Genomic DNA, 56,336 nt, shown 5'->3' with positions numbered 1-56,336 from the left:
AAGGGCTGGGTACCGCCTGGACCCTGCAACCGTTCGCCGACGACCAGACCCACCTCAACGCCTTGGTCGCGGGCGCGACCATCCTGTGCTTCTCGTTCCTGGGGTTCGACGCGGTCTCCACCCTGTCGGAGGAAACCCGCAATCCCGAGAAGGTCATCCCACGCGCGATCTTCCTCGTGGCCCTGATCGGCGGCTTGATGTTCATCCTCATGTCGTTCTTCATCCAGGCGTTCTTCCCGACCATGGAGCGGTTCCACGACCAGGAAGCGGCCCTGCCGGAAATCGCCCTGTACGTCGGCGGCATGCTGTTCCAGTCGATCTTCATCGTCTGCACCGTGATCAACACCATCGCCTCGGGCCTGGCATCGCAAACCAGCGTCTCGCGCCTGCTGTATGTGATGGGCCGCGACAAAGTCATCCCCCAGGGCCTGTTCGCACGCCTGCACCCACGCTACAAGACTCCGGTACTGAACATCGCCGTGGTCGGTCTGATTTCCCTGTCGGCGATCTTCTTCGACTTGGTGACGGCCACCTCGATCATCAACTTCGGCGCGCTGGTAGCCTTCAGCTTCGTCAACCTCTCGGTGATCATCCACTGCTACCTGCGCGAGGGCCTCAACAAGGGGCTGGCGAACAAGCTGAAATACCTGGTGTTGCCAACCATCGGTTTCTGCATCATTGCCATGCTCTGGCTGAACCTGAACGTGGATTCACTGCTGTTCGGCGGCGTCTGGGCCGCGTGCGGCGTGCTATATCTAGCCTGGTTGACCAAGGCGTTCAGGGTCGCGCCGCCGACCTACCTCGCCGAATGAGACTGCCTGTCGACGACGCCCGCGCTTGATCGCGGGCGTTGTCCTTGATGAGAAGGAAAGCTCCCATGTTCCTGCGCCGCCTCTCCATCCAATGGAAGATCACGCTCCTTGCCGGCTTGTGCCTGTTGACCATCGTCGTGCTGCTGGTAGCCACCTCGCTGTTCCAGGCCAAGCGCAGCGCGGTTCAGGTCTTCCAGGCCAACACCGAACTGCTCGACCAAAGCGCGCGCCTGCGCCTGCAGGCCCACGCCGAAAGCCAAGCCTTGCGCGTGCAACGCTATTTCATGGATGCCTACCAGTACGGCAACGGCTTCGCCCGCCTGGTACAGGCGCTTCGGCAACGCGGCGGCGAGGACCTGCGTGCCGAGCTCGTCAAGCAAGCCCGTCAGGCGCTGGCCGGCAACCCGGATCTGATCGGCCTGTACCTGGTGTTCCAGCCCAACGCCCTGGATCGACAGGACGCCCGCTTCGTCGGCCAGGATGCCAGCGGTAGCAACGATATCGGCCGCTACTCGTTCTACTGGTCCCAGCCGAGCCCTGGCACCCTCGAATCCGAGGTCATGCCTGAGTCCATGCTGGCCGACACCAGCACCGCAGCCAACGGATCCCCCTACAACCGCTGGCTGACCTGCCCTCTGGAGACCGCTAAAGCCTGCGTGTTGGACCCTTACTTCGACGAGGTCAGCGGTCGCCAGGTCCTGATGACCAGCATTGCCTTGCCCTTGTTGGAAAACGGCAAGGTAATCGGCGTGGTCGGCCTGGACATCGGCCTGGACAACCTGCAGCAATTGAGCCTGGCCGGGCGCCAGGAGCTGTTCGACGGTCAAGGTCAAGTCAGCATCGTCAGCCCCGCCGGCCTGTTGGCCGGGCACAGTCAGGACAGCGCCCAGCTGAGCAAGACACTGGAACAGGCCTTTGGGGATCAAGCCGGCGAACTCGCCGGACCGATACGTGCCGGCCAGGCCGTGGAGCGCCTCGATCACGGCTTGATGCGCATCTCGCGCCCCTTCGCGCCGATCCCGCAGGCCGAAGCCTGGCAGGTGCTGCTGGAACTGCCGGAGGCAGTTCTGCAAGCACCCGCGGTCGCTCTCAACCAGCGCCTGGACGCACACAACCAGACCGCCAACCTTACCAGCCTGCTGGTTGGCCTGGCCGCCGCCGTGCTGGGCCTGCTACTGGTGTGGCTGACAGCCCGTGGCGTGACCCGGCCGATCCTTGCCGTGGCCGAGCGCCTACGTGACATCGCCAGCGGCGAAGGCGACCTGACCCGTCGCCTGGATTACACCCGCGAGGATGAACTGGGCCAACTGAGCGGTTGGTTCAACCGTTTCCTGGACAAGCTCCAGCCGGTGATCGCCCAGGTCAAAGGCTCGTTGCAGGACGCCCGCGGCACCGCCGATCAGTCCGCAGCCATCGCCAGCCAGACCAGCGGCGGTATGCAGCAGCAGCAACGGGAAATCGAACAGGTGGCCACCGCCGCCAATGAAATGAGCGCCACCGCACAGGACGTCGCGCGCAATGCCTCCCAGGCGGCCCAGGCCGCGCGCGGCGCCGACCAAGCCACCCATGAAGGCCTGGAACTGGTGGCGGTCACCCGCCAGGCCATCGACCAGTTGGTGAGCGACATGGACAACGCCATGAATCAGGCACGCGCACTGGCCGGGCGTAGCGAGCAGATCGGCTCGGTGCTTGAGGTGATTCGCTCGATTGCCGAACAGACCAACCTGCTGGCGCTCAATGCCGCCATCGAAGCCGCGCGCGCTGGCGAAGCCGGGCGCGGCTTCGCGGTAGTCGCCGACGAAGTGCGCAGCCTGGCCCAACGTACACAGGTGTCGGTGCAGGAGATCCGCCAGGTCATCGAGGGGCTGCAACAAGGCACCCACGATGTGGTCGGCGCGATGCACGAGGGCCAGCGTCAGGCCCAGGACAGCGCCACACGCATGGAGCAGGCGCTGCCCGCCCTGCAAAGGATCGGCGAGGCAGTGGCGGTGATCAGCGACATGAACCTACAGATCGCCTCGGCCGCCGAAGAGCAGAGCGCCGTGGCTGAGGAGGTCAATCGCAACGTAGCCGGCATCCGCGATGTCACCGAGTCGCTGTCCGGACAGGCCGACGAATCGGCCCGCATCAGCCAGGCATTGAATCGCCTGGCCAATCAACAACAGGCCTTGATGGAACAGTTCAAGGTCTGAAGCCCCACGACGGGGACGACACTTAAAAGGATGGCTGCCCTTGGGGCAGCCTTGATGGAGCCCCACGATGGGAAAACCGTTTTTCGACCTGACCAGCGAACAAGGCGTGCTACGCCTGTCCATCGCGGTCACCCTGTTCATCGCCTTGATCGGCATCGCCTTCGGCCTGGCGTCAGGCTCGTTCTCGATTGTCTTCGATGGTGTCTACTCACTGGTCGATGCCAGCATGAGCGGACTGTCGCTGGTGGTGGTCAAGCTGATCACCTCCCACGCCCGGGCCGAGCGCATGTCACGCAAGCTGCGCGAGCGCTTCACCATGGGCTTCTGGCACCTCGAACCCATGGTTCTGGCGCTCAACGGCATCCTGCTGACTGGCGTTGCGCTCTATGCCTTGATCAACGCCGCCAGCAGCCTGCTCGAGGGCGGGCGGGACCTGGAGTTCGGCGTGGCACTGGTGTACGCCGTGGTGACTGTTTGCGCGTGCCTGGCAATCGCCATCGCCGAGGCCCGTGCCAACCGCAAGATCGGCTCGGACTTCGTGCGCATGGACGTCAAAGGTTGGGTGATGTCAGCCAGCATCACGGCGGCGCTGCTGGTGGCCTTTTGTGTCGGCTACCTGGTACAGGGCACCCAATGGGCCTGGATCTCCCCCTACATCGACCCGGCGGTGCTGGCGCTGGTCTGCCTGGTCATCATCCCGCTGCCGATGTCGGTTGTCCGCCAGGCGCTCTCGGAAATGTTCCTGGTGACCCCTGGCGACCTGAAGCAACACGTGGACGATGTCGCCCAAGCCTTCGTCGCCCAACACGGCCTGCAGTCGTATCGGGCCTACGTGGCCAAGGTCGGCCGCTCGCGGGAAATCGAACTCTACTTCATCGTACCGGCCACCATGGCTGCCAGGACCATCGCCGAGTGGGATGCCCTGCGCGACGAGATCGGCAACGCCATCGGCGGCGAAGGTCCGGACCGCTGGCTCACGGTGGTGTTCACAGGCGATCCGGAATGGGCTGAATAGCATCAGCCCTTTGCCACCATGGCAAGCAAGCCCTTCAGAGAGATGGAAACGCCTTGACGAGGCCTTCCTGCAGGCTTTCCAGGCCTGGGCGGGCGTAGCCCTCGGTGCTGCGCTCGATGGACCAGGCCTTGTCCAGGTGAATCTGCTCCGGTGTGACCGGCACCGGGTCGGCGATCCCGAAACTGGAGTAGTAGTCCTGGAACTTGAACTCCCACTGCGGGTAGCGCTTCATGCACAACCACTGGTTCGGGACACCATAGGAGTCCGCGACGATCAGGCCGTGCAGGCTCGTCGACAAGACGAACTCGCACGACGCGATCTCCTCGAGCACCTGCTTGACCGGTGAGAACACATCGATCACTCGCGACCCCGGGATCAACGACAGCAGGCTGGCGATTTCAGGCGAATTGCGATGATTGATATGCGGGATGATGCCTACCCGAATGGTCTTCAACGCCGGCTTCTTGACCAATGAAGAAGCCAACAAGCCCGGGTCACCCAGGACCGGCTGGCCCTTCAGGCCCTTTATCTGCTCCAGGCACTTGCGACCACGGACCGCGTGATAGTGGTGGTGGCCGGAGAACACATCGCCCGGCGTGCTGGAGCCGGTACCCCAGACATGCAACTTACGACGAAACCCCCACGTCTTGGCCTTCTTTTCACGGGCCAGGATACTGCCGATGGCGATCATTTCCGCCTCTTTGACCGGGCTGTGCACCACCTTGCGCCCAGAGACGAACTCCACGGTCAAAGCGGACAAATAATCACCAAAGTTCTGTTTGCCAGCATCGTCGCGCCCACTGCCACGACTCCAGAAAAGTTTAATCGGTTTCATGCCCGGGTAAATCCTCTCGCTCGCGGTACTTCGCTCGCGCCAACAGGACAGCGAAAACAGCGTGTTTATTTGGCGGGCAATATATAGGAACTGACTTATTGATTGGAGCGCCTTCGAGCTGTTAATACCCTGCGCGCAATACAATTGCGCAATATCCCTTCTTATCTCATGGATATACGTTGACGTTATTTTCACGCCCACTCCGCTAGCGTCGCAGCCTTTCCGGCAGCCGGCCCCTTGGCTGCCATCGAGTTTCAACGAGGCACACGTGGCAAGCACTACATCCCCAACGATTCGCAAAGGCATGGACTGGGCCGGGCTGGGCTGGCTCCTGCTGTTCTTCTGGTATTTCTCCGGCATCACCCAGGCACTGCTCATGTTCAGCGGCACGACCGGCTTCTCCGGGTTTCGCGATGCGCTGTTTCTGAGCACCCTGTGGCTTGCCCCGGTCCTGCTGCTGCCCCGCCACACTCGCCTCATCAGCGCGCTGATCGGTCTGGTGCTATGGGCGGCTTCGCTGGTGGGCCTGAGCTACTTCGGTATTTACCGCCAGGAATTTTCCCAAAGCGTCATCTTCGTGATGTTCGAGTCCAATACCGCCGAGGCCGGTGAATACTTCAGCCAGTATTTCAGCCTCTGGCTGTGCCTGGGCCTGGTGCTGTACACCCTGGTCGCGGTAGCCCTGTTCAAACGTGTCCGGCCAGTCACTCTCCCGCTGCGCAGCCGGATCCCATTGGTCATCCTGCTGTTGGCGGCCAATTTGGTGTTCCCCTTCTACAAGCAATTGGTGACTCAGCAACGTACGTTCGCCGAAGCAGTGGAAAAGGTTCAGCAGCGCATGGAGCCGGCGGTGCCTTGGCAACTGGTGGTCGGCTACCAGCAGTACCGTCAGCAACTGGACAACATGCAGAAGCTGCTGGAGCAGAACGCAGCCCTGCCGCCGCTCAAAGACCTCAAGGACAGCAGCGGCGACGCGCCGCGCACCCTGGTGCTGGTACTGGGCGAGTCCACCACCCGTGAACACATGCATCTGTACGGCTATGGTCGGGATACCACGCCGGAACTCGACGCTCTGGCCGCCAACGACAAGAACCTCAGCGTATTCCGCAACGTGGTGTCGCCACGCCCTTATACCATCGAGGTGATGCAGCAAATCCTGACCTTCGGCGACCAGAAGAACCCGGACCGCTTCCTCACCGACCCGTCGCTGATCAACCTGATGAAACAGGCCGGTTACAAGACCTTCTGGATCACCAACCAGCAGACGATGACCAAGCGCAACACCATGCTGACTACGTTCTCCCAGCAAACGGATGTGCCGGTCTACCTGAACAATCAGCGCAACCAGAACGCCAGCCAGTACGACGAAGTGGTGCTCGCCCCCTTCGAGAAAGCGCTGCAGGACCCAGCCGAGAAGAAGTTCATCATCGTCCACCTGCTCGGCACGCATATGGACTACCGCTATCGCTATCCGGATGCCTACGACCACTTCAAGGATAACCAGGGCGTGCCGGGGGTCCTGACGCCTGACGAGGTGCAGACCTACAACTTCTATGACAACGCGGTGCGCTACAACGACTATGTGGTCTCGAACTTGATCAAACAGTATTCGGCCACCACCCCCAACGGTTTCTTGCTGTACCTTTCCGACCATGGCGAGGACGTCTACAGCTCCGGCAACCACGACCGCCTAGGGCGCAACGAAGGCGCACCGACCCGGCCGATGTACACCATTCCGTTCCTGCTCTGGACTTCGCCAAGCTGGCAGGCTGCACACCCGCGCGACCTGCAGGCCATGACCGACCGGGCTTACAGCAGCTCCCATCTGATCCACACGCTGTCCGACCTGGCAGGTCTGAGCTACGACCGTTACGAGCCCGCCAAGAGCCTGGTAAGCCCACAATTTGTCGTGGCACCCCGCTGGATCGGCGACCCCTACAGCAAGAACGGGCTGCGTGAGTTCGATGCCTTGCCTACGGACAAGACCGACAAGGCACAGCAGACCGTTACCAGCGCCAAGGTGCAACCGGACAAGACCTGAATCACGCCCTCCCCCAAACAAAAAGCCGGTGCCTGGACGATCCAGGCACCGGCTTTTTTTCTGAGGCCGTCTGTAGGTAAGCGCCATCTAGTTTATGAGTTTTTTTCCGCCAATTTGCAAAGCATGACTACCAAGTCATACAAAATGACGAGAAAAACTGTCTTTTTGACGACCATACAACCCTCTAAATAGAGAGGTACAACGAAATTTGTCGCGTTTGTCGCGCAAACGTTGGCCTACATTATGACAGGTCAAAAAACACACAATCATTCCAAAACAGAATGATGTCTTGCCTAAAGGTCGTTTGTTCCAATGTCATTTGCAGACCGATACTGATCTCGATCAATAAAACCCGCGATTGCACAGGAGACACCGCACGGTTGACGACCGGCTCAACGCGCATTGGGCCTTGCTGCTCGGCCAGCCTCGATCGCAGGCGCCACCAGAAAACAAAAACAAATCCAAAAAATGAACGCAGGTCAAAAGGTTGCCCATGACCCATTCCAATAAAAACGCGAGTTCGGCTACCACCAGCAACACCTCCGGTCACCTGAAGAGAACCCTGAACAGCCGCCACCTGAACATGATTGCCATTGGCGGCTCCATCGGCACCGGGCTCTTCGTTTCCTCTGGCGCCACCATTGCGCAATCCGGCCCCGGCGGCGCACTGCTCTCCTTCGCGATCATCGGCTTGATGGTCTACTTCCTGATGACCAGCCTGGGCGAGCTTGCCGCCTGCATGCCGGTCAGCGGCTCGTTCGCGACCTATGCCTCGCGCTACGTCGACGAAAGCTTCGGTTTTGCCTTGGGCTGGAACTACTGGTACTCCTGGGCCGTGACCATTGCGGTCGACTTGGTGGCCGTGCAGATCATCATGTCCTACTGGTTCCCCGACACGCCCGGGGTAATCTGGAGCGCTCTGTTCCTGGGCCTGCTCTTTGCCTTGAACGTCGCCTCCGTGCGCTTTTTCGGCGAGACGGAATTCTGGTTCGCCCTGATCAAAGTCATCACCATCATCGCGTTCATCTTCATCGGTGTGCTGATGCTGCTGGGCATCCTCGATGGTGGCCAGGACGGCGGCGCGCACCTGTGGCAGATCGGCGATGGCCCGATCGCCGGCGGCCTGCCTGCACTGATCGGCGTGGCCATGATCGTCGGCTTCTCGTTCCAGGGGACCGAGTTCGTCGGCATCGCAGCCGGGGAAACCGAAAACCCTGGGCGCAATATTCCCAAGGCCGTCCGCCAGATCTTCTGGCGCATCCTGCTGTTCTATGTCTGCACCATTATCGTGATCGGCCTGCTGATCCCCTACACGGACCCACGCCTACTCAAGGATGGGCTGTCCGACATCACCATCAGCCCGTTCACCTTGATCTTCGAGAAAGCCGACATGCTGGCTGCTGCCGCCCTCATGAACGCGGTCATCCTCACCTCCGTGCTGTCGGCCGGCAACTCAGGGATGTACGCCTCGTCGCGCATGCTCTACAGCCTGGCTGTCGAGCGCAAGGCTCCGGCACTGTTCGCCAAGCTCACCCGCTCGGGTACGCCGGTCTGGGCGTTGCTCGCCACCACAGTGGTGGCGGGACTGTGCCTGCTGAGCTTCCTGTTCAGCCCCGGCAAGCTCTACCTGTGGCTGTTGAATACCTCCGGGATGCTGGGGTTCATCGCCTGGCTGGGCATCGCCATCAGCCACTATCGCTTCCGCCGCGGCTACAAGCTGCAGGGCAACAGCCTCGACAAGCTCCCGTACGCTTCGAAGTTCTTCCCGTTCGGGCCGTTCTTTGCCTTCGCCCTGTGCATGGTCGTCATGCTGGGTCAGAACTACCAGGCCTTTATCGGAGATCGCATCGACTGGGTAGGTGCGGCTGCGACCTACATCGGCTTGGTGCTGTTCGCGGTGATGTGGTACGGCCACAAGTTGATCACCCGATCGCGCATCGTCCGCTACCGGGAAATGGATTTCAGCGTGATCGAAACCAGACGCAGACAAGACGAACGAAAAGCCCAGAGCAACTTGGATGGCGTTGCGCTAGGCCAACAGGTCTCGGCCTGAACCACCAAGGCGCCGAGCATCTGCCCGGCGCCTTGTTGCCTTGAGCGAATGCCCACTACCGCGTAGGACCACCGATGAGCACCGATTTCAGCAAATCCTTCTACGAAGCCTCCGTCGCACGCGCTTCGTACCCCGTCCACTCGGGCCGCACCGATACCCGGGTGTGCATCCTCGGCGGCGGCCTGGCCGGCCTTTCGACCGCCCTGGGGCTTGCCGAACGCGGCGTCACTGACGTGGTGGTGCTGGAGTCGCAGCAGGTGGGGCATGGCGCCTCAGGGCGCAACGGGGGGTTTGTATTCGGCGGCTACAGCCTGGGCAACGCGGACCTGCTGTCCACCCTGGGCGCCACCGAAGCACGCAGGCTGTACCAGCTGACAGTCAACGCCGTCGACCTGATCCGCACGCGCGCCCGCCAATACGCCATCGATTGCGACCTGGTCGATAAAGGCGTGATCCTCGCCAACTGGTTCAACGATCCGGCCCGCCTGGAAAAACCGCGCCAATTGATGAAGCAGGCCTACGGAGTTGAGTGGGAATGCATTTCTGCCGGCGAACTCAAGGAAATGCTCAACACCGACCGCTACTACGGTGGACTGCTGGAGCGCAACGCATTCCACTTTCACCCTCTGAAGTATGTGTGCGGGGTGGCACGCACCATCACCGACCTCGGCGCGCGCCTGTTCGAACACTCCCCCGTGCTCGGCATTGAAAAGCGCTCAGGCAAGTACGTGGTGCGCACCGCAGGCGGTGAAGTGCATGCAGAAGAAGTCGTGTTCTCAGGTGGCGGCTACGCACGAGGCGTCTATCGCCCCGTCGAGCGCGCGGTACTGCCGATTGCCACCTACGTGGTTGCCACCCAACCCCTGGGGGCGCGACTGAAGGACGCCATTGCCTGCGAATCGGCTGTCTATGACACCCGCTTTGCATTCGATTACTACCGCCCCCTGCAAGACACCCGCATCCTGTGGGGCGGGCGCATCTCCATCCTCGATCGCGGGCCCGAGGCCATCGCCAAGCTGCTCAAGGCGGACCTGGTCACGGTCTACCCTCAGCTCGAGGATGTGCAGATCGACTATTCCTGGGGCGGCCTGATGAGCTATGGGCGCCACCAGATGGCCCAGCTCGGCCAGGATGACAATGGCATCTGGCACGCGGTCGGCTTCGGTGGCCACGGCATGGCGCCAACCACGGTTGCCGGCGAAGTACTCGCCGATGCCATTGCGCGCAGGCTTCCTATGCCAGAGGGCTTCGGGCAGTTCGGCCTGACCCGCACCTTCGGCCTCGCTGGCCTCGTGGCCGCCCAGGCGACCTATACCACCTACCAGGCCATCGATGCCTTCGATGCCCGACGCCTGAACAAATGAAACCGAGCGCGTTTCGCCAGCTGACTAACGCGTTTTTCTGAGCAGGGTTGCCTTGAACCTGCGCAGATTGTTCATCACCGGACGCAAGAGCCGACTTCTATCCAGGAAGGACAGCTCATGCAGATCGGTGCGCGAAGGTCGTTGATAGCCAAGGTTCCGGGTGAAATAGAACGCCCGTAGATCCTTGTTCGTGTGGATCAACGTGTTGAGGGCTGCGTCGTAATGCATAGGCCCGCCGTCGGGGTGACCCGGCGGCCGTTGCAGGATCTGGAACAAAAAATCCCTCAACCGTTCGATGCATCGGCCGTTCACTGCATAAAAGTGGGACAGGTGGATGGGACGATCGACCACCTGCCAGCCCGGCACATTGGCTTCCTCCTCGAACGGATGCCCGAAGTAGACGATGTCCCACTCCATCCCCTGCAGGGACTCGATCGCTTGTTTGCCGTACTGGGCGATGCGTCTGGAAAACTGGATATCGTCCTCCAGAATGAGGATGTTGTTCACTTTTGATCGGATGGCGTCTTCCAATATCCCGAGATGGCTCAGAAAGCACCCCCTCGCCCCAGCACTTGGGAAGCCCTCCCCCTCGCTGGGTGTAACCGCGTCGAAAAAGCCTATTTTTTCAGGGTAAGCGGATTAAATGGTTGATCTTACCTTTGCATGAGAGTGAGACAGACCGGCATCTCATCGGATTATCTGGTTGATGCTTCACCTACTGCTGGTGCATGTTTCCTTCGCTAATTCCAGCAAGAACCCCACACGCCTCAACTTCCCGGTCATCGTTGCAACTCGCTCTCAGTGAAACGAGTTGTTTCTCAAGCGCTTGCAGAGCGGTTATCTGCGACCGCACATGAGAGATGTGATCATCGAGCAAGGCGTTGACGGCGGTACAAGGCTGATGAGGGTCGTCCTCATAGCTCTGTAGTTCGTGAATCTCAGCCAGTGACAGGCCCAGGATTCTGCAGCGACGGATGAAGGCCAGCCCCTCACCATGCTTCTCGGTATAGACACGGTAACCGTTGTCCTGCCGATCAGGCGGCGGCAACAAGCCCTGCTGTTCATAGAAGCGGATCGTCTGTGTTTCGACCCCTACCAACTGCGCCAACTGACCAATGCGCATCAGCCTCCTCCCCAACGGATTCTTTACTCTATTGACCTTATAGTAGCTTTATAGTTTTAAATGGTACCACAACATTGTTCAAGTGGAGTCGTATCATGAGCAAATCCTGTGGTGGCGCCTGTGGCGGTGATGCAACGTCCGCAGCGGATACCGATATACAGGCCTCCTCCGAGGCGCCAGGGAGATGGGTCAGTGTTTATGCCGTGCCGAAGATGGACTGTCCATCAGAAGAACGAATGATTCGCCTAGCCCTGAACGGCTTTGAGGAGATTCGGGCGCTGTCCTTCGACTTGTCGAACCGCCGGCTGAAGGTCGTGCATGACGGCGAGGTCGAGCCCGTCACCTCGAAACTGAAGACCTTGGGGCTAGGCGCCTCGCTTCAGGAAACCGTCGCTGCAAATCCGGAGACCATCAAGGCCGCCGAGTTTTCGGCAGCTTCTGCTAAGCAAGAATCCGGGACCCTGCGCTGGTTGCTCGGCATCAATGCACTTCTGTTCGTGGTGGAAATGACTGCCGGTCTGATCGCCCGGTCCACCGGCCTGATTGGAGAATCCCTGGACAATTTTGCCGATGCGGCGGTGTACGGGCTTGCCCTTTATGCGGTTGGACATAGCGTGAAAATGCAGGTACGTGCCGCGCATCTTGCTGGTGTACTGCAACTGATCTTGGCTGTGGGCGTGCTCGTAGAGGTGGTGAGACGCTTTGTATTCGGTAGTGAGCCTGAATCGCTGGTGATGATGGCTATCGCATTCGTCGCATTGATTGCCAATACCAGTTGTCTGCTGCTCATATCCAAACATCGGGAAGGCGGGGCGCACATGAAGGCAAGCTGGATATTCTCGGCCAACGACGTGGTGATCAACCTGGGGGTCATCACCGCCGGCGCCCTGGTCGCGTGGACCGGTTCCAATTATCCGGATCTGATTATCGGCACCATCGCGGGGGGCATTGTACTTAACGGTGCCAGACGCATTTTGGCGTTGAAGGGTTAAATAATGCTCATTATTGGCAAAAAGCTCTCGCCGTATGCCCTATTGTCCATATCGGGCCTGCTGGCAGCGTCTGATCAGGCTGTAAAGTGGCTGGTGCAGCAATCAATGGCCTATGGCGAGTATGTTTCGGTGACCCCGTTCTTTAACTGGGTGCACCTATGGAACACCGGTGCCGCATTCAGTCTTTTTGCGAATGGTGGAGGCTGGCAGCGCTACTTTTTTATCGGAATCGCGGTAGTGGTCTCGATTTTTCTGATCAAGCTGATCCTTGAAAATCGTCATAAAGGAGAAGCCATCGCTTACAGTCTTATCCTCGGTGGCGCCATGGGCAACCTGATTGACCGGGTCTTTCGCGGCTATGTTGTGGATTCCTTTGATTTCTATTGGCGAGACTGGCATTGGCCGGCCTTCAACCTGGCTGATATTGCAATTGTCCTCGGTGCCTTACTTTTCGTTTCCAGCAGCTTGTTGGGTAAAAAAGCAAACACCAATGCCGAGTCGGATGGATCTGACTGACACCTACGCCTATACAACACCATGACCGAACTTCCCGACAACATCCTTCACCTGCCGCAATACCAAGTACTGGGCTGCAAATCAACCGACGACGAAATGCACTTCCAGGTGGACGTGCCCGATCCCATCGCCTGCGAGGAATGCGGCGTGCAGGGTGAGTTCGTACGGTTCGGCAAGCGTGACGTTCCCTATCGTGATCTGCCCATCCACGGCAAGCGGGTCACTCTCTGGGTGGTCCGCCGCCGATACACCTGCCGGGCCTGCAAGACAACATTCAGGCCCCAGCTACCGGAGATGGTGGACGGATTCCGTATGACACTGCGGCTGCATGAGTACGTGGAGAAGGAATCCTTCAACCACCCCTACACCTTTGTGGCGGCACAGACCGGCCTGGACGAGAAGACGGTGCGCGACATCTTCAACGCCCGCGCCGAGTTCCTGGGGCGCTGGCACCGCTTCGAGACGCCCCGCATCCTGGGCATTGACGAGCTATACCTGAACAAGCGCTACCGCTGCATTCTGACCAACATTGAGGAGCGAACCCTGCTCGACCTGCTGGCCACCCGCCGCCAGGACGTGGTGACCAACTACCTGATGAAGCTGAAAGACCGGCAGAAGGTCGAGATCGTCAGCATGGACATGTGGAACCCCTACCGGGCAGCGGTCAAGGCTGTGCTGCCCCAGGCCCGTATCGTGGTCGATAAGTTCCATGTGGTGCGCATGGCCAACGATGCCCTAGAGAGAGTGCGCAAGGGCCTCAGAAAGGAGCTGAAACCGTCCCAGAGCCGGACTCTCAAGGGAGACCGGAAAATCCTGCTGAAACGCGCTCACGAAGTCTCAGACCGGGAGCGCCTCATCATGGAGACCTGGACAGGCGCGTTCCCGCAACTGCTGGCCGCCTACGAGCACAAGGAGCGCTTCTACGGCATCTGGGACGCCACCACACGGCTCCAGGCAGAAGCCGCCCTGGACGAGTGGATAGCCACCATCCCGAAGGGCCAAAAGGAAGTCTGGAGCGATCTGGTCAGGGCAGTGGGAAACTGGCGCGAAGAGACCATGACCTACTTCGAGACGGACATGCCCGTCACCAACGCTTACACGGAGTCCATCAACCGACTGGCCAAGGACAAGAACCGTGAAGGGCGCGGTTACTCCTTCGAGGTGATGCGGGCACGAATGCTCTACACCACGAAGCACAAGAAGAAGGCACCGACTGCGAAGGTCTCTCCTTTCTACAAGAAAACCATCGGTTACGGACTGCCGGACTTCGCAGAGGAACTCAACTACGGAGTCGATCTATCAACCATCTGAGGGTGGTATCAGATTGATGGGGTGAAGGTGCCCCATCAACCATTAAATCCGTATACCCTTTTTTCAAAATCGATGCTGAAACCGTGACGGGCGAACTCTTGCATAGTTTCCATGCGGCGATCATTTCGAGAAGGGATGTTGATGATTCGGGCGCGATCAAAGTAGTCGATCACATTCATCCAGAGGCCCTCGGCGCAGGGGTCAGAGCGATTGGATCTGAGTATAGGAGACTTCGATCGAACCACCACAGGGCGGCGAGACAACCTGAGGCAGGCTGTCATTAGGTTTAATTTCTGCAAGGCTATATAACAAAATGCTTGGCGCAAAATAGCTAATCATCAACACTCATTTTGATAGTCCTCTGAAAAGCCAGCCAAGTGATCGGTAACTTCAACAACCTCTTCATGCTACGCGTGCGCGAAACCGCCACCGCCGAGCTGATCACCAATCAACGACCGAAGGTGCAGATCGACAACAGCACCCAGCAAGCAGTGCGAACGATTTCAAACTGAATGATTCGTACAGCTGACCAGTGTGCCGATGAATCGAGCCTGCACACGTCGTTGGTCTGTCCAAGGGCAATGCTTTCAGCCAACGTATACTTTGCAAATCTCCCTCTACGAGAGCATGAGTGTGAACTTCCACAGACGACCGTCTTGAGAAAACTCCGCGTGCAACGCCGAGCCAAACTTTTTAAAGCGCACCCAAGGTCGTATATAGCCCAACAAGCCATCCATCTTGTCGCCACCCTGGCTATCTGGCGGGCCAAGGGTCTCGACTAGGTCATCCCGCGTCCATTCGCAAGCAGGCTGATCAAGGATATCTCCCCTGAACGGGGTATACCCTTCATGCCGCTGGACGAAGAGATGAATCTGATTGAGCTTTTGCGATCTCTTTTTCTCAAACCGCCCTGGCAGTTCCGGGGCTATGTTTATTCAAGCGCGTCAGAAACCTAGGTTAGTTATTCATACTTAAAGTCGATTTTTATCTTCATACTGCGCAGGCAGAGCTCGACAATACAGCCTTTCCATGGCTTACCTTCCGTATAAAGCCGGCGGTTGCAGGAGCTGAGTGCAACACGGTCATTGAATTGAAACTGGAGCATCATGCCGCATAGCCATGGCCTTCTGCATCACCTCGCCCATAACTTCGATTGGGCATTTGAAGTCGAAGCGCTTACGCGGTCGCATATTCAGTTGCAGCGCAATGGCGTCCAGCTCCTCCTGGCTATGTACCGACAGGTCTGTGCCCTTGGGCAAGTACTGGCGAATCAGGCCGTTGATGTTTTCGTTGCTGCCGCGCTGCCAGGGGCTGTGCGGGTCGCAAAAGTAGATCGCCACGCCGGTTCTTTGGGTGATCTCGGCGTGTCGTGCCATCTCCCGGCCCTGGTCGTAAGTCATGCTCTTGCGCATCTCCAGCGGCATGCTATTGAGCGCGGCGCTGAAGCCTTCCAGCGCCGAAGTCGCCGTCGCGTCGTTCATCTTCACCAACATCAGGTACCCACTGGTGCGTTCCACCAGCGTACCGACGGACGAGGCGTTGGCCTTACCCTTGATGAGGTCGCCTTCCCAATGCCCCGGCATCAGCCTGTCTTCAATCTCCGGCGGGCGCACATGAATACTGACCATCTCGGGGATCTGGCCGCGCCGATCCACGCCACCAGAGCGCGGCCGGCGCGTCGTCTTGCCTTGGCGCAGACAGATGATCAGCTCCTTACGCAGCTCACCCACTGGCAGGGCATAGATCGCGTTGTAGATCGTCTCGCGACAGACGTAGGCATCTCTGAGGCTAGGTATGTTCATGTGGCGCAGCTTGCCGGCAATCTGTTCGGGAGACAAACGCTCACGCAGCATATGAACCACCAGTTCGAAGCGCTCGCTCCCCGGCAGCAGCTTTCGGCTCGGTCGACAGACTTGGCGGCGGGCCTTCATCTGCTCCTGGGCCGCGCGGGCCGAGTAGCTGCCACAGACATCTCGATTGCGGCGCAGCTCTCGACTGATGGTCGAAGGAGACCTATTGATCAGGCGAGCAATCCTGCGCAGGCTGAAGCCCTGGGCGTGGCCGATTTGGATGGTGGCGCGTTCTTCAACGCTGAGTTCGGTATATGACATAGGGGCAGCACCGTACCGGAAAGGTCAGGTGTTGCACTCAGTTTTTGCCGCCGCCGCCCATTTGACTCGAAGAAATTTCTAAGCCGAACAAAAAGATGAAGCAAGTCACTATCCACCTTCGCACTACTTGGCAAAAACCATTGCTTGGTTCCAGAAGGAACCAAATAATCAAATAACAACTTACAGTGATCACCTTCCGGAGAAAATTCGGCCTCTACCAGTACCACCTCGGCATCAGCAGGAGAGATCGCAACCAAAATCTCACCAATGCCCTGATAAATCTCATCATCCACACTCATATCCCACCCGGAGAATTGACAAAAGTTTCTCTTATTGGGCGTTACGAACCTATCTGATATGTCACAGTAAATTTCTCAGGCCTTACAGACCCGCCTGTGTACACCGGTTCAATTTTTACACCCACCGACTTTCCTTCTTTAAGCGCAGACGCCCATTGGTTCTCCAACGTCTTCCAAGCGCCCTTATTGAGATTCCCCTTCATAGGCAGCAAGTTTAGACGTTCGCCAGAGCCGTTAAATATGCTGGCGATCAAGTGACCGCCCTCATCACCATCAATGCCACATTTGTCAGCCACGCACTGCTGATAAGTATTTCGATCATTCTTAGTCAGCGAGAGATTGGACACAACTTTTACAACACGCCCAAGACTATCTGTTTGATAGGTCTTGTTTCCGTCCACCTTATAAATAGTGTTCGGCTCTGGCTTATGGAGCTCCTTAGTCCATGAGCCCTTGCCACCAGAGCTAACTTCTACTTCGCGCAGAGCGTGACCAGTCCCTTTTGGACCAACCTAAACTGGCTCTTCGCATTTAAGGGTGTAGCTGATTTCTAAACCCTCCTGACTTCAGCAAGCACCTGGCTATGTAATTGGTTAAATTTCTAAAGCCCAAGGCGGTACCTCGTAAGTGCTCAAGTCGCCCGTTGATAGCTTCTGTTGGACCGTTGCTGGTTCCTGGCCGGTCGAAGTAGGCAAGGATGCTCTCAGCGTATTTTTTCAGCGTTTCCCCCAAGCCTTTCACCTCGATGAGCGCTTTGGGCAAGTCGCTGGCTGTAATGATATTTATGACCTCTTCCATGAGTTTTTTACCACGTTTTCGATCCGGCTCGTTGTAGGCGCTGACCACCCGTTGGTACATGCTCCAGGTGCAATCCACTTCGAGGTGGTGCTCATCTGCAAACAGCTGGAACAGTTGCTTTTTGTTGGCGTCAGACAGGTAGCTGATCCGAGTCAGTAGCGTTCGACGGCTTTTGTAGAGCGGGTCATTTTTACGCCCTCTGCGGCCCAGGATGTCGTGTTGCACACGCCGGCGGCATTCATCCAGCATGTTGCTTGCCCAGCGCACGACATGGAAAGGATCCAGCACGGTTTGGGCTTGAGGCAGGGCTTCTTGCGCTGCAGATTTAAACCCCGTAAAACCGTCCATGGCAATGCTTTCGATCTGGTCACGCCACGATTTGGGGCGACTCTGTAGCCATTGCTTAAAGGCTTGTTTGGAGCGGCCTTCCAGCACATCGAGCAAGCGGGCCGGCCCGTTTTTGTTACGCACGGGCGTAAGGTCAACCACGATGGTGACGTACTTGTCACCACAGCGTGTATGTCGCCAAACATGCTCATCCACGCCCAGCACGGTCACACCGTCAAAACGTGTCGAGTCATTAAAAAGCAGGCGCCGTCCTTCGTTGATAATGGCATTATTAGCGGTGTGCCATGCAACATCAAGCTGGCTCGCAACACGAGATACCGACAGATGATCCAGCACGATGGCAGCTAATGCCCAGCGTATCGCCCCATATGAAAGCTTTGAACGTGGAGGTGCTGCACTGTTTGTATCTTCATGCCAGAAACAGCCGCAAGCACAACGCCAGCGACGGATACGCAGCAGCAATCTGGTTGGTCGTTGTCCGTAAGGTGTGTGAGCAAGATGCCTATCGACAGTACCGCGTGAAACACCAGCAGCCCCGCACTTGGGGCATGGCTCGGGTGCTTTGGTTAAACGACATTCGATGACGGCGCGCTCTGCACAAAGATGTTGTCCAGTGGCAGTCAGGCCGAGGTTATTCAGTTGGCAAAAGCTGGAAAGATCAGGGCTAGAAAAGGTAAGATTGTTCACGTCGGGGGCTTAGTTTTTGTTGGTGTGAGAGCTTACATTTTCTAAGATCCTCGACTCCTTTTCCAGCCGGTCAGATTTTTTCTACACCCTTAAATGCGAAGAGCCCCTAAACTTACAAACTACGTCCAAAACTCCTTCCCATCCGAGTCTATCCATACAACCCCAGCGGGGGCCTCTGTGATAAACCAAAGCCCGAAGCCATCAAGATCATTTTCACCAGGCTCTTCAGGCCACGCATCTTTCAGCACGTTTAGCTGATCTTGAATAGTACCAGCGAGAAAAAGGCCATCATACGCAAGTCTTACATTTCCCTCCAATATCAAACGCGCCATCAGAGAGAAGAACAGATCGACTCGGCGCGCGTAATCAACAGACGAACCAAGAAGCCCAACCGTCATATGCTGCCATGTGGCCCCCATTGAAAGCCCAAATGCGCTTCGCAATACCGATTTATAGAGGTCATCAGTCATTTGAACTTGATCTCCACCTTCCTTCCGCCATTAATTGACTTATCCATAACATCTATCGTCCAAGAAGCCCCCGTCTGCTACTGTCCAACGAATGGCTTGAGCAACGCGTCTCGCTCGGTGATCGACAGACTGTCTGCACCTTTGAGGTCGATAGAACGAATCGTGAAGCAGCGTTCGTCTTCAGGCTTGGAGGGTACCGGAGGGACGGAGGGTTGCCCTGGGAGGTTGCGTAGATCTTCAAGGCGACGCTGCTGCTCCTCGAGCAGTCGGTTCTGGCGTTCGCGAATCAGGTCTTGATCGCCTGGTGAGGCGCAGGCCATACCGATAGAGCTGCTGAACACCACACACAGAAAGGCTCTCTGTGCCAAACGCTGACCCACCGACATCACCACATCCCTGTGCGATCAAAGAAAACGAGCTGAGGTACTATTTTGCCATCATATTGGCGTCAATTTGTCGTGGACAGGATCCGGAAACCGACAAGCGGTAGGGCTTTAACCGCGCCCCAGGGCGACGTTAAATTTTGAACGGAGCGTGGCTCTCCCCGCTCAGGCGATCGGGAACCTGGTCTGGCTGATGACTGCTATCGACCCAGGTGTTTGAATAACGCTACAGGCAATGATTGTGGCTACCCATAACTTCTCTGGGTCGCATAGGTGGAGCTAACACCTACCCACTAGCAGCTTACGCTTGAAAAAAGCCGAAGTCGGTAGAATTCACTGTGGTCGAAAATCGGTCATCTGCGGCAGCCACCAAGCTGTTTCGCTTGGAATTTCTCAGATAGATCGTCATGCATCACAGTCAGGAATCTAACTGACCGACAAGAACGAAAAAGCCCGCAAACCTAGATGGTCGCGGGCTATTCCATACTGAAATCACATCGAAGCGAGCCTAAGGGTCGCTCCAGGGGCAGCAAGACTAGATTGGCTGTGAGTTGCCTTCCCTTCCTAGTACCTGCATTACCGCTGTGAATATGGTGGGTCGTGTAGGATTCGAACCTACGACCAATTGGTTAAAAGCCAACTGCTCTACCAACTGAGCTAACGACCCGTTGGATGGCGCGTATAATACTGATTTCTAACGGGAAATCAACACCTCATCGGCAATTTTTTCAAAAATAGCGGGTAGGATCCGCCACACCGGCTGCCGCGAAGCCATCGGCCCGCAAACGGCAACTGTCGCACTTGCCGCAGGCACGCCCCTCGTCGTCCGCTTGGTAGCACGAGACGGTCAAGCTGTAATCCACGCCACGGGCAATACCAGCCTGGACGATCTGGGCCTTGCTCAGATTCTGCAAAGGCGCCTGGATACGGAAGCCCTGCCCTTCCACACCGGCCTTGGTGGCAAGGTTGGCCATGCGTTCGAAGGCCTCCACGAACTCTGGACGGCAGTCCGGATACCCCGAGTAATCCACGGCGTTGACACCAATGAAGATGTCACGGGCGCCCAGCACCTCGGCCCATCCCAGTGCCAGGGACAGGAATACGGTATTACGCGCAGGCACATACGTGACCGGGATACCTTCGCCAGGTGTCTCTGGCACATCGATACTGGTGTCGGTCAAGGCTGAGCCACCAATGCCGTTGAGGTTCAGACCGATTACCTTGTGCTGGACCACGCCCAGGTCTCGGGCAACACGCGCTGCAGCGTTGAGCTCGGCACGGTGACGCTGACCGTAGTCGAAACTCATGGTGTAGCAGCTATAGCCTTCAGCCTTGGCCATGGCGACCACGGTGGCCGAGTCCAGACCACCGGAAAGCAGAATTACCGCGCATTTATCAGTCATATTGATACTCCTCGTTTCAGCGTCCCGGTTCGTCGTTCCACAGCAGTTTGTGCAACTGCAACTGGAAGCGTACGGGCAGGTTGTCGGCGACGATCCAGTCCGCCAGGTCGGTGGCACTCACCTGGTGGTGGCTGGGTGAAAACAGTACTTCACCCGCACGCTGCGCCAGGTTGTACTGAATCAGCTTGGAGACCGCCCAGTCATAGTCCTCGCGCGAGCAAATGACGAACTTGACCTGATCGTTACGGGTCAGGTGCTCGATATTCTCGTAGAGGTTGCGGTGCGACTCCTCCGAGCCCGGGGTCTTCAAATCGACCACGCGGCTGACCCGTCGATCGACCTGGGCGATGTCCAGGGCACCACTGGTTTCCAAAGAGACTTCGTAGCCGGCGTCGCAGAGGCGCTGGAGCAAGGGCAACGCATTGGGCTGGGCCAAGGGCTCGCCACCGGTCACGCAGACATAGCGCGGCCGGAATCCCGCCACTTGCTCGAGAATGTCGTCGAGGGTACGTACGGTGCCGCCGCTGAACGCGTAGGCACTGTCGCAATACTGACAGCGCAGGGGGCAGCCTGTAAGGCGCACGAATACGGTGGGCAGCCCAGCCGTCCGTGTTTCACCCTGCAAGGAGTAAAAGACTTCGGTGATGCGTAATGTGTCTTGCATGATCGCCACGGGCGTGACAGCTAAACAGGCTGTCCGCCTCCGTCAGGCACTGTCGCGGACTCGACATAGCGTTATCCGCACCAGCGTGTTTACGAAAAAAGGGCCAAGATTCTAACGAAAAAACCCGCGACAAGCGCGGGTTTCTTTCGAATGGCGATATTCAGAGCTTTTGCAGGTCACGCTGAGCCAGTTGTGCGGCAGATGTGCCGGGATACTGGGTGATGACCTGCTGAAGGATGCCCTTGACCTTGTCGGTGTGCCCCATACGGCGCTCGACATCTGCCAGCTTGTACAGCGAGTCAGGCACTTTGCTGTGTTTGGAGTAGAGCTGGCCGACTTTGGCGAAAGCCTGGCTGGCACCTTGCAGGTCGCCCTTGGCCAGGTTCACCTCACCCAGCCAATATTGGGCATTGCCGGCGTACTGGCTATTTGGGTACTTGCGCAAGAAGGCGCCGAAGGCCTGGCTGGCCTTGTCGAAATCCTTCTGCTTGATCAGGTCGAAAGCTGCATCGTAATAGAGCTTCTCTTTCGCCGGATCACCTGGTTCGCTGCTGGCGGCCGGTTGTTGGGCCGCGGCGCCAGCAGCGGCACCGGTGGCGACATTGGAGACGCCACCGGTGGGAGAATTCTCGGGGGTCGCGGCAGGTGCGACACCGCTGTTGATGCGACGGTCCAGATCCTGGTAACGCTCCAGGTTCTCCTGCTTCATGCGGGCGACATCGTTCTGCAGCTCTTCGATGATGCCTTGCTGGCGGGAAATCTGATCCTGCATCTGTTGCAGCTGCATGAACAGCTGGCCCTGTGCAGAAGCAGGGGCCGAAGCCCCTGCCCCGGCATAGGCGCCGCTCGTGCCATAACCCGCAGGCGGATAGCCACTTGCGTTGTCATCTACTACAGGAACCTCAGCCCAAGCCGCGAGCGGCAGGCTAAGCGCGAGGACGGTTACAGCACGACGGCACATACGCATAAGAACTTACTTACGCAGTTCTACGCGACGGTTCTGAGCCCAGGACTGCTCGTCGTTGCCGGTGGCAACTGGACGCTCTTCGCCGTAGGAAACCAGTTCCAGCTGAGCAGGGGAAACGCCCTGCAGAACCAGGTAGCGTTGAACGGCCTTGGCACGACGCTCGCCCAGAGCCATGTTGTACTCGCGAGTACCGCGCTCGTCGGTGTGGCCTTCCAGAACAACACGGTTGCCGTTGGCTTTCAGGTCCTTGGCGTGAACGTCCAGAGCGCGCATGGCTTCTGGCTTCAGGTCCGAGCTGTCGTATTCGAAGTAGAAAGTGGTGATTGCGCGCAGGGCGGCTTCTTCGCTCAGGCTGCCGTCAACAGCGCCAGTGTTGGCACCATAGCCAGCGTTAGGATCAACAGCGGCGCCTTCGCCAGCGTTGTCACCGCCCTTGGAGGAGCAACCTACAGCCACGGCCATGGCCAGAGCCAGCGCAGCGAATTTACCAAACTTCAGCATTTCCATCGTGAAACTCCTAATGAAACCCCAGTGTGTTAAGCAAAAGTATTACGCCGCATCAGTTCAGGTAAGGGGACCAGGACGGTTCTCTGACTTCGCCTTGAGCGGTAGGAAGCGGGAGCCTCACGCGTCCATTGAGAGAGACGAGCATCAAGACTCCCCGGCCCTGCTGGCGGGTGGCGTAGATTAGCATGGTGCCGTTTGGCGCAACAGTGGGAGACTCATCAAGACTGGTGTCCGACAGAATCTTTACACTTCCGCGCTGCAAGTCCTGGGCAGCCACTTTGAAGTTGGTGAAGCCCTGTTGGCGATGGATCATCACCAGGGTCTTTTCGTCCGCCGACAGTTTCGGGTTGGCATTGTAGTTACCCACGAACGTGACACGCTCGGCGCCACCGCCACTGACCGATGTCTTGTAGACCTGCGGCTTGCCGCCACGGTCGGATGTGAAGTACAGGGTATTGCCATCCTTGCCCCAGAACGGCTCGGTGTTGATGCCTGGGCCTGCAGTTACACGGCTGATCTGGCGCGAGCCCATGTTCATCACGTAGATGTCCGGGTTGCCGTCCTTGGACAACACGAAGGCAAGGCGCGAACCATCTGGCGACCAGGCCGGAGCGCCGTTGAGGCCTTCGAAGTTGGTGATCTGCTCACGACGCCCGGTATCGATGTGCTGAACGAAGATGCGCGGACGCTTCTGTTCGAACGAGACATAGGCAATACGCTTGCCGTCCGGTGCGAAACGCGGCGACAGGATCGGCTCACGCGATTGCAGCAAAGTAACGGCGCGGGCACCGTCATAGTCCGAACGCTGCAAGGTGTAACGGGTGTTGTTGGCGGAGAAGCGCTCGGCAGTCACGTACAACATGCGGGTGGAGAATGCACCCTTGATGCCGGTGAGCTTCTCGAACGACTGGTCGGCGATGTAGTGCGACATGTCGCGCAGCTGGTCGACGCCACCAGCAACGCTGCCGGTCAGCACCTGCTGTTCGGTGGCGACGTTGAACAGGGCGTACTGCACCTGCAGGCGACCGCCGGACGGCACGATGCTGCCAACCATCACGTATTGGGCCCCCAGGGCTTTCCAGTCACGGAAGATGACTTCGCTGGCCTGGGTCGGCTGGCTGATCATGTTCTGCCGTGGAATGGGCGAGTAGTAGCCGGAGTTGCGCAGGTCATTGCCAATGATCTCGGCCATGTCCTCGGGCAACACGCTGCCACCCTGCAAACCGAACGGCACTACCGCGATCGGAGTCGCCCGATCGCTGCCGCTGGTGACCAGGATGTTCTTTTCCTCTGCCACGGCCATACCTGCCACGCAGCAGAGCATGACCAGCAGTCCTTTCAGACGTTTAATCACAACGCTAGATCCTCAGGTGTAAATGTCATCTTGAATGAACGGTACGGATTGAACTCGTTCGGCTTCAAGCCCTGCATCTCGGTCAGACGACCAATGTTCTTCACCGCTGCCACCGCCGAGCTGTCGAACGGACCGTCGCCACTGGAGCGCGCCACGCTGACGTTGGTGATGGTGCCATCGGGCAGCATGTTGATCTGCAGGACTACCGTCATGCCCCTGCGTGCGGACGGCGGACGCGCCCACCCTTCGGCTGCTCGCAAGCGAATCAGGTCGTCGAAATCGCCGGCCACTTCATCGCCACGCTCATCGGCCAGGGCCTGCTGCCGCTCGGTGGTATCGGACAGCAGCTCGGCCAGGGCCTGAGCTTTCTTGTCCTCTGCCGCCTTGCGGGCCGCTTCCTGCGCCTTTTTCTTCTGGGCATCCGCAGCCGCCTTCTTCTTGGCGTCTTCGGCTGCCTTCTTCTTCGCTTCCTCGGCCGCCGCTTTCTTCTTGGCGTCCTCGGCTGCTTTCTTCTTGGCCTCTTCGGCGGCTTTCTTTTTAGCCTCCTCGGCAGCCTGTTTCTTGGCTTCTTCCTCGGCTTTCTTCTTGGCCTCTTCCTCGGCCTTCTTCTTGGCGATATCAGCCTGCTGCTTCTCAGCGGCCTTCTTCGCCTCCTCGGCTTTCTTGGCCTCGGCAGCCTTCTTGGCTTCAGCGGCTTTGGCAGCCTCCTCGGCCTTCTTCGCCTCGGCGGCTTCACGGGCCTCTTCGGCCTTTTGAGCGGCGTCAGCTTTCTTTTGTTCCGCGGCCTTCACAGCTTCCTGCTCGACCTTCTTCTGCTCCAGTTGCTCGACCTCAGTCTGGCGCGAAGCGGTTTTCTTCGCTTCCCCGGCAATCTTCTGATTGGTCTGGGTGGTCGCCTGACTCTTGGATTTGAGCTGATAGAGCGTAGCCTGGACGATCGGCTTGGACGGCGGCAGCTCAGGCGTCATGGCGAAGCTGACGAACAGCATCGCGAACACCAGAACGTGCAGACCAATGGCCCAGACAGTGGGCCAGAAGTAGCTTTCCGAGGCGGATGGCTCTCGCTGTTGCATCAGGGCGCCTCGGTAATCAGGCCAACGTTACCGACACCGGCCTTCTGCAACCCGCCCATGGCACCCATGACCGCGCCGTAGTCGACGGCCTTGTCGCCACGAATGAAGACCTGGGTCTGCTTGCCCTGGTCGCGACCGGCGGCGATGATCTTGGTCACCGCGCTGGTCATTTCGGGCAAGGTCATGGCCTTGTCCATCTGCTTGTCGGTATCGACTTCGCTGCCGAGGTTCCAGTAGTAGGTTTTGTCGGCCTTGATCGAGATGGTCAGGATCTGAACGTTGTTGTCCTGGGGCAAGGCTTCGCTGGAAACCTTGGGCAGGTCGACCTTCACGCCCTGGTTGAGCATGGGGGCAGTCACCATGAAGATGACCAGCAGCACCAGCATCACGTCGATGTAGGGCACCACGTTCATCTCGGCGACCGGCTTGCGTTTGTGGCGAACTCGGGCCATGGGCTTCTACCTGATTACTCTTCGCTGGTGTGCACTTTGCGGTGCAGGATTGCCTGGAACTCGTCGGCGAACGTGTAGTAACGACCGATCAGCACTTCGCTGCGGGCGGAGAAACGGTTGTAGGCAATGACCGCCGGGATCGCGGCGAACAGACCGATCGCAGTGGCGATCAGTGCCTCGGCGATGCCCGGAGCCACTGTGGCCAGGGTCGCCTGCTGAGCCGAAGCCAAACCGCGGAAGGAGTTCATGATGCCCCAGACGGTTCCGAACAGGCCGATGTACGGGCTGGTGGAGCCGACAGTGGCAAGGAACGGCAAGCTCTGCTCGAGCTTTTCTTCCTCACGGGAGATGGCCACGCGCATGGCACGCCCGACGCCCTCCATGACCGCATCCGGGTCGACACCCGGCTGCTGGCGCAGGCGCGAGAACTCTTTGAAGCCGGCACGGAACACCTGCTCCACGCCCGAGTCCGGGTCCGGATTGCTGCCTGCCTGACGATACAGCTTGGACAGGTCGATACCCGACCAGAAGCGCTCCTCGAAGGCATCGAGCGCACGACGACCGGCGCGCAGCATAGTGCTGCGCTGGAAGATCATGATCCATGAAGTGACCGAAGCGGCCACCAGGGTCAGCATGACCAGCTGTACCACTACACTGGCATTGCTGACCAGACTCCACATGGAGGTATGGTCGACGACGTTAGCTTCCACGCTTATTCTCCTGCATTCGATTGAGTACCCGTGCCGTCCGCCAGGAAGGCGTCGCGCAGTTCTGGGGGAATGGCCCGGGGTTTGAAAGTGTCGGCGCGCACGGCGGCCACCAGGAACTGCCCTTCGCAGAGCAGTGTTTCATCCTTTTCCCGCCAGACCTGCTGCACGAAGCGCAGGCTGGCGCGGTTCAATTCAAGCACTTGCGCGGTCACCCGCAATTCGTCGTCCAACCGCGCCGGCGCGTGGTAACGCGCTTCGCTGGAGTGAACTACGAACAACAGGTTCTGGCCGGCAAGCTCGGACTGGGAAAACCCCAGGTGCCGCAGCCGCTCGGTACGCGCCCGCTCCATGAATTTCAAATAGTTGACGTAATACACCACGCCACCGGCGTCGGTGTCCTCGTAATAGACGCGACAGCGGTGAGCGAACGGTTCCAGGCCATTTTGCGCGCGCATACTCTAGTGCTTACTCCTCAGCTTGCCAATCCGCCCCGGCAACTGTTTTTGCATGGATAATGTCTTATTGCCAGTGCGCCAAGCGCGTGCCAGCGGTAGGACCACGAAAACCATGATTCGATCTGTCATTCATCGGGATCGGAGAACTCTCCGCCTTCGGCGAAGCGCCCTGGAATGTTCAGCCCAAAATGCAAGTAGGCATGCCGAGTGACCACCCGCCCGCGCGGCGTGCGCATGATGTAACCCTGCTGGATCAGGTACGGCTCGAGCACGTCCTCGATGGTGTGACGCTCCTCGCTGATCGCCGCGGCCAGGTTGTCGACCCCCACTGGACCACCGTCGAACTTCTCGATCATGGTCAACAGCAAACGGCGATCGGAATGGTCGAAGCCACGCTCGTCGACATCCAGCAGGTTCAGTGCCATGTCCGCCACGGCCTTGGTGATCTGTCCTTTGCCACGAACCTCGGCATAATCGCGCACGCGTCGCAGCAAGCGGTTGGCGATACGCGGCGTGCCGCGGGCACGACGGGCGATCTCGTAGGCCCCCTGGTCCTCGATGGACAACCCGAGGATGTTGGCCGAGCGGCTGACGATGGTCGCCAGATCCTTGTTGCTGTAGAACTCAAGGCGCTGGACGATGCCGAAGCGGTCGCGCAGCGGGTTGGTCAGCATGCCAGCACGGGTTGTAGCGCCGACCAGAGTGAACGGTGGCAGATCGAGCTTGATCGAACGCGCCGCCGGGCCCTCGCCGATCATGATGTCCAGCTGAAAGTCCTCCATCGCTGGATAGAGCACCTCCTCGACGACCGGCGACAGCCGATGGATCTCGTCGATGAACAGCACGTCATGGGGCTCCAGGTTGGTCAACATCGCGGCCAGGTCACCTGGACGCTCGAGGATGGGCCCCGATGTACTTTTGACCGACACGCCCATTTCCTGGGCGATGATGTTGGCAAGGGTGGTCTTGCCCAGGCCCGGCGGGCCGAAAATCAAAGTGTGGTCGAGGGATTCGTTGCGACCGCGCGCCGCCTGGATGAACAACGCCATCTGCTCGCGCACCACCGGCTGGCCGATGTACTCATCCAGGCTCAGAGGGCGGATAGCGCGATCCTGGATTTCTTCTCGATCGCGGCCATTGGCGGCGATCAGTCGGTCAGTTTCGATCACTTGGCGATCATTCCTTTAAGGCTACGGCGAATCAGCTCCTCGCTGCTCAGACCGCTCTTGCCCTCGATGGCCGCGACTGCCTTGCTGGCTTCCTGGGGCTTGTAGCCCAGGGAAATCAGGGCGCTGACCGCATCGGCCTCCGCATTGGAGGCAGTGCTGACGGGCATTGGGCCATCAGAGACAAGGGTGAACATTGCAGGAGAGGTTTCCCACGCTTTGAAGCGATCCTTGAGCTCCACCAGCAGGCGTTCGGCGGTCTTCTTGCCCACCCCGGGCACACGCACCAGCGCCGAGGCGTCCTGAGCCTGCACACAGCGCACCAACTCATCGACTTCAAGGCCCGACATCAGCGCCAGGGCGAGCTTCGGCCCAACGCCATTGAGGCGGATGAGCTCGCGAAACAGTTCACGCTCGCGCTTTTCGGCAAAGCCATAGAGCAGATGGGCATCCTCACGCACCACCAGATGGGTGTGCAACGTGACCGGCTCACCGATTTTCGGCAACCGGTACAAGGTAGTCATTGGCACCTCCAGCTCATAGCCAAGGCCATTGACATCGACTATCAGGTGCGGCGGCTGTTTTTCCGCCAGAGTGCCGCGCAAACGTCCAATCACGTTCCGATCCTTTCCTTCGGGTGCCGGCCAGAAACCGGTCCACCCTATCAGCAAATGCAGTGGGAGACTGTTCCCCCCACACAAAATATGTATCAGCGCATGAAGCGGCTACAGACGCAAGCGTCCACCGCGTCGCCGGGCTGTGGCCAATCCATGCGGGATGAGGCTGGACCGAGTGTGAGCATGGCACAGCGCGATGGCCAGGGCGTCGGAGGCATCCACCTGGGGCTTTTGCGTCAACTTCAACAGGTGCATGACCATCAACATCACCTGTTCCTTGTTGGCGCCACCGGTGCCGGCCACGGCCTGCTTGACCTGGCTGGCACTGTATTCGGCAATCTCAAGACCCGCCTCGGCGGCCGCGACGATCGCCGCGCCCCGAGCCTGCCCAAGCTTGAGAGCCGAATCGGCGTTGCGCGCCATGAATACCCGCTCGATGCCCATGGTCACCGGCCCGTGCTGGCGAATGATCTCACTCACCCCACGGAACACGACCTGCAGCCGCTCGTGCAATTCGCCACTGCCTGTGCGAATACAACCAGACGCCACGTACTCGCAGCCGCGAGCCGTCTGACGCACCACACCGAAACCTGTGATGCGCGAACCGGGGTCGATACCAAGAATCAGAGTCATAGGGCCTGTCATTGAAAGGAGGCATGTTTGCGAACTGCATCGGCCCTTTCGCGGGCAAACCCGCCCCACAGACATGGCACCGGTTTCGATTGCGGCGCCATGCCTGTGAGAGCGGGTTTACCTACAAAGCCCGTACAGGCGCTGACAAGCTTACAGAGCTGGTAGCGGTCGCCCGAACACCTTAGCCGAGCTTCTCCATGATCTCGTCGGAAATTTCGGCGTTGGAGTAGACGTTTTGCACATCGTCCAGATCTTCGAGCATGTCGATCAGCTTGAGCACTTTCTCCGCCCCCTCCTGATCCAGCTCGGCACTGGTGGTCGGCTGCATCACGATCTCAGCGTCGGCGGCCTTGAAGCCGGCCTCTTCCAAGGCGTTACGTACGGCATAGAAGCTGTTGAACGAAGTGAATACATCGAAGGAGCCGTCGTCATTGGCGACCACATCGTCGGCATCCGCTTCCATGGCGGCTTCCATGAGGGTGTCTTCGTCCAGGCCCGGAGCAAAGCTGATCTGCCCCTTGCGCTCGAACAGATAGGCGACGGAGCCGTCGGTACCGAGGTTGCCGCCACACTTGGTGAATGCATGACGCACAGCCGCTGCGGTGCGGTTGCGGTTATCGGTCATGGCCTCGACCATGATCGCCACGCCACCAGGACCGTAGCCTTCGTAGCTCAGCTCTTCGACGTTGTCGCTTTCGTTGGTGCCCGCACCACGCGCCACGGCGCGGTCGATAATGTCGCGGCTCATGTTGGCACCCAGGGCCTTGTCCAGGGCCAGGCGCAAACGCGGGTTGGAAGCCGGGTCAGGCCCACCCTGCTTGGCAGCGACAGTCAGTTCGCGGATCCACTTGGTGAAGATCTTGCCTCTCTTGGCATCCTGGCGCTCTTTGCGGTGCTTGATGTTTGCCCACTTGGAATGACCAGCCATAACGACTCCGAATCCTTGAAACAGAAACAGGTTCCGCCCCGAAGGGCGGAACGCGAGAAAACTGCGCCAAAGCGCGTGGGCGCTTCCGCCAGGGAAGCGCCCTGGGTCGATTACTCGACCTTGGTCTGCTCACGCAGACGGATGTGCAGCTCGCGCAGGGCCTTGGCATCCACCAGACCTGGAGCCTGGGTCATGACGCACGCGGCGCTCTGGGTTTTCGGGAACGCGATCACTTCACGGATCGACTGGGCGCCGGTCATCAGCATGACCAGGCGGTCCAGGCCGAAGGCCAGGCCACCATGAGGTGGCGCACCGAACTTCAGGGCATCGAGCAGGAAGCCGAACTTCTCCTGCTGCTCTTCGGCACCGATGCCCAGCAGACGGAAGACCGCCTGTTGCATTTCCTTACGGTGGATACGGATCGAGCCGCCACCGAGTTCAGTGCCGTTGAGCACCATGTCATAAGCACGCGACAGCGCAGCGCCCGGGTTGGCCTCGAGCTCTTCAGGCGAGCACTTGGGCGCGGTGAACGGGTGGTGCAACGCGCTGAAGCTACCATCGTCGTTTTCTTCGAACATCGGGAAGTCGACGACCCACATCGGTGCCCACTCGCAGGTCAGCAGCTCGAAGTCGTGGCCCAGGCGGATACGCAGCGCGCCCAAGGCTTCGCTGACGATCTTGGCCTTGTCGGCGCCGAAGAACACGATGTCACCGTCGACGGCGCCCACGCGATCAAGGATCACGTTCAGGTTGGCCTCTGGGATGTTCTTGACGATCGGCGACTGCAGGCCCTCGACGCCCTTGGCGCGCTCGTTGACCTTGATGTAGGCCAGGCCCTTGGCGCCGTAGATGCCGACGAACTTGGTGTATTCGTCGATGCGGCTGCGCGGCATGCTGGCCCCGCCCGGCAGACGCAGAGCGGTGACGCGGCACTTCGGATCGTTGGCCGGACCTGCAAAGACCTTGAAGTCCACGTCCTTGAGCTGGTCGGCAACATCGACCAGTTCCAGCGGAATACGCAGGTCAGGCTTGTCGGAACCGTAGCGACGCATGGCCTCTTCGTAGGTCATGTGCGGGAATTCGCCGAACTCCAGATCCAGGACTTCCTTGAACAGCTTGCGGATCATGCCTTCGGTCAGGCCCATGATCTCGGCTTCGTCGAGGAAGCTGGTCTCGATGTCGATCTGGGTGAATTCCGGCTGACGGTCGGCACGCAGGTCCTCGTCACGGAAGCACTTGGCGATCTGGTAGTAGCGATCGAAGCCGGCGACCATCAGCAACTGCTTGAACAGCTGCGGCGACTGCGGCAGGGCGAAGAAGCTGCCAGCGTGGGTACGGCTCGGGACCAAGTAGTCGCGCGCGCCTTCCGGTGTGGCGCGGGTCAGGATCGGCGTCTCGACGTCGAGGAAACCGTTCTCGTCCAGATAGCGACGGATGCTGCTGGTGATGCGCGAGCGCAGACGCAGCTTGTCGGCCATTTCCGGGCGACGCAGGTCGATGAAGCGGTAGCGCAGGCGGGTTTCCTCGCCTACATCGGAATATTCGTTCAGCGGGAAGGGTGGGGTTTCCGCCTCGTTGAGCACCTTGAGCTCATAGCCCAGCACTTCGATACCGCCGGACGCCATGTTCGGGTTGACCGCGCCAGCCGGGCGCAGACGCACCTTGCCGGTGATCTGTACGACATACTCGCTGCGCACGCGGTCGGCAGCGGCGAAAGTCTCGGCGCGATCCGGGTCGAAGACGACCTGGGCCATGCCTTCGCGGTCACGGATATCGAGGAAGATCACCCCGCCGTGGTCGCGGCGACGATGGACCCAGCCGCAAAGGGTGACTTCCTGGCCGTCCAGGCTCTCGTTCAGTTGGCCGCAATAATGGCTGCGCATCATGATGGTGGTTTCGCTTCTCGTGATTCGTGTATTCGGTGGAGGTCTTGGCCGCCCAAGGGGCTAATACTGCAAGACCCAGTCACTGCAATTCAACTCAGTCGGCCTTGTCGCCGCCTGCCAGGTTCTTCTTCGCCCCGGTCTTGAAATCGGTCTCGTACCAGCCGTTGCCGCTCAGGCGGAAGCCGGGTACCGACAGCAGCTTTTTCAGGGCTGGAGCCTGGCACGCCGGGCAGTCGGTCAGTGGTGCGGCGCTGATCTTCTGCAACACCTCCATCCGGTGATCGCAGGACGCACATTGATAGTCATAAAGGGGCATGGGGGTGTCTCTCGTCAACCACAACGCTGCCGGGGCAGTAAAAAGCGGGATTATATATGGTTAAGGAGAGCTGCGCAGCCCGCCCGGCGATCAGCGTACTCAGGGCGGATCGAGCAGCCAGGCCACGCAGATCACCCGAATCAGCCCACTGAAGTTGCGAACCCCACCGTGACGCAAGTGGACCTCCCGATCCACGTAGGACAGCACGGCGCTTACCGTGCATTGGTTGGCCTGGGCGATGCGTTCGAGAATACGCCAGTAGACCACCTCAAGCCGCAGGCAGGTGGCAAAGCCATTGAGCCGGACCGACCGGGAGACCGGCCGAACCTGCATCATGTCGAAATCTGCCCGAAAAGGGTCAATGCACTGCTTGCCCGGCCATTTTCCCTGGCAAGCGCCTCGCCTGCCTTGTTGCATCACTTCCACCACACCACTCCATTGTCTGGAAAAATCCCCTCGCACCCATGCACGACCGGGCAGATCAATAAAGCGCTGTCAGGGCCTTCAAAGCAGTGGCAAAACCTTCCGGGCGAAACGAAAGACCCGACCCTGGGCAGGGTCGGGTCGATGGAGCCTACAAACGAACGATCACTTTTCCTCGAGCAATACCCGCAGCATCCAGGCGGTTTTTTCATGGATCTGCATGCGCTGGGTCAGCAGATCGGCGGTCGGCTCATCGCTGACCTTGTCGACGACCGGGAAGATGCTACGCGCCGTGCGCACCACTGCCTCCTGCCCCTGAACAAGCTGGCGGATCATCTCTTCGGCAGGCGGTACGCCCTCTTCTTCCTTGATTGACGAGTGACGCGCATAGAAGGCATAGGAACCTGGCGCCGGGAAGCCCAACGCCCGAATGCGCTCGGCGATCGAGTCGACCGCCAGGGCCAGCTCGTTGTACTGCTCTTCGAACATCAGGTGCAGGGTGCGGAACGCAGGGCCGGTGACGTTCCAGTGAAAGTTATGGGTTTTCAGATACAGCACGTAAGTATCCGACAACAGGCGGGAAAGCCCATCGACGATGGACTTGCGATCTTCTTCATTGATACCGATATCGATTGCCATGAAGCTCCCCTTTCCATAAGGCTTGGTCATCAAGCGGGCACCCCAAACTGTATCAGACCCTCCCGCTCCTGCCCGTGACACAGGACAAGCCGTCGCCTCACGGTTTGAGAACCCCCTGCCTTTGCTGTTAAATAGACACCGTGCCACCCGTGCGGACAGTCATTGCCGGGTGCATAGGCTGGCCAGTTGCGTGATCGCGCCTTGTATCTGCGCACCGCACGTCCAGCTCTTCCTGTGATCGGCCTTATCAATGTGAGCCCACTCAAATGTTCAAGATCGTCCATCTGGTGACGGGCGTAGCAGCTTTGCTGCTGTCGCTCATACCCAGCCTGAAAACCGATGCAACCCCGTTCCTGGAGCAACCTGAAGCCGTCTACCTGGCATTGCTCGGCCTGCTCAACCTGCTGTTGGCACCTGCACTGCCGCTCTACTACAAAGGCGCCCGCCAGCAACTGCAATCGCTGGCGTGCGCCTTGTTGGTGCTGGCGGTGATCCTGCAGACCATCACCCTGCTGGCACGCCCGGAACTGGGCGACCTGCCAGCCCTGCTCTGCGCCACCCTGGCCGTAGCCTTGCACCTTGGCACAGGCTTCGCCCGCAGCTTCAAGAAGCCACGCGCCAACCAAGGCACCTCACAAGATGCGGGCACACGTGATACCGGCACGGTGAAGTGGTTCAACACCTCCAAGGGCTTCGGCTTTATCTCCCGCGATTCGGGCGACGACATTTTCGTGCATTTCCGCGCGATCCGTGGCGAGGGCCACCGCGTTCTGGTCGAAGGCCAGCGCGTTGAGTTTTCGGTGATGCACCGCGACAAAGGTCTGCAGGCTGAAGACGTGGTCGCGGTTTCCCGCCGCTGACCGACAGACCCTGGCGCAGCGGATCCCTCCGCGCCAGGGTCACCCTCCTTAATAATGAGGCGGCGGCGCCTGCTCCCCCTCGCCACCGTACTGCCCCACCACTTCCTCGTAACGCTTGATCAATTCGGCCATCTGCAGCTGCAGGCGCTCGATCACCCGCCCCTGCTCGACCAGCACATCATTCAGCGCCTGAATGGTGTCGTCCTGAAACGCCTGACGGCTTTCCAGCTCGATGACTCGGGATTCCAACGACATAGCCTTAGACCTCCCGGAAGTCATCGTTCAACACCATCCGCAAACGCTGACGGATCGAGTCGATCTGGTCGGCGGTGTACTCGGTAGCAGGCACCCGCCCCCACACTGGCGCGGGCCAGGCCGCGTCGTCGCGTCGGCGCACGATCACGTGCATGTGCAGTTGGCTCACCACATTGCCCAAAGTCGCGACGTTGAGCTTGTCGGCAGCGAAGCTGTCCTTGAGTGTTTCGGCCAGGTAAGTGGTTTCCTTCCAGAGCTGCTGCTGGTCGGCTTCGTTCAACTGAAACAGTTCGCTGATATCGGCGCGCCGCGGCACCAGGATAAACCAGGGGTAGTTGGCATCCTTGCTCAGCAACAAGCGACTCAATGGAAAATCTCCCAACACCAGGGAATCCTGCTGCAAACGCGAATCCAGAACGAACACGGCAATATCTCCTCAAGACGAAACGGCCCGGCCAGAGCGCGGGCGAGATGAGCGAAGGATACCTTGCTTCAACAGCGCCAGCATGAAATGCCACCGCAAGGGCTGTCTTTTTCGGCGAGCAGCACACTTGTACGCACAACCCGGTAACACTGCGCTACTTTTCGCACCAAAAAGGAGCCGACAGCGCAACACACCCCACTGCTTTGTGCGCGGCTTAACAGTTTTCGGTAACACGTTGACTTTTAAGGTAGCTTTTCGCCCACGAGCGTGGCCGCGATTTGGCACACCATCAGACGCTTTTCGCCCCGTATTTATGGACCTTTGCCATCCCTGCCAGAGGGACTGTGAAAAATTCATGAACAAATCGTGATTTTGAGCACGCTTGTTGCATTCCCATCCGACCAAGTCACGAGGCACCTCGGTGCACGAGACAATAAAAAAAGCGGCAGGGATACCCAGGTTGTTCCACCAGCCAGGTGTGTTTACAGAATTGTTACAGCGCTGGCGTTATACGCCCCGAAACTGGGCGTAATTTGCGACATGGAAATAGCCAAACGCGACATGTTGAAAAAGTTCCCTAAAGGTTGTTTTTTCAGTGTCGCCAAGAATAGTCAGCGTGATATACATTTTCGCCGACATAACAAGAAAGAGCTCGCCCTATAACTAAAAGAGCAGGGTGAAGCGGTACTTCCTAAAAACCAAAGGAGCAAATCACGATGCGCGTGATGAAGTGGAGCATGATCGCCCTGGCCGTTGCGGCAGGGACCTCGCAGTTGGCAGTGGCCTCTTCGCAGGACGAATCCAAGGGTTTCATTGAAGACAGCCAGCTGAACGTCAAGACCCGTATGCTGTATTTCAGCCGTGACTTCCGCAACAACCCGGCCGGCACCCAAAGCCGCCGTGAAGAGACCGGCCTGGGCTTCCTCGGCACTTACGAGTCCGGTTTCACCCAAGGCACCGTCGGTGTGGGCGTCGACGCAATCGGCATGCTGGGCCTGAAATTGGACAGCGGCAAAGGCCGCTCCGGCACCGGCCTGTTCCCAACCGACTCGGATGGCCGTTCGCAGGACGACTACTCCAAAGGCGGCGCCGCAGTTAAGTTCCGCGTTTCCGACACCGTGCTGAAGGTAGGTGACCAATTTACCGCACTGCCGGTCTTCGCGACCGATGACAGCCGCCTGCTGCCAGAAATGGCCCAAGGTACCTTGATCACCAGCAACGAGATCAAGGATCTGACCCTGCACGCCGGTCATTTCACCAGCCTGACCGCTCAGGAAGAGACCAACCGCGACAGCCTTCACCTGAAGGAAGCCAACGTTGTCGGTGGTACCTACGCGTTCACCGAAAACCTGAGCACCAGCCTCTACTACTCCAAGGTCGAAGACTACTGGCGCAAGTACTACGCCAACGTCAACTGGGCGCTGCCGATCTCCGACAAGCAAGGCCTGGTGTTCGACTTCAACATCTATGACACCAAGAGCGAAGGCCACCTGGCCCGCGCCTTCGATGGCGACAAGCTCGACAACCGTGCATTCAGCCTTTCGGGCGCCTACAACATCGGCGCTCACACCTTCACTCTGGCCTATCAGAAAGTGACCGGTGACGGCGACTACGCTTACGGCGTCGACGGTGGCGGCACCATCTTCCTGGCCAACTCCGTAGCCCGCTCCGACTTCAACGCCGAAGACGAGAAATCCTGGCAGGCTCGCTACGACCTGAACTTCGCCGAGTACGGCATTCCAGGCCTGACCTTCATGACCCGTTACGTGCGCGGCACCGACGCCAACGTCGCCGGCACCAGCAACGGCAAAGAATGGGAACGCGACATCGATATCAAGTACGTGCTGCAAGAAGGCCCTGCCAAGGACCTGAGCTTCCGCGTACGCCAGGCCACCTACCGTTCCGCCGACGGCGTCTACTACGGTTCCCCGTCGATCGACGAACTGCGCCTGATCGTCGAGTACCCGCTGAGCATCCTGTAAGCCCCTGGCTTGCAATTGCCCCGCACCGAAAAAGCCCGGCGATCACGCCGGGCTTTTTCTTGGCTGACAAGCGCCCCGCCCTGGGGCATCCTGTACGCCTTCGCTCCGCCCCCGTACAATGCGGGGTCATTTCAACGTCTTAGGCAATCGACACGGCCCACCATGCGTACCAGTCAATATTTGCTCGCCACCCAGAAAGAAACCCCTGCCGATGCAGTGGTCATCAGCCACCAGCTCATGCTGCGCGCCGGCATGATCCGCAAGCTGGCCTCCGGCCTGTACACCTGGCTGCCGATGGGCCTGCGGGTGATGCGCAAGGTCGAAGCCGTGGTCCGCGAGGAAATGAACGCCGCTGGCGCCCTGGAAGTGCTGATGCCAAGCATCCAGCCCGCGGAGCTGTGGCAGGAATCCGGCCGCTGGGAGCAATACGGCCCTGAGCTGCTGCGCCTGAAGGACCGCCATGACCGCGACTTCTGCGTTGGCCCGACTCACGAAGAAGTCATCACCGACCTGGCACGCAACGAGCTGTCCAGCTATAAACAGCTGCCGCTGAACATGTACCAGATCCAGACCAAGTTCCGTGACGAGATCCGTCCGCGCTTCGGCCTGATGCGCGGTCGCGAGTTCATCATGAAGGACGCCTACTCCTTCCATGCCGACCAGGCTTCCCTGCAGGAAACCTACGACCGCATGCACCAGGCGTACACCAACATCTTTACCCGCCTGGGCCTGGACTTCCGTCCGGTGCAGGCAGACACCGGTTCCATCGGTGGCAGCTACTCCCATGAATTCCACGTTTTGGCCGAATCCGGCGAAGACGACGTGATTTTCAGCGACAGCTCCGACTACGCCGCCAACATCGAGAAGGCCGAGGCCATTCCACGCGAAACCGTGCGTCCAGCCCCCACTGAGGAGCTGCGCCTGGTAGACACCCCGAATGCCAAGACCATCGCTCAACTGGTCGAGAACTACGGCCTGCCGATCGAAAAGACCGTCAAGACCCTGATCGTGCGCGGCGCCGAAGAAGGCAAGCTGATCGCCCTGGTGGTCCGTGGCGACCATGAGCTGAACGAAATCAAGGCCGCCAAGCTCGAGCAGGTCGCCGACCCACTGGTCATGGCAACCGACGCCGAGCTGCGCGCCGCCATCGGTGCTGGCGCAGGCTCCCTGGGCCCGCTGAACCTGCCGCTCGAATGCATCATCGACCGCTCGGTCGCCCTGATGAGCGACTTCGGCATCGGCGCCAACATCGACGACAAACATTACTTCGGCGTCAACTGGGAACGTGACTTGCCGGTTCCTCAGGTCGCCGACCTGCGCAACGTGGTCGAGGGCGACCCAAGCCCGGACGGCCAGGGCACCCTGGTCATCAAGCGCGGGATCGAAGTCGGCCACATCTTCCAGCTCGGCACCAAGTACAGCGAGGCGCTCAAGTGCCAGGTACTGGGCGAGAGCGGCAAACCGGTAACCTTGTCCATGGGCTGCTACGGCATCGGCGTCTCCCGCGTGGTCGCCGCCGCTATCGAGCAGAGCTATGACGACAAGGGCATCATCTGGAACGATGCCCTGGCGCCCTTCCAGATCGCCCTGGTACCGCTGCGTTATGAAACCGACGCCGTTCGCGAAGCGACCGACAAGCTGTACGCTGAACTGACTGCCGCCGGTTTCGAAGTGCTGCTGGACGATCGCGACAAGAAGACCAGCCCCGGCATCAAGTTCGCTGACATGGAACTGATCGGCATCCCTCACCGCATCGTGGTCAGCGACCGCGGCCTGGCCGAGGGCAACCTGGAGTACAAGCACCGTACCGAGCAAGAAGCCCAGCCTCTGCCGCTCAACGAAGTGCTGACCTTCCTGCAAGCCCGCATCCGTCGCTGATAGCCCACCGCACGAGTGATCATGTCCAGAAGCACCTTTACCCTGGGGGGCGCCGCACTGTGCGGCGCCCTGCTCGTCAGCGGCTGCGCCAACCAGATGTCCCAACGCAGCGAGCATGAGGAGCGCGCCGAGCGCAAGCTGCTCGAACATACCCTGCAAATCGACGTGGGCGAGCCCAAGGTGATGGAGCTTCCCCAGCGGCGCGTACGTATTCATGAACAGAAGCGCTTCGAAGTTACCGAGTTCGAAGTCACTCGCCGTTACGACCGCTACACGCCTTACCAACCCTGGCGAGAGATCTATGAGATCCCCCTGGGCGCGGTTGCCGTGGTGGCCGGTGTCGGCGCCAACGTGGTCAACGTGTTCGCCCTGGGCAATCTACCGGAAAGCATCACTCATGATTGGCTCAGTTACGGCCTGGCTGGGCTCAACCCGTTCATGAACGTGCCGTCCAATGGTCGCGCGCAGCAGAACCTGGCTGGGATCAGCGAAGTGCAGAAGGACAAGCGCGAGGAGTACACCAGCCTGCCCTGGAGCGAACGCCTGGTCGAAGTCAAGGCTGGCAAACTGACCCACGAGCTGACCACCGACCATAACGGCGTACTGCGCCTGAACCTGCTCGACAGCCCGTTCTCCGAGCAGAACCTCAATCACATCGGCACCCTGCACCTGCATGTAGCCGACGAGGACAATGGTGTGCGCGGCGATGCCAGCCTGCTGGTCAGCAGCAATTTGCGTGGCAAGCTGCTCGAAGCCCACGAGCTGATCTTCGATGACCTCGAGGGCGACGATGTCGGCCAATGGGTGCATCGGGTCAAGCGCCTGTCGGAGCTGGGCTTGGAAGAAGAAGCCAGCGAGCTGGAGCAAAGCCTGATCGAGTTGACCCGCAATGATCCGGAGCTGCAACGGGACTTCCTGCAAGCACTGACCAAGGACACCGGGCGACTGGTTGCCGACCCTGGAATACAGTAAACCCGCTGGGGCTGCCTAGCGGCCCCTCCCCTTCACTCACTGCGGCGGGAAGAGCTCCAACTGCTCATGCGCCCCACGCAGATCTCGCAATCGAACTCCCACGCCTAATAACCGTACTGGCTTGCCACCCCGGGCAAACGCCTGGCTGAGCAACTGTCGGTAGCTCTCCAGATCACGACCGGCTCCAGCCTGTTCCAGGGTCGTCTGGCTGAAGTCGTGAAATTTTACCTTCACGAACGGTTTGTCCGGCCGGTAACTGTTATCCATGCGCGCAATGCGCGCGTTCAGGCTCTCGAGCAGCTCGGGCAGTTTCTGCAGGCAACTCGCCAGGTCCGGCAAGTCGGTATCGTAGGTATTTTCGACACTTACAGATTGACGCCGGCTGTCATTTTGTACGATTCGTTCATCTATACCCCGCGCCAGCCCCCATAACCGCTCACCAAAACTGCCGAACTCCCGCACCAAAGCCAAGCGCGACCACTCGCGCAGCTCCAGACACGTTTCGATACCCAGGCGTGCCAGTTTGTCCGCCGTGACCTTGCCCACGCCGTGCAGCCTTGCGACCGGCAAGGCTGCTACGAATGCTTCCACCTGGTCGGGGGTTATCACGAACAAACCATTGGGCTTGCGCCAGTCGCTGGCGATCTTGGCCAAGAACTTATTCGGCGCCACGCCAGCCGAAACCGTGATGTGCAGCGTCCGAGCGACCCGCTTGCGAATGTCTTCAGCAATACGCGTGGCGCTGCCGGCGAACCATTGGCTGTCGCTGACATCCAGATAGGCCTCGTCCAGCGACAGCGGCTCGATCAAGTCGGTGTAGTCACGAAAAATGGCGTGGATTTCCCGAGAGGCCTCGCGATAAGCCTCAAAGCGCGGCTTGACGATCAACAGGTCTGGACAGAGCTTGAGCGCATGACGCGAAGACATGGCCGAGCGCACACCATAGGCACGCGCCTCATAATTGCAGGTCGCGATCACCCCGCGCTGCTCAGGCGCCCCGCCCACGGCCATCGGGCGCCCTGCCAAACGCGGGTCGTCGCGCATTTCGATTGCGGCATAGAAACAATCGCAGTCGATGTGGATGATCTTGCGCAAGGACATGGATGACCGTCAGCACTGTAAATTCATACAGATACTACCGGTGCGTCGCCATGTGTTCCAGAGCCGGCCTGTCGGAAAGCCTTCCAATCCGATGCAAGCCCCGTCATTGCTGAGCTGCAGCCCTTATTCAAACGCTAAGAGATTGAACAAAAAAGGGTTTTTCCGAAATAGCGCTTGACATGGCAGAGGATTTCCGTAGAATTCGATCTCACAGGCGCGGGATGGAGCAGCCTGGTAGCTCGTCGGGCTCATAACCCGAAGGTCGTCGGTTCAAATCCGGCTCCCGCAACCAGATTCAGAAAAAGGCCACTGTCGATACAGTGGCCTTTTTTCTTGTCTTAGAAAAAATCTACGACAAATCAAAGAGTAATGCTTGACAGCTACTCGGAATTCCGTAGAATGCGCATCCACTGACGCGGGATGGAGCAGCCTGGTAGCTCGTCGGGCTCATAACCCGAAGGTCGTCGGTTCAAATCCGGCTCCCGCAACCATATTCGTCAGAACAAACCCCGCCTGCTAACGCAGCGCGGGGTTTGTTGCTTTTGGCCCCGTGAATACTTCCCCACTTCGCCTCAAGTGGGGCTCGCCGGATGAACTATCTTTAACCCTGCCAAACCGCTGAAAGCGGGCCGGGCAGGAGTAATATCTGGATACGTTTTCCGAAGGGACTTTCACTTGGCCGCACCTCTGCCCAACCTCGCGCTCCTGGCCCGAGGTTATCCATGATTTCACACGACTCCGAACCTCAGGAGCCTCTCGCCACCGCGCTTCCCAACGCCGCCCGCCGCCTGCCCTGGCTGGAGCGGCTGAGCCGTTATCGCCAACCCTTGGGGCTGGCCTTGACGTTGCTGCTGTTCAGCATGGCCTTGATCGCCTGCCGGCACTTGCTGAGCGAACTGGACATTTATGCCCTTCACGACGCCATGCTCAGCGTGCCGACACGATCTTTGGCGGGCGCCTTGCTGGCGACCGTCGTGGGCTTTGTGACTTTGCTGGGCTATGAATGGTCCGCCAGCCGTTACGCTGCAGTGCAGCTACCGGCCCGCACATTGGCGCTGGGCGGGTTCAGCGCCTTTGCCATTGGTAACGCGGTCGGGCTGTCGATCCTGTCCGGTGGCTCGGTACGTTATCGCCTGTATGCGCGGCATGGGCTAGGCGCCGCTGAAATCGCACGGATGACCGTGTTCGCCAGCCTATCCCTAGGCTGCGCCCTGCCCCCTCTGGCAGCGCTGGCGACATTGAGCAACCTGCAAGGTGCCGCCACCGCCCTGCGCCTGCCTGCCCCATTGCTGGCCAGTATCGCCGTGGCAGTGCTGGCGCTGACGGCCGTATTGGTAATCGGCCTCTATCGCCGCCGCCTGGACGAGCAACCTCTGGCCGATAGCCTGGTGGTGCAGTTTGGACGGCGCACCCTGCGACTACCAGGCGCCCGCTCGGCCGCCCTGCAGTTGTTGATCACCGCCCTAGACGTCGTCGCCGCCGCTACCGTGCTTTACCTGCTGCTACCCGAAGCTCCGCCTTTCGGCGCCTTCGTCCTGGTCTACCTGCTCGCCCTGGCCGCCGGTGTACTCAGCCATGTGCCAGGTGGCGTGGGGGTGTTCGAAGCCATTCTCCTGGCCGCCTTCGCCAATCAGCTGGGCGCCGCGCCACTGGCAGCTGCCTTACTGTTGTATCGCCTGATCTATGTGGTCCTGCCTTTGCTATTGGCCTGTGTGCTGCTGTTGGCGAGCGAAGCCCGCCGTCTGCTGTTCGCCCGCCAAGCGATCAATGCAGCCGCCGGGCTTGCTGCGCCGGTGCTGGCAATCCTGGTGTTTCTGTCAGGCGTCGTGCTGTTGTTTTCCGGGGCCACGCCCGAGATCGACACGCGCCTTGAGCACATGGGCTTTCTGGTGCCCCATCGCCTGATCGACGCTTCGCATTTTGGCGCGAGCCTCATCGGGGTGCTGTGCCTGCTGCTGGCTCAAGGGTTACGCCGGCGACTGTCGGCCGCCTGGCTGCTGACCACCATCCTGCTGCTGGTAGGCGCACTGCTGTCGTTGCTCAAGGGCTTCGATTGGGAAGAGGCCAGCGTGCTGATCTTCACAGTGGCGCTGCTGACCTTGTTCCGTCGCTCGTTCTATCGCCCAAGCCGGTTGCTGGAGCTGCCCTTCTCGCCGGTGTACCTGGTGGCAAGCGTTTGTGTGGTCGGCGCCTCGGTCTGGCTGCTGCTGTTCGCCTACCAGGATGTGCCCTACAGCCACGAACTGTGGTGGCAGTTCACCCTCGATGCCGACGCACCACGTGGCCTGCGCGCCGCCATGGGCAGTGCAGTGCTGTTAGTGGTCGTCGCGCTGACTTGGCTGCTGCGCACCGCACGGCCCGTGATTCACTTGCCCAACGATGAGGAACTGCAACAGGCCAAGGGCATTCTGATGGCCTCCGACCAACCCGACGGTGGCCTGGCACTCACCGGCGACAAAGCCTTGCTGTTCCACCCCAACCACAAGGCCTTCCTTATGTATGCCCGTCGCGGCCGCAGCCTGGTCGCCCTGTACGACCCGATCGGCCCCGCCCAGGAGCGCGCCGAGATGATCTGGCAATTCCGTGACCTCTGCGATCTGCACCACGCCCGCCCAGTGTTCTATCAAGTCCGCGCGGAGAATCTGCCGTTCTACATGGATATCGGCCTGACGGCACTCAAGCTCGGCGAAGAAGCGCGGGTCGATCTGCGCCGTTTTGACCTCGAAGCCAAGGGCAAGGAGATGAAAGACCTGCGCTATACCTGGAACCGCGGCGGCCGTGACGGGCTGACGCTGGAGATCCATGAGCCAGGCGATGCCCCGCTCGAGGCGCTCAAGGCAATTTCCGACGCCTGGCTCGGTGGCAAGAACGTACGTGAAAAAGGCTTTTCCCTCGGTCGCTTCAGCCCCGAGTACCTGCAGCATTTCCGTATTGCGTTGATCCGCTTTCAAGGCCTACCGGTGGCCTTTGCCAACCTGCTCGAAACCCAGAGCAAAGAGCTGGCGAGCCTGGACCTGATGCGTGCCCATCCGCAAGCCCCCAAGCTGACCATGGAATTCATGATGATCGGTTTGATCCTGCACTACAAAAACCACGACTACGCCCGCTTCAGCCTCGGGATGGTCCCGCTCTCCGGCCTTCAACCCCGACGTGGCGCCCCCCTGACCCAACGCCTGGGTTCGATGGTGTTCCAGCGCGGCGAGCAGCTGTACAACTTCCAGGGGCTACGTCGCTTCAAGGACAAGTTCCAACCGGATTGGGAACCCCGCTACATGGCTGTGCCGGCCGGGCTCGACCCGTTGGTGGCATTGGCCGATACCGCCGCCCTGATCGCAGGCGGCCTGACTGGATTGGTGAAACGTTGATGATCCGACGCTATTGGCTTTACCTGACCGGCGCCCTGCTCCTGGCCTTGCTGGCCGGTGCCGCAGCCTTCTGGCTGTGGACCCGCCCAGCGCCCGAAGCCCGCCTGGAACACCTGACCCTGGGCGACGGCAGCAGCCTGGTCCGCGCCATACCGGGCGTACACGCCAAGGCCCACGTGGCCATTGCCGTGCCCCAGGACCAGGCGCTCAGCGACAAACAATTGCTGGACCTGAGCCAGGCCGGCGAGGCCCAGCTGGTCCAGGTGCTTCTGCCGCCTGGCGACTGCGTCAAGCAGCAGCGCGCACTCGACCAGGCCATGGGCGAGCTGGCCGCACCGCCGAACTTGGTGGCTGGAATCGGCCCTGGCGCTGCGCAGGCCTGGCGATGGCTGGCCACCCAGAGCGATGACAAGGCCCGCGCCATCTCCGTGGACTTCACCCTCGAACAACCCGGTTGCCAGCCCCTGCCCAAATCCGCCGCCCACGGCCATTGGAACGTAGCGTGGAATGACAACCCCGACGATGCCAGTGCCGCATTCGTGCGCGACCAGGCGAACGCCGAGACGAGCATCTCCGACTACGACATTCACCTGCCCCAGGTGCTCAAAGCTCAACTGACCCAGGCCCTGATCGGCAAGGACGGCAATGCACTGAGCATTCCGGTAGTTGAGGTCCCCGCCGGGCAGACCACCGACACCGTCACCCTGTTCCTCTCCGGGGATGGCGGCTGGCGTGACCTGGACCGCGACGTTGCCGGCGAAATGGCCAAGCTCGGTTATCCGGTCGTAGGGATCGATACGCTGCGCTACTACTGGCAGCACAAGACGCCGGAACAGAGCGCCGCCGACCTCTCGGAGCTGATGCAGCACTATCGCCAGAAATGGGGCACCAAGCGCTTCGTGCTCACCGGCTACTCCTTCGGCGCCGACGTGCTGCCGGCGATCTACAACCGCCTGCCGGATGAAGACAAACAGCGGATCGATGCCGTGATCTTGCTGGCGTTTGCCCGCAGCGGCAGCTTCGAGATCGAGGTCGAGGGCTGGTTGGGCAAGGAAGGTCAGGAAGCCCCGACCGGCCCGGAAATGGCCAAGCTGCCAGCGCCCAAGGTGGTGTGCGTCTATGGTGTCGAGGAGACCGATGAAAGTGGGTGCACCGACAAGACCGCAGTCGGTGAACGCCTGAAGCTGCCTGGCGGGCATCACTTCGACGAGAACTATCCAGCCCTGGCCAAGCGCCTGATCAGCGAGATCGAGACGCGCCAGGGGAAGTCCAGCGTGGCGGAACAGAACTGAAATAAGCCTGCGGGCCGCCTCGGACGGCTGATCACGGGCTTGCCCTGCGATCAGCTGTCCGAATGCCCCTGGGGAATCAGATCTCGACCTGCGTTCCCAATTCGATCACCCGGTTCAGCGGCAGGTTGAAGAACCGAAGATTACCGTTGGCATTCTTGAGCAGGAACGCGAACAGGTTGCCACGCCAGCGCGCCATGCCCTCCAGGCGCGAGGCGATCACTGTCTCGCGGCTGAGGAAGTAGGTGGTACGCATCGGGCTGAAATCGAGTCCGTCCAGGTGGCACAGCTTCAGCGCCGCCGGCACGTCCGGTTCATCCATGAAGCCAAAGTGCAGCAGAACGCGGAAGAACCCATCACCATAGGCCTCCACTTCAAAGCGCTCGTGCTCCGGCACCCGCGGCCGGTCCTCACTGACCACCGTCAACAGCACCACCTGGCTGTGCAGCACCTGGTTATGCAGCATGTTGTGCAACAGCGCATGGGGCACAGCGTCTGCCCGCGCAGTGAGAAACACCGCCGTGCCCTCGACGCGATGTGGCGGCTGTACGCGGATACTGCTGATGAACACGGGCAACGGCAGGGCTCCCTCGTCGATACGGTCCACCAGAATCTGTTTACCGCGCTTCCAGGTACTCATCAGTACGAACAGCACGATCCCCGCCAGCACAGGGAACGCGCCGCCCTGCACGATCTTCGGCACGTTGGCGGCGAAGAACAATCCATCGACAAACAGGAAACCCAACAGAATCGGCACCGCCAGCACCGGTGGCCACTTCCACAGCAGCAGCATCACTGCCGACACCAGGATGGTGGTCATCAACATGGTGCCGGTCACCGCAACGCCATAGGCTGCGGCCAATGCGCCCGACGACTCGAAGCCGATCACCAGCAACACGACGCCGACCATCAAGGTCCAGTTCACCGCACTGATGTAGATCTGCCCTTGCTCGTCGCTCGAAGTGTGCTGGATCTGCATCCGCGGGATGTAGCCAAGCTGGATGGCCTGGCGGGTCAGGGAAAAGGCCCCGGAAATCACCGCCTGGGAAGCGATCACCGTCGCCAGCGTGGCCAGCCCCACCAGCGGCAACAGTGCCCAGCCCGGTGCCAGCAGGTAGAAGGGGTTGCGCGCCGCTTCCGGGTTTTGCAGCAGCATCGCGCCCTGTCCGAAATAGTTGAGTACCAAGGCCGGCAGCACCAGTGCGAACCAGGCCCGAGCAATCGGTTTGCGGCCAAAATGCCCCATGTCGGCATACAGCGCCTCGGCACCGGTCAGCGCCAGTACCACCGCCCCGAGGATCGCCACGCCCATGCCCGGGTGAACAATGAAGAAGTTCAGCGCCCAGCCCGGATTGAACGCCTTGAGCACTTCCGGGCTCTGCGCGATGCCATGCACCCCGAGCGCCCCCAGCACCACGAACCAAGTGACCATGATCGGCCCGAACAGCTTGCCGATTTTCTCGGTGCCATGCTTCTGCACCAGGAACAATGCCACCAGCACCACCAGCGACACCGGCACCACCCAATGATCGATTCCGTCGAAGGCAAGCCCCATGCCCTCAACCGCCGAAAGCACCGACACCGCCGGGGTGATCATGCTGTCACCGTAGAACAACGAGGCACCGACCAGACCGCAACCGACCATTAGCGCCCTGAGCTTCGGGTAATTGGCCGTCGCCCGGCGCGCCAGTGCGGTCAATGCCATCGTGCCGCCTTCCCCCTGGTTATCGGCACGCAGGATGAACATCACATACTTGAACGAAACCACCCACAACAGCGACCACAGAATCAGCGACAGGATGCCCAGCACGCCATCATGGTTGACCTGTACCCCATACCCCCCGGTGAAGACCTCTTTGAGGGTGTACAGCGGGCTGGTACCGATATCGCCATACACCACCCCAACAGCTGCTACGAGCAGGCCCAGCGAGCGTGTCGCCCCCTGCCCACCTTCGGCGTGACTGCTTGCCTGAACCATCGACCACTCCCGCAGAAGGCCTTCTAGACCCATTTGAGTTGCACCCGCGCCGAGCCATCCCGAATGCCCCCGCGCAACGGCGCGAAGCATAGCGCAGCGTTCGTCGTATTTCTGCTGGTAAAGCGACCTTGCGCTCGCTAGAATTGCGCACTTTTTGATCAGAGGCGCCAAAAGCGCCCATCAGTATCGCCCCCGTCAGCGGCTGGGCGATCTGTCTTCAATACCGAGGTTAGCCATGTCCACCACTCCCGCCACCCCGAAGGTCGGTTTCGTCAGCCTGGGTTGCCCCAAGGCTCTCGTTGACTCCGAGCGCATCCTGACCCAGCTGCGCATGGAAGGCTATGAAGTCGTGCCTACCTACGAGGACGCCGACGTGGTGGTGGTCAACACCTGCGGCTTCATCGACAGCGCCAAGGCCGAGTCCCTGGAGGTGATCGGCGAGGCGATCAAGGAAAACGGCAAGGTCATCGTCACCGGTTGCATGGGTGTCGAGGAAGGCAATATCCGCGACGTGCACCCGAGCGTGCTGTCGGTCAGCGGCCCGCAACAGTACGAGCAGGTAGTCAATGCCGTACACGAAGTGGTTCCACCGCGTCAGGACCACAACCCGCTGATCGATCTGGTCCCGCCCCAAGGCGTCAAGCTGACCCCACGTCACTACGCCTACCTGAAGATTTCCGAAGGCTGCAACCACAGCTGCAGCTTCTGCATCATCCCGTCGATGCGCGGCAAATTGGTTAGCCGCCCGGTCGGCGAAGTGCTGAGCGAGGCCGAGCGCCTGGTCAAGGCCGGCGTCAAGGAAATCCTGGTGATCTCTCAGGACACCAGCGCCTACGGTGTGGACGTCAAGTACAAGACCGATTTCTGGAACGGTCGCCCGGTCAAGACCCGCATGCTCGAGTTGTGCGAGGCCCTGAGCAGCCTCGGTGCCTGGGTGCGCCTGCATTATGTCTACCCATACCCGAACGTCGACGACGTGATCCCCCTGATGGCCGCCGGCAAGATCCTGCCGTACCTGGACATTCCCTTCCAGCACGCCAGCCCCAAGGTGCTCAAGGCCATGAAGCGTCCGGCCTTCGAAGACCGTACCCTGGCCCGCATCAAGAGCTGGCGCGAGCAGTGCCCTGAGCTGGTGATCCGCTCCACCTTCATCGTCGGCTTCCCCGGTGAAACCGAAGAAGACTTCCAATACCTGCTCGACTGGCTGACCGAAGCCCAGCTCGATCGCGTCGGCTGCTTCCAGTACTCGCCGGTCGAAGGCGCCCCGGCCAACGATCTGGGCCTGGAAGAAGTCCCGGACGAAATCAAGCAGGAGCGCTGGGACCGCTTCATGGCGCACCAGCAGGCCATCAGCGCCGCACGCCTGCAACTGCGCATCGGCAAGGAAATCGACGTGCTGATCGACGAAGTCGAGGAGCAGGGCTCGGTTGGCCGCAGCTTCTTCGATGCCCCGGAAATCGACGGCAGCGTGTTCATCGATGGCGATCATGGCTTCAAGCCAGGCGACAAGGTGCGCTGCCGCATCGTCGATGCCGACGAATACGACATGTGGGCAGAACCGATCTGAGCCTCCTCAGGTCAGCCCCGATCAAGCCCCGCCACTGGCGGGGCTTTTTTTTGCATCTATGTTTTCCTCAGGACCCAGCAGGAGCAATGCGATGCAACCGGCACTGACGCTTCAAACGCCAAATGTGAGCGACTACCCGGAACTGGTGCAGATCTGGGAGGCCTCGGTGCGCGCCACCCACGACTTCATGCCCGATGCCTATATCGTGCTGCTGCGCGAACATGTGCTACGCCGTTATCTGGACGCCGTGATGCTGGTCTGCTGCAGGGACAGCACCAGGCGCATTCTTGGTTTTGCCGGCGTCGCCAATGGCCGGGTGGACATGCTCTTCGTCGCCCCTGAATACCGTGGCCAGGGCATCGGCAAACGGCTGTTGCGCTATGCCGTCGACGAACTCAATGCCGAGCGCCTGGATGTCAACGAGCAAAACCCGCAGGCGCTGGGGTTCTACCTGCACGAAGGGTTCGAAGTCACCGGGCGTTCGGATACCGATGGACTAGGTCAGCCCTATCCCTTACTGCACATGACCCTGATTCGCACAGGCTCTTGAGCTTTGGATGCAGGATGCCGTACGCCCCTCCTGAAATGGCGTAAATGACATAGATTCCCAGCCCCAAGATCGTCCAGAAAGGTACAATGGCGGCCTTCCCTGCCTCATTTTGCGAATTGCCTTCATGTCAGAACCCCTGCGCCTCTCCAAACGCCTCATCGAGCAACTTGGTTGCTCCCGCCGCGAGGCCGAGCTGTACATCGAGGGCGGCTGGGTCACGGTGGATGGCGTCGTGGTCGAGCAACCCCACTACAAGGTCGGGGCCGAGCAGGTTGCACTGCTCCCGGGAGCACGCGCTGAGCAACTGCCACCAGTCACGCTCCTGCTCAATCAAACGGCTGGTCAGGACGCCGAGAGCGGTCGCAGCAGCATGACCATGGCTACCCTCAGCGAAGCCCATCCGCCTTCGGTGCGCCCACTGCATGGTCACTTCGCCAGGTTGTCCTGTGTCGCGCCTCTGGAACCCGGCGCAACCGGTATGCAGCTGTACACCCAGGACTGGCGAGTCACCCGCAAGCTCGAGGCCGATCTTCATCGGATGGAGCAGGAGTACATCGTCCAGGTCGAAGGCCAGGCGTCGGCAGAGGCCTTGCAGCGCCTTGCCCGTGGCATCACCCGCAGCGGTCAGGAACTGCCCAAGGCCAAGGCCAGTTGGCAGAACGAAAGCCATCTGCGCCTAGCCCTGAAGAATCCGCGGCCCGGGCAGATCGGCGCCTTGTGCGCCGCCCTTGGACTCAAGGTGCTGGGTATGCGCCGTATCCGCCTGGGCGGGGTGTCCATGGGCAAGCTGCCCGCCGGGCAGTGGCGCTACCTGGCGACCAACGAACGCTTCTAGGCCCTGTACGCAATGTATCCGCACCGGGCCACACTGCCCCTAGCATTATCGCCACGCCACTGCTGGCGTGGCGCCTGAACAGGATTTGTCACCATGAACCACAACGATGTCCTGCGCAGCCTGCGCTACATGCTCAAGGTCAGCGATGCCCAAATGGCCGAGATCATTGGGCTGACCGGCCTCGAAGTTTCTCCCGAAGCGGTCGCCACCTACTTGAAGAAAGAAGATGAAGCCGGCTACGTGCGTTGCCCGGAACGGGTCATGGCGCATTTTCTCGACGGGTTGGTGATTCACCGTCGAGGCCGCGATGACAGCCGCCCGGCGCAACCGATCGAAGTCCCGGTGAGCAATAACACCATCCTCAAGAAGTTGCGCGTGGCCTTCGAGCTCAAGGAGGAAGACCTGCACGTGATTCTGAAGTCGGTCAACTTCCCAGTGTCCAAACCCGAACTCAGCGCGCTGTTCCGCAAGGTCGGCCATGACAATTACCGACCTTGTGGCGACCAGCTGCTGCGCAACTTTCTCAAGGGCCTGACCCTGCGTGTGCGTGGCTGAGCACAATGCAACACACGGTCTCACCGGTTGGCATCGTCCGCTCCTGCTTCAAGGAGAAGTTCGCCATACCTCGCCAGCCGCAGCTTGCGCCCGCCGCACGTGGCGTGCTGGAACTGCTGCCCCCGTTCGACCAGGGTGATGCCGTCGCCGGGCTCGAACAGGTCAGCCATGTCTGGCTGTTGTTCCTGTTCCACCAGGCCCTGGAAGACAAGCCCCGCCTAAAGGTGCGCCCGCCGCGCCTAGGGGGCAACAAGAGCATGGGCGTGTTCGCCACCCGCGCCACCCACAGACCCAATGGTATCGGCCAGTCAGTGGTGCGCCTGGAGGGTGTCGAGGCAGGTCGTCTGCTGCTGTCGGGGATCGACCTGCTCGACGGGACGCCGGTACTGGACATCAAGCCTTATGTGCCCTACGCCGACTGCATCGATGATGCAACCAACCAGATGGCCAGCGATGCGCCTGAACCTATTGCCGTGACCTGGAGCGAGGCCGCCCTACCCCAGGCCCATACACATGCCTTGCGTCTTCGAGAGCCATTGGTCGAGCTGATCGAGCAGTGCCTGGCGCAGGACCCACGCCCGGCTTACCAGGTACCGCCAGCTGATCGGGTGTATGGGGTGAAGTTCTGGGATGTCCAGGTGCGCTGGCACTACCCGAAGCCAGACCAGATCCGTGTTCTGGAAGTCGTACCGGACGCTTAAGCCTTTCGGAAAATTCCCAGCGGTGCAGCCGCCGGCAGTACCCTTTTCCGGACATAAAAAAACGCAGGCCATGGCCTGCGTTTTTGCGTTGTGCGATTCGTCTTACTTTTCGACGAAAGCACGCTCGATCAGGTAGTCACCTGGCTCACGCATGCGTGGGGAGATCTTCAGACCGAAGCTGTCGAGAACCTCGGCGGTTTCGTCGAGCATGCTCGGGCTACCACAGATCATGGCGCGGTCGTCCTGTGGGTTGATCGGTGGCAGGCCGATGTCGCTGAACAGCTTGCCGCTGCGCATCAGGTCGGTCAGACGGCCCTGATTTTCGAACGGCTCGCGGGTCACGGTCGGGTAGTAGATCAGCTTGTCGCGAACCGCCTCGCCGAAGAACTCGTTCTGTGGCAGGTGCTCGGTGATGAACTCACGGTAGGCGACTTCGTTGACGTAGCGCACGCCGTGAACCAGGATCACTTTTTCGAAGCGCTCGTAGGTTTCCGGATCCTGGATGACGCTCATGAACGGCGCCAGACCAGTGCCGGTGCTCAGCAGGTAAAGGTGCTTGCCCGGGTTCAGGTCGTCGAGCACCAGGGTACCGGTGGGCTTCTTGCTGATGATGATCTCGTCACCTTCCTTCAAGTGCTGCAGCTGGGAGGTCAGCGGGCCATCCGGCACCTTGATGCTGAAGAACTCCAGGTGCTCTTCCCAGTTAGGCGAAGCGATGGAATAGGCGCGCATGAGCGGACGGCCGTTGTCCTGTTGCAGGCCGATCATCACGAACTGACCGTTCTCGAAGCGCAGGCCCGGATCACGGGTGCACTTGAAGCTGAACAGAGTGTCGTTCCAGTGGTGCACACTGAGGACACGTTCGTGGTTCATGTTGCTCATCGATGGGGCTCCTGAAGAAAGACGCGGCGCGGACCTAGCGCACTATTGCGCGATATTTTAGGGGCAGCGACAATATCTGTTAAATGGATTATCAAGATATGTCTTATCGGTTATATAGATATGCGATTCACGCTTCGTCAGCTACAAGTCTTTGTCGCCGTCGCCCAGCACCAAAGCGTGTCCCGGGCCGCGAGCCTGTTGGCGTTGTCGCAATCGGCCGCCAGCACCTCGATCACTGAACTGGAGCGGCAATCGAGCTGCCAGTTATTCGACCGCGCGGGTAAACGGCTGAGCCTCAATGCCTTGGGCCATCAATTGCTGCCCCAGGCCGTTGCCCTGCTCGACCAGGCCAAGGAGATCGAGGACCTGCTCAATGGCAAGTCCGGCTTCGGATCGCTCTCGGTCGGTGCCACCTTGACCATCGGCAACTACTTGGCAACCCTGCTGATCGGCAGCTTCATGCAGGGTCACCCGGAGAGTCAGGTCAAACTCCATGTGCAGAACACCGTACATATCGTGCAGCAGGTCGCGCACTATGAAATTGACCTGGGTCTAATCGAAGGCGACTGCAACCACCCGGATCTGGAAGTGCAGCCCTGGGTGGAAGATGAACTGGTGGTGTTCTGCGCGCCTCAGCATCCCTTGGCCAAGGTGGGCCGGGCAGATGTGGAGACCTTGTCCCACGAGGCGTGGATTCTTCGCGAGCAAGGCTCGGGGACGCGGCTGACGTTCGACCAAGCCATGCGTCATCACCGCGCCAACCTGAACATCCGCCTGGAGCTGGAACACACCGAGGCGATCAAACGCGCCGTTGAGTCCGGCTTGGGCATCGGCTGCATCTCGCGCCTGGCCCTGCGCGACGCGTTCCGGCGTGGCAGCCTGGTGGCGGTGGAAACGCCGGAACTGGACTTGTCGCGGCAGTTCTATTTCATCTGGCACAAGCAGAAATACCAGACCTCGGCCATGCGCGAATTCCTGGAGCTGTGCCGTAACTTCACCGCCGGCGTCAGCCGCAGTGACGAGATCGTCCTGCCGCCGATTGCCTGATCAGAGCAGGATTACACCCCACACCAGCGCCACCATGGTCATCGCGACCAGTTGCGCGGCGCTGCCCATGTCCTTGGCATTCTTGGACAAGGGGTGGCGCTCCAGGGAGATACGGTCGATGGCCGCCTCAACCGCAGAATTGAGCAACTCGACGATCAACCCCAGCAAGCATACGGCGATAAGGATCGCACGCTCCACACGGGTGACGGGCAGCCAGAAGGCCAACGGAATCAGTACGACGTTGGCCAGCACCAGCTGGCGGAACGCCGCCTCGCCCTTGAAAGCAGTACGCAGGCCGTCCAACGAATAGCCGGCGGCGTTGAAGATACGTTTAAGGCCGGTCTGGCCCTTGAATGGCGACATGGACGGTTACTTCACCGATTAAAGGGCCAGCAGATTAGTCCAACCCGGGTCAAAAAAGCGTGAATATACGGGAACTTAGTTAGCCGAAACCGATTCGAGTTGTTGCAGCAGCAACGCTGCCTGAGTACGGGTACGCACCCCCAGCTTGCGGAAGATTGCCGTCACGTGGGCCTTGATGGTCGCCTCCGACACGCTCAATTCGTAGGCGATCTGCTTGTTCAGCAAACCTTCACAGACCATGGTCAGCACCCGGAACTGCTGCGGCGTCAGACTGGCCAGACCTTCGCTCGCAGCCTTGGCCTCGGCCGAGACATCGACCTTCTCGAACGCCTGTGGCGGCCACCACACGTCACCATCGAGCACCTTCTGCACTGCATCCTGGATGACGTCCAGGTTGCTCGACTTGGGGATGAAACCGCTGGCACCGAACTCGCGAGACTTGACCACCACGGCCGCCTCTTCCTGCGCCGAGACCATGACCACTGGAATCTGCGGGTACTGCCCACGCAGCAGGACCAAGCCGGAGAAACCATAGGCGCCGGGCATGTTCAGGTCCAACAGGACCAGATCCCAGTCGGCCTTCTCGGACAGGCGGGTTTCCAGCTCGGCGATGCTCGCCACCTCGACCAGACGTACATCCGGCCCCAGGCCGAGGGTAACGGCCTGGCGCAGGGCGCTACGAAACAGTGGGTGGTCATCGGCAATCAGGATTTCGTATGTGGCCATCGATCTAAGGATCCTGTTCTGTGCCAGGCGCGAGGGGTGGAGGAATGCCTGGCGAGCAACTCAAGGCGCAAACGGCAGGGCCGCCGGCCGCAATGGCACGGCGAAGTCCGGGATAACAGCATCTTCGTCGTGCCCGAATCGGCGCCAAGAATGCCGAGCACGGTCCGGGTGGTCAAGCCAATTGCCCGGTCGTCCCCGCCTCCTTGACTGCCAGCCTGGTCATTATGAACCAATCCACCGCGCCTGCCCCTTGGACTATAGGAAGGTATGCAACCGCCGATGCGCGTCGTCGTCCAGATCCAGCGGCAAGTGCCGCTTGGCACTCAAATAATGCAGGCTGAACACATCCAGGTAGGCGTCCAGTGCCTCGCTGGCGCGTTGGTCACCGGCCAATTCCAAGCACATTGCCGCAACCTCGGCGGTACAGAAATGGTCATCACGTTTGGAACGGCGCAGCTTGTAACGCGACATCTGCTCGGCCTGCAGGCTCAGAACTGGGAAGCGGTCCAGATAAGGGCTCTTGCGAAACATCTTGCGGGCTTCGGTCCAGGTGGCGTCGAGCAGAATGAACAACGGGCGTTTACCCGGCTCGCGCACCACCTCGCTGACAACCCGCTCTGGCGCGACGAACTCACCGGGGAAGACGATGTAGGGCTGCCATTTGGGGTCGTCGAGCAATGCGAGCAGGCGCGGGTCGACGTCGGTACGGAGCCAGCCAAAGGCCGAGGTGTCCTCTACCAGATCAGCGATCAGCCAGCCAGTATTGGTCGGCTTGAGTGGCTCTGTATCATGCATCACCAGACACATGCCGGCGTCGGCGGTGACCTTGGGCTTAAAGGCACACAGGCAGTGGCTGGCGATCACGCGGCAATCCGGACAACGCACCGCGCGCGAACCACGGGCGATGAAGGGCTTGTTGCTGCGGGCCAGGCGTTCGGCGCGCAGGCGTGCTACGGCGTGGCTCATGGCTGCACGCCTCGCGGAAGGAAGGAAACAGGCACGGTTGCAACTCGGCGGGAAACAAGCCGCCAGTCTACCAGAGGCGTTGTCATTTGCCGTGCAGGTGGACGGACGCCTCCTTTATAATCGCGATTTTGGCGACCTGGGATATCCCACAGGCGGGTGGTTTCATGGAACGCCGCTCGCTGGCGCAGGTCAAAGTGCCAGTCATCGAACCAGGAGAGATTCATGCTGCGTCTTACCATCCCGACCTTGAGCCTGCTGCTCGCACTGCCACTGGCGGCCCAGGCGGCCTCCAAGCAGGAATACGAGCTGAACCAGATGCTGCAGAAGGTCGCCAAGGAAAGCAGCGTCGGCACCCCGCGTGCCATCAACGAAGATATCCTCGACCAAGGCTATACCGTCGAGAAAGGCCGGGCGTTGGTCAACCACCTGAGCGTACGCGAGAGCCACGCCGAGCGGATGCGCGCCAACCCGGAACAGGTTCGCAGCCAGCTGGGCGA

Annotated in this window: 58 protein-coding genes, 3 tRNA genes and 2 pseudogenes (2 of these 63 only partly in view); 26 read left to right on the top strand and 37 right to left on the bottom strand. The window is 60.0% G+C overall.

Annotated elements, in window-relative coordinates:
• The 4 genes and pseudogenes from J5X93_RS06270 to J5X93_RS06260 form a co-directional block, all read left to right on the top strand.
• Window positions 1-812, top strand: the 3' portion of a protein-coding gene (locus J5X93_RS06270) for an APC family permease (protein WP_043213121.1). The gene continues 541 nt to the left of window position 1, outside the view; the window shows 812 of its 1,353 coding nt (coding positions 542-1,353); the start codon falls outside the window, past its left edge; it ends in the stop codon at window positions 810-812.
• A 47-nt stretch (window positions 813-859) separates the two neighbouring features.
• Window positions 860-2,146, top strand: a pseudogene (locus J5X93_RS28495) (methyl-accepting chemotaxis protein); the annotation flags it as partial.
• Window positions 2,147-2,248: 102 nt separating this feature from the next.
• A complete protein-coding gene (locus J5X93_RS28490; RefSeq protein WP_409286673.1) occupies window positions 2,249-3,004 on the top strand; it encodes a methyl-accepting chemotaxis protein in 756 nt (251 codons plus the stop codon).
• Between the two features lie 67 nt (window positions 3,005-3,071).
• Window positions 3,072-4,019 carry a cation diffusion facilitator family transporter gene (locus J5X93_RS06260; protein ID WP_070574370.1) on the top strand — a complete coding sequence of 316 codons (948 nt, stop codon included), beginning with the start codon at window positions 3,072-3,074 and terminating at the stop codon, window positions 4,017-4,019.
• A 34-nt stretch (window positions 4,020-4,053) separates the two neighbouring features.
• On the opposite strand, the gene J5X93_RS06255 is transcribed toward J5X93_RS06260, so the two are convergent.
• On the bottom strand, window positions 4,054-4,854 hold the full coding sequence (locus J5X93_RS06255) for a polysaccharide pyruvyl transferase family protein (protein ID WP_043214621.1): 801 nt from the start codon (window positions 4,852-4,854) through the stop codon (window positions 4,054-4,056).
• A 268-nt stretch (window positions 4,855-5,122) separates the two neighbouring features.
• Here J5X93_RS06255 and J5X93_RS06250 point away from each other — a divergent pair, with 268 nt between their 5' ends.
• The 3 genes from J5X93_RS06250 (at window position 5,123) to J5X93_RS06240 (ending at window position 10,312) form a co-directional block, all read left to right on the top strand.
• A complete protein-coding gene (locus tag J5X93_RS06250; protein WP_102082138.1) occupies window positions 5,123-6,895 on the top strand; it encodes a phosphoethanolamine transferase CptA in 1,773 nt (590 codons plus the stop codon).
• Between the two features lie 493 nt (window positions 6,896-7,388).
• Entirely contained in the window at window positions 7,389-8,948 is a 1,560-nt protein-coding gene (locus tag J5X93_RS06245) for an amino acid permease (protein WP_182941602.1), read from the top strand.
• A gap of 74 nt (window positions 8,949-9,022) precedes the next feature.
• On the top strand, window positions 9,023-10,312 hold the full coding sequence (locus J5X93_RS06240) for an NAD(P)/FAD-dependent oxidoreductase (RefSeq protein WP_182941604.1): 1,290 nt from the start codon (window positions 9,023-9,025) through the stop codon (window positions 10,310-10,312).
• Window positions 10,313-10,336: 24 nt separating this feature from the next.
• On the opposite strand, the gene J5X93_RS06235 is transcribed toward J5X93_RS06240, so the two are convergent.
• Both J5X93_RS06235 and cadR read right to left on the bottom strand, forming a co-directional pair.
• The gene (locus J5X93_RS06235) at window positions 10,337-10,933 is read right to left on the bottom strand and encodes a glycosyltransferase family 25 protein (RefSeq protein WP_284454596.1); all 597 of its coding nucleotides are present in this window, start codon (window positions 10,931-10,933) and stop codon (window positions 10,337-10,339) included.
• A 94-nt stretch (window positions 10,934-11,027) separates the two neighbouring features.
• Window positions 11,028-11,435, bottom strand: coding sequence for a Cd(II)/Pb(II)-responsive transcriptional regulator (gene cadR, locus J5X93_RS06230; RefSeq protein ID WP_009403731.1), 408 nt, complete (start codon window positions 11,433-11,435; stop codon window positions 11,028-11,030).
• Window positions 11,436-11,530: 95 nt separating this feature from the next.
• Here cadR and J5X93_RS06225 point away from each other — a divergent pair, with 95 nt between their 5' ends.
• The 3 genes from J5X93_RS06225 to J5X93_RS06215 are packed head-to-tail and all read left to right on the top strand — an operon-like array spanning window position 11,531 to window position 14,254.
• Window positions 11,531-12,427: a cation efflux transmembrane domain-containing protein gene (locus J5X93_RS06225; RefSeq protein ID WP_004364974.1), complete on the top strand. Its 897-nt coding sequence runs from the start codon at window positions 11,531-11,533 to the stop codon at window positions 12,425-12,427.
• 3 nt (window positions 12,428-12,430) lie between these two features.
• Window positions 12,431-12,943, top strand: a complete 513-nt coding sequence (lspA, locus tag J5X93_RS06220) for a signal peptidase II (protein ID WP_003821921.1) — start codon at window positions 12,431-12,433, stop codon at window positions 12,941-12,943.
• A 21-nt stretch (window positions 12,944-12,964) separates the two neighbouring features.
• Window positions 12,965-14,254 (top strand): ISL3-like element ISPpu12 family transposase, encoded by a 1,290-nt coding sequence (locus J5X93_RS06215; protein ID WP_004574636.1) that lies wholly within the window; start codon window positions 12,965-12,967, stop codon window positions 14,252-14,254.
• Between the two features lie 35 nt (window positions 14,255-14,289).
• Here the strand turns inward: J5X93_RS06215 and J5X93_RS06210 are convergent, their stop codons facing one another.
• On the bottom strand, window positions 14,290-14,433 hold the full coding sequence (locus tag J5X93_RS06210) for a hypothetical protein (protein ID WP_250034559.1): 144 nt from the start codon (window positions 14,431-14,433) through the stop codon (window positions 14,290-14,292).
• Window positions 14,434-14,619: 186 nt separating this feature from the next.
• Between J5X93_RS06210 and J5X93_RS28485 the strand changes: the two are divergent.
• Window positions 14,620-14,846: pseudogene (locus J5X93_RS28485) on the top strand (type IV conjugative transfer system coupling protein TraD); the annotation flags it as partial.
• Window positions 14,847-14,871: 25 nt separating this feature from the next.
• Here the strand turns inward: J5X93_RS28485 and J5X93_RS28480 are convergent.
• The 25 genes from J5X93_RS28480 to J5X93_RS06095 form a co-directional block, all read right to left on the bottom strand.
• A complete protein-coding gene (locus J5X93_RS28480; protein WP_502942738.1) occupies window positions 14,872-15,171 on the bottom strand; it encodes a DUF6392 family protein in 300 nt (99 codons plus the stop codon).
• 165 nt (window positions 15,172-15,336) lie between these two features.
• Window positions 15,337-16,365 (bottom strand): IS30-like element ISPsp8 family transposase, encoded by a 1,029-nt coding sequence (locus J5X93_RS06205; RefSeq protein ID WP_050161940.1) that lies wholly within the window; start codon window positions 16,363-16,365, stop codon window positions 15,337-15,339.
• A complete protein-coding gene (locus tag J5X93_RS06200; RefSeq protein WP_250034558.1) occupies window positions 16,275-16,664 on the bottom strand; it encodes a hypothetical protein in 390 nt (129 codons plus the stop codon). Before J5X93_RS06200 ends, J5X93_RS06205 begins: the two co-directional genes overlap by 91 nt.
• 41 nt (window positions 16,665-16,705) lie before the next feature.
• A complete protein-coding gene (locus J5X93_RS28370; protein ID WP_349815820.1) occupies window positions 16,706-17,074 on the bottom strand; it encodes a DNA/RNA non-specific endonuclease in 369 nt (122 codons plus the stop codon).
• 121 nt (window positions 17,075-17,195) lie between these two features.
• A complete protein-coding gene (locus tag J5X93_RS06195; RefSeq protein ID WP_011920678.1) occupies window positions 17,196-18,497 on the bottom strand; it encodes an ISL3-like element IS1411 family transposase in 1,302 nt (433 codons plus the stop codon).
• A 119-nt stretch (window positions 18,498-18,616) separates the two neighbouring features.
• Window positions 18,617-18,967: a DUF596 domain-containing protein gene (locus tag J5X93_RS06190; protein WP_182941608.1), complete on the bottom strand. Its 351-nt coding sequence runs from the start codon at window positions 18,965-18,967 to the stop codon at window positions 18,617-18,619.
• A 77-nt stretch (window positions 18,968-19,044) separates the two neighbouring features.
• Window positions 19,045-19,287 (bottom strand): hypothetical protein, encoded by a 243-nt coding sequence (locus J5X93_RS06185; RefSeq protein WP_182941610.1) that lies wholly within the window; start codon window positions 19,285-19,287, stop codon window positions 19,045-19,047.
• A gap of 654 nt (window positions 19,288-19,941) precedes the next feature.
• A tRNA-Lys gene (locus tag J5X93_RS06180) sits at window positions 19,942-20,017 on the bottom strand.
• Window positions 20,018-20,078: 61 nt separating this feature from the next.
• Window positions 20,079-20,753: a 7-cyano-7-deazaguanine synthase QueC gene (gene queC / locus J5X93_RS06175; protein WP_182941612.1), complete on the bottom strand. Its 675-nt coding sequence runs from the start codon at window positions 20,751-20,753 to the stop codon at window positions 20,079-20,081.
• 16 nt (window positions 20,754-20,769) lie between these two features.
• Window positions 20,770-21,417, bottom strand: coding sequence for a 7-carboxy-7-deazaguanine synthase QueE (queE, locus tag J5X93_RS06170; protein ID WP_043209562.1), 648 nt, complete (start codon window positions 21,415-21,417; stop codon window positions 20,770-20,772).
• A gap of 160 nt (window positions 21,418-21,577) precedes the next feature.
• The gene (ybgF, locus tag J5X93_RS06165; protein ID WP_250034557.1) at window positions 21,578-22,384 is read right to left on the bottom strand and encodes a tol-pal system protein YbgF; all 807 of its coding nucleotides are present in this window, start codon (window positions 22,382-22,384) and stop codon (window positions 21,578-21,580) included.
• A gap of 6 nt (window positions 22,385-22,390) precedes the next feature.
• On the bottom strand, window positions 22,391-22,891 hold the full coding sequence (gene pal, locus J5X93_RS06160; RefSeq protein WP_043209505.1) for a peptidoglycan-associated lipoprotein Pal: 501 nt from the start codon (window positions 22,889-22,891) through the stop codon (window positions 22,391-22,393).
• Between the two features lie 52 nt (window positions 22,892-22,943).
• Window positions 22,944-24,215 (bottom strand): Tol-Pal system beta propeller repeat protein TolB, encoded by a 1,272-nt coding sequence (gene tolB / locus J5X93_RS06155; protein WP_043209564.1) that lies wholly within the window; start codon window positions 24,213-24,215, stop codon window positions 22,944-22,946.
• Between the two features lie 26 nt (window positions 24,216-24,241).
• Window positions 24,242-25,318, bottom strand: coding sequence for a cell envelope integrity protein TolA (gene tolA / locus J5X93_RS06150; RefSeq protein WP_043209507.1), 1,077 nt, complete (start codon window positions 25,316-25,318; stop codon window positions 24,242-24,244).
• On the bottom strand, window positions 25,318-25,770 hold the full coding sequence (tolR, locus tag J5X93_RS06145; protein WP_012315816.1) for a protein TolR: 453 nt from the start codon (window positions 25,768-25,770) through the stop codon (window positions 25,318-25,320). Before tolR ends, tolA begins: the two co-directional genes overlap by 1 nt.
• A gap of 14 nt (window positions 25,771-25,784) precedes the next feature.
• Window positions 25,785-26,480 carry a protein TolQ gene (tolQ, locus tag J5X93_RS06140; RefSeq protein ID WP_043209509.1) on the bottom strand — a complete coding sequence of 232 codons (696 nt, stop codon included), beginning with the start codon at window positions 26,478-26,480 and terminating at the stop codon, window positions 25,785-25,787.
• Between the two features lie 2 nt (window positions 26,481-26,482).
• Window positions 26,483-26,935, bottom strand: coding sequence for a tol-pal system-associated acyl-CoA thioesterase (gene ybgC / locus J5X93_RS06135; protein WP_043209510.1), 453 nt, complete (start codon window positions 26,933-26,935; stop codon window positions 26,483-26,485).
• A gap of 125 nt (window positions 26,936-27,060) precedes the next feature.
• Window positions 27,061-28,104, bottom strand: coding sequence for a Holliday junction branch migration DNA helicase RuvB (gene ruvB, locus J5X93_RS06130; RefSeq protein ID WP_043209512.1), 1,044 nt, complete (start codon window positions 28,102-28,104; stop codon window positions 27,061-27,063).
• Window positions 28,101-28,718 carry a Holliday junction branch migration protein RuvA gene (gene ruvA, locus J5X93_RS06125; protein WP_043209514.1) on the bottom strand — a complete coding sequence of 206 codons (618 nt, stop codon included), beginning with the start codon at window positions 28,716-28,718 and terminating at the stop codon, window positions 28,101-28,103. Before ruvA ends, ruvB begins: the two co-directional genes overlap by 4 nt.
• Before the next feature lie 108 nt (window positions 28,719-28,826).
• Window positions 28,827-29,351 carry a crossover junction endodeoxyribonuclease RuvC gene (ruvC, locus tag J5X93_RS06120; protein ID WP_043209516.1) on the bottom strand — a complete coding sequence of 175 codons (525 nt, stop codon included), beginning with the start codon at window positions 29,349-29,351 and terminating at the stop codon, window positions 28,827-28,829.
• Between the two features lie 181 nt (window positions 29,352-29,532).
• On the bottom strand, window positions 29,533-30,279 hold the full coding sequence (locus J5X93_RS06115; protein WP_043209518.1) for a YebC/PmpR family DNA-binding transcriptional regulator: 747 nt from the start codon (window positions 30,277-30,279) through the stop codon (window positions 29,533-29,535).
• Between the two features lie 110 nt (window positions 30,280-30,389).
• Window positions 30,390-32,165, bottom strand: a complete 1,776-nt coding sequence (gene aspS, locus J5X93_RS06110) for an aspartate--tRNA ligase (RefSeq protein ID WP_043209519.1) — start codon at window positions 32,163-32,165, stop codon at window positions 30,390-30,392.
• Between the two features lie 94 nt (window positions 32,166-32,259).
• Window positions 32,260-32,481, bottom strand: a complete 222-nt coding sequence (locus J5X93_RS06105; RefSeq protein WP_043209521.1) for an FmdB family zinc ribbon protein — start codon at window positions 32,479-32,481, stop codon at window positions 32,260-32,262.
• 99 nt (window positions 32,482-32,580) lie between these two features.
• On the bottom strand, window positions 32,581-32,898 hold the full coding sequence (locus tag J5X93_RS06100) for a ribbon-helix-helix domain-containing protein (RefSeq protein ID WP_232111746.1): 318 nt from the start codon (window positions 32,896-32,898) through the stop codon (window positions 32,581-32,583).
• A gap of 171 nt (window positions 32,899-33,069) precedes the next feature.
• Window positions 33,070-33,543, bottom strand: a complete 474-nt coding sequence (locus J5X93_RS06095; protein ID WP_043209523.1) for a Dps family protein — start codon at window positions 33,541-33,543, stop codon at window positions 33,070-33,072.
• 266 nt (window positions 33,544-33,809) lie between these two features.
• Here J5X93_RS06095 and J5X93_RS28275 point away from each other — a divergent pair, with 266 nt between their 5' ends.
• Entirely contained in the window at window positions 33,810-34,403 is a 594-nt protein-coding gene (locus tag J5X93_RS28275; protein ID WP_182817697.1) for a cold-shock protein, read from the top strand.
• 48 nt (window positions 34,404-34,451) lie between these two features.
• On the opposite strand, the gene J5X93_RS06085 is transcribed toward J5X93_RS28275, so the two are convergent.
• The gene (locus tag J5X93_RS06085; protein ID WP_043209527.1) at window positions 34,452-34,658 is read right to left on the bottom strand and encodes a SlyX family protein; all 207 of its coding nucleotides are present in this window, start codon (window positions 34,656-34,658) and stop codon (window positions 34,452-34,454) included.
• A gap of 4 nt (window positions 34,659-34,662) precedes the next feature.
• Window positions 34,663-35,082, bottom strand: a complete 420-nt coding sequence (locus J5X93_RS06080; RefSeq protein ID WP_043209529.1) for an HIT family protein — start codon at window positions 35,080-35,082, stop codon at window positions 34,663-34,665.
• Between the two features lie 716 nt (window positions 35,083-35,798).
• Between J5X93_RS06080 and J5X93_RS06075 the strand changes: the two genes are divergently transcribed.
• From J5X93_RS06075 to J5X93_RS06065, 3 genes are all read left to right on the top strand, one after another.
• Complete coding sequence (locus J5X93_RS06075; protein ID WP_070572295.1) at window positions 35,799-37,064, top strand: OprD family porin; 1,266 nt, start codon at window positions 35,799-35,801, stop codon at window positions 37,062-37,064.
• Window positions 37,065-37,226: 162 nt separating this feature from the next.
• The gene (locus J5X93_RS06070) at window positions 37,227-38,942 is read left to right on the top strand and encodes a proline--tRNA ligase (RefSeq protein ID WP_043209534.1); all 1,716 of its coding nucleotides are present in this window, start codon (window positions 37,227-37,229) and stop codon (window positions 38,940-38,942) included.
• An 18-nt stretch (window positions 38,943-38,960) separates the two neighbouring features.
• Window positions 38,961-39,914 (top strand): hypothetical protein, encoded by a 954-nt coding sequence (locus tag J5X93_RS06065; protein WP_090346163.1) that lies wholly within the window; start codon window positions 38,961-38,963, stop codon window positions 39,912-39,914.
• Between the two features lie 36 nt (window positions 39,915-39,950).
• Here the strand turns inward: J5X93_RS06065 and dinB are convergent, their stop codons facing one another.
• Window positions 39,951-41,009, bottom strand: a complete 1,059-nt coding sequence (gene dinB, locus J5X93_RS06060; protein ID WP_167358118.1) for a DNA polymerase IV — start codon at window positions 41,007-41,009, stop codon at window positions 39,951-39,953.
• Between the two features lie 221 nt (window positions 41,010-41,230).
• On the opposite strand from dinB, the gene J5X93_RS06055 reads away from it, so the two are divergent.
• The 4 genes from J5X93_RS06055 (at window position 41,231) to J5X93_RS06040 (ending at window position 45,672) form a co-directional block, all read left to right on the top strand.
• Window positions 41,231-41,307 (top strand) — tRNA-Met (locus J5X93_RS06055).
• 122 nt (window positions 41,308-41,429) lie between these two features.
• Window positions 41,430-41,506 (top strand) — tRNA-Met (locus J5X93_RS06050).
• A 231-nt stretch (window positions 41,507-41,737) separates the two neighbouring features.
• Window positions 41,738-44,380 (top strand): bifunctional lysylphosphatidylglycerol flippase/synthetase MprF, encoded by a 2,643-nt coding sequence (mprF, locus tag J5X93_RS06045; protein ID WP_182941616.1) that lies wholly within the window; start codon window positions 41,738-41,740, stop codon window positions 44,378-44,380.
• Window positions 44,380-45,672, top strand: a complete 1,293-nt coding sequence (locus tag J5X93_RS06040; protein ID WP_043208729.1) for a virulence factor family protein — start codon at window positions 44,380-44,382, stop codon at window positions 45,670-45,672. Before mprF ends, J5X93_RS06040 begins: the two co-directional genes overlap by 1 nt.
• A gap of 76 nt (window positions 45,673-45,748) precedes the next feature.
• On the opposite strand, the gene J5X93_RS06035 is transcribed toward J5X93_RS06040, so the two are convergent.
• Window positions 45,749-47,647 (bottom strand): potassium transporter Kup, encoded by a 1,899-nt coding sequence (locus tag J5X93_RS06035; protein WP_043208731.1) that lies wholly within the window; start codon window positions 47,645-47,647, stop codon window positions 45,749-45,751.
• A gap of 235 nt (window positions 47,648-47,882) precedes the next feature.
• On the opposite strand from J5X93_RS06035, the gene rimO reads away from it, so the two are divergent.
• From rimO to tsaA, 5 genes are all read left to right on the top strand, one after another.
• On the top strand, window positions 47,883-49,214 hold the full coding sequence (rimO, locus tag J5X93_RS06030; RefSeq protein WP_043208732.1) for a 30S ribosomal protein S12 methylthiotransferase RimO: 1,332 nt from the start codon (window positions 47,883-47,885) through the stop codon (window positions 49,212-49,214).
• Window positions 49,215-49,305: 91 nt separating this feature from the next.
• Complete coding sequence (locus J5X93_RS06025; protein ID WP_182817678.1) at window positions 49,306-49,764, top strand: GNAT family N-acetyltransferase; 459 nt, start codon at window positions 49,306-49,308, stop codon at window positions 49,762-49,764.
• A 124-nt stretch (window positions 49,765-49,888) separates the two neighbouring features.
• Window positions 49,889-50,599 carry an rRNA pseudouridine synthase gene (locus J5X93_RS06020; RefSeq protein WP_043208737.1) on the top strand — a complete coding sequence of 237 codons (711 nt, stop codon included), beginning with the start codon at window positions 49,889-49,891 and terminating at the stop codon, window positions 50,597-50,599.
• A gap of 93 nt (window positions 50,600-50,692) precedes the next feature.
• Window positions 50,693-51,154, top strand: coding sequence for a YehS family protein (locus tag J5X93_RS06015; RefSeq protein ID WP_043208739.1), 462 nt, complete (start codon window positions 50,693-50,695; stop codon window positions 51,152-51,154).
• A 5-nt stretch (window positions 51,155-51,159) separates the two neighbouring features.
• Entirely contained in the window at window positions 51,160-51,855 is a 696-nt protein-coding gene (gene tsaA, locus J5X93_RS06010; RefSeq protein WP_043208741.1) for a tRNA (N6-threonylcarbamoyladenosine(37)-N6)-methyltransferase TrmO, read from the top strand.
• 102 nt (window positions 51,856-51,957) lie between these two features.
• On the opposite strand, the gene fpr is transcribed toward tsaA, so the two are convergent.
• Complete coding sequence (gene fpr, locus J5X93_RS06005; protein WP_043208743.1) at window positions 51,958-52,737, bottom strand: ferredoxin-NADP reductase; 780 nt, start codon at window positions 52,735-52,737, stop codon at window positions 51,958-51,960.
• A gap of 120 nt (window positions 52,738-52,857) precedes the next feature.
• Between fpr and finR the strand changes: the two genes are divergently transcribed.
• Window positions 52,858-53,784: a LysR family transcriptional regulator FinR gene (finR, locus tag J5X93_RS06000; RefSeq protein WP_043208745.1), complete on the top strand. Its 927-nt coding sequence runs from the start codon at window positions 52,858-52,860 to the stop codon at window positions 53,782-53,784.
• Here finR and J5X93_RS05995 read toward each other — a convergent pair whose 3' ends face one another.
• From J5X93_RS05995 to J5X93_RS05985, 3 genes are all read right to left on the bottom strand, one after another.
• Entirely contained in the window at window positions 53,785-54,147 is a 363-nt protein-coding gene (locus tag J5X93_RS05995; RefSeq protein ID WP_043208747.1) for a diacylglycerol kinase, read from the bottom strand.
• A gap of 75 nt (window positions 54,148-54,222) precedes the next feature.
• Window positions 54,223-54,873: a response regulator transcription factor ErdR gene (gene erdR / locus J5X93_RS05990; protein ID WP_043208748.1), complete on the bottom strand. Its 651-nt coding sequence runs from the start codon at window positions 54,871-54,873 to the stop codon at window positions 54,223-54,225.
• A gap of 255 nt (window positions 54,874-55,128) precedes the next feature.
• Complete coding sequence (locus tag J5X93_RS05985) at window positions 55,129-55,839, bottom strand: tRNA-uridine aminocarboxypropyltransferase (RefSeq protein ID WP_070572311.1); 711 nt, start codon at window positions 55,837-55,839, stop codon at window positions 55,129-55,131.
• 222 nt (window positions 55,840-56,061) lie between these two features.
• On the opposite strand from J5X93_RS05985, the gene J5X93_RS05980 reads away from it, so the two are divergent.
• Window positions 56,062-56,336 carry the 5' portion of a quorum-sensing-regulated virulence factor family protein gene (locus J5X93_RS05980; RefSeq protein ID WP_043208752.1) on the top strand. 148 nt of this gene lie beyond the right edge of the window, so 275 of the gene's 423 nt are visible here — the first part of the coding sequence; the start codon lies at window positions 56,062-56,064; its stop codon lies beyond the right edge, outside the window.

The sequence above is a fragment of the Pseudomonas sp. BYT-1 genome, assembly GCF_023611805.1.
GTDB lineage: Bacteria > Pseudomonadota > Gammaproteobacteria > Pseudomonadales > Pseudomonadaceae > Aquipseudomonas > Aquipseudomonas guariconensis.
The sequence above is the reverse complement of the archived record's forward strand: the minus strand, read 5'-3'. Positions and strand labels throughout refer to the sequence as shown.

Coding starts and splice junctions, on each gene's coding strand:
- J5X93_RS05985 (WP_070572311.1), bottom strand. CDS start 55,839: ATGAGCCACGCCGTAGCACGCCTGCGCGCCGAACGCCTGGCCCGCAGC.
- J5X93_RS06225 (WP_004364974.1), top strand. CDS start 11,531: ATGAGCAAATCCTGTGGTGGCGCCTGTGGCGGTGATGCAACGTCCGCA.
- J5X93_RS06185 (WP_182941610.1), bottom strand. CDS start 19,287: ATGGCCTGCGCCTCACCAGGCGATCAAGACCTGATTCGCGAACGCCAG.
- J5X93_RS06205 (WP_050161940.1), bottom strand. CDS start 16,365: ATGTCATATACCGAACTCAGCGTTGAAGAACGCGCCACCATCCAAATC.
- J5X93_RS06115 (WP_043209518.1), bottom strand. CDS start 30,279: ATGGCTGGTCATTCCAAGTGGGCAAACATCAAGCACCGCAAAGAGCGC.
- lspA (WP_003821921.1), top strand. CDS start 12,431: ATGCTCATTATTGGCAAAAAGCTCTCGCCGTATGCCCTATTGTCCATA.
- tolB (WP_043209564.1), bottom strand. CDS start 24,215: ATGCTCTGCTGCGTGGCAGGTATGGCCGTGGCAGAGGAAAAGAACATC.
- ruvC (WP_043209516.1), bottom strand. CDS start 29,351: ATGACTCTGATTCTTGGTATCGACCCCGGTTCGCGCATCACAGGTTTC.
- J5X93_RS06100 (WP_232111746.1), bottom strand. CDS start 32,898: ATGCAACAAGGCAGGCGAGGCGCTTGCCAGGGAAAATGGCCGGGCAAG.
- J5X93_RS06035 (WP_043208731.1), bottom strand. CDS start 47,647: ATGGTTCAGGCAAGCAGTCACGCCGAAGGTGGGCAGGGGGCGACACGC.
- J5X93_RS06255 (WP_043214621.1), bottom strand. CDS start 4,854: ATGAAACCGATTAAACTTTTCTGGAGTCGTGGCAGTGGGCGCGACGAT.
- J5X93_RS06095 (WP_043209523.1), bottom strand. CDS start 33,543: ATGGCAATCGATATCGGTATCAATGAAGAAGATCGCAAGTCCATCGTC.
- cadR (WP_009403731.1), bottom strand. CDS start 11,435: ATGCGCATTGGTCAGTTGGCGCAGTTGGTAGGGGTCGAAACACAGACG.
- J5X93_RS06015 (WP_043208739.1), top strand. CDS start 50,693: ATGAACCACAACGATGTCCTGCGCAGCCTGCGCTACATGCTCAAGGTC.
- J5X93_RS06070 (WP_043209534.1), top strand. CDS start 37,227: ATGCGTACCAGTCAATATTTGCTCGCCACCCAGAAAGAAACCCCTGCC.
- pal (WP_043209505.1), bottom strand. CDS start 22,891: ATGGAAATGCTGAAGTTTGGTAAATTCGCTGCGCTGGCTCTGGCCATG.
- ybgC (WP_043209510.1), bottom strand. CDS start 26,935: ATGCGCGCGCAAAATGGCCTGGAACCGTTCGCTCACCGCTGTCGCGTC.
- J5X93_RS06190 (WP_182941608.1), bottom strand. CDS start 18,967: ATGACTGATGACCTCTATAAATCGGTATTGCGAAGCGCATTTGGGCTT.
- J5X93_RS06040 (WP_043208729.1), top strand. CDS start 44,380: ATGATCCGACGCTATTGGCTTTACCTGACCGGCGCCCTGCTCCTGGCC.
- J5X93_RS06025 (WP_182817678.1), top strand. CDS start 49,306: ATGCAACCGGCACTGACGCTTCAAACGCCAAATGTGAGCGACTACCCG.
- J5X93_RS06020 (WP_043208737.1), top strand. CDS start 49,889: ATGTCAGAACCCCTGCGCCTCTCCAAACGCCTCATCGAGCAACTTGGT.
- J5X93_RS06085 (WP_043209527.1), bottom strand. CDS start 34,658: ATGTCGTTGGAATCCCGAGTCATCGAGCTGGAAAGCCGTCAGGCGTTT.
- finR (WP_043208745.1), top strand. CDS start 52,858: ATGCGATTCACGCTTCGTCAGCTACAAGTCTTTGTCGCCGTCGCCCAG.
- fpr (WP_043208743.1), bottom strand. CDS start 52,737: ATGAGCAACATGAACCACGAACGTGTCCTCAGTGTGCACCACTGGAAC.
- J5X93_RS06105 (WP_043209521.1), bottom strand. CDS start 32,481: ATGCCCCTTTATGACTATCAATGTGCGTCCTGCGATCACCGGATGGAG.
- J5X93_RS28490 (WP_409286673.1), top strand. CDS start 2,249: ATGCAGCAGCAGCAACGGGAAATCGAACAGGTGGCCACCGCCGCCAAT.
- aspS (WP_043209519.1), bottom strand. CDS start 32,165: ATGATGCGCAGCCATTATTGCGGCCAACTGAACGAGAGCCTGGACGGC.
- J5X93_RS06240 (WP_182941604.1), top strand. CDS start 9,023: ATGAGCACCGATTTCAGCAAATCCTTCTACGAAGCCTCCGTCGCACGC.
- rimO (WP_043208732.1), top strand. CDS start 47,883: ATGTCCACCACTCCCGCCACCCCGAAGGTCGGTTTCGTCAGCCTGGGT.
- ybgF (WP_250034557.1), bottom strand. CDS start 22,384: ATGCGTATGTGCCGTCGTGCTGTAACCGTCCTCGCGCTTAGCCTGCCG.
- J5X93_RS06200 (WP_250034558.1), bottom strand. CDS start 16,664: ATGAGTGTGGATGATGAGATTTATCAGGGCATTGGTGAGATTTTGGTT.
- queC (WP_182941612.1), bottom strand. CDS start 20,753: ATGACTGATAAATGCGCGGTAATTCTGCTTTCCGGTGGTCTGGACTCG.
- J5X93_RS28275 (WP_182817697.1), top strand. CDS start 33,810: ATGTTCAAGATCGTCCATCTGGTGACGGGCGTAGCAGCTTTGCTGCTG.
- erdR (WP_043208748.1), bottom strand. CDS start 54,873: ATGGCCACATACGAAATCCTGATTGCCGATGACCACCCACTGTTTCGT.
- J5X93_RS06075 (WP_070572295.1), top strand. CDS start 35,799: ATGCGCGTGATGAAGTGGAGCATGATCGCCCTGGCCGTTGCGGCAGGG.
- queE (WP_043209562.1), bottom strand. CDS start 21,417: ATGCAAGACACATTACGCATCACCGAAGTCTTTTACTCCTTGCAGGGT.
- J5X93_RS06245 (WP_182941602.1), top strand. CDS start 7,389: ATGACCCATTCCAATAAAAACGCGAGTTCGGCTACCACCAGCAACACC.
- tolA (WP_043209507.1), bottom strand. CDS start 25,318: ATGCAACAGCGAGAGCCATCCGCCTCGGAAAGCTACTTCTGGCCCACT.
- J5X93_RS05995 (WP_043208747.1), bottom strand. CDS start 54,147: ATGTCGCCATTCAAGGGCCAGACCGGCCTTAAACGTATCTTCAACGCC.
- mprF (WP_182941616.1), top strand. CDS start 41,738: ATGATTTCACACGACTCCGAACCTCAGGAGCCTCTCGCCACCGCGCTT.
- J5X93_RS06215 (WP_004574636.1), top strand. CDS start 12,965: ATGACCGAACTTCCCGACAACATCCTTCACCTGCCGCAATACCAAGTA.
- tsaA (WP_043208741.1), top strand. CDS start 51,160: ATGCAACACACGGTCTCACCGGTTGGCATCGTCCGCTCCTGCTTCAAG.
- tolR (WP_012315816.1), bottom strand. CDS start 25,770: ATGGCCCGAGTTCGCCACAAACGCAAGCCGGTCGCCGAGATGAACGTG.
- J5X93_RS06210 (WP_250034559.1), bottom strand. CDS start 14,433: ATGAATGTGATCGACTACTTTGATCGCGCCCGAATCATCAACATCCCT.
- J5X93_RS06260 (WP_070574370.1), top strand. CDS start 3,072: ATGGGAAAACCGTTTTTCGACCTGACCAGCGAACAAGGCGTGCTACGC.